Below are 57,671 nucleotides of genomic sequence, written 5' to 3'. Positions count from 1 at the left end.
CTTCCCGCCGCGGTCGGCGGGACTGGGCATCGGAGTGGCCTCGGACATCAAGGGCTCGTGGGAGGATCTGCCCGACGACCAGAAGGCGATCGTCAAACTCGACTACTTCAAGGGCGATGACTCCGTCGACCGACTGGAGACGAAGATGAAGGAGTACGACGACCCGGAGAACGCGATCCCGGCCTATCTCGAGAGCGAACACCTGGCCACGGCCTATGCGACCCAGGTGGCCAAGGCCATCTGGGGCGACGATGTCCAGCGCGTCCAATACCAGGCCGCCCGCCAGAACGTCGTACCGTTCGCCGACCGCAACGACAAAGGCGCGAAACGTCCGAACATCCAGCCCGTCCCCGTGGGCTGGCGCGCACTCGTCGTCGAAGACGACCAGTCCCAGGAGGAATTCACGAAGTACTTCTGCGCCTCCGACGAAGTGAGGTGCGTCGGTGAACAGTGACAACACGACCGGCAGGGACGACCGTGACGCAGAGGTCACGGACCAGCGGACCGGTACGACCGCCTCGGCGCAGGTCTCCGCCCCCGAATTCGGGCTCGTCCCGGTGACGGCCCTCGTGCGGACGAAGCTCGCGCAGGGGTGGAACTGGCTCGAGGAGATGCTCACCGGCCGGTACCACGCGACGTACGGTCTGGCGGTGACGCGGATCCTCATCGGCCTCACCGGTCTCGGCCTCATCCTCACGAACTTCAGCGCTCGGCACTACGCCTTCGGGGTGGGGGCGGCCTGGAACGGGGAGATCGCCGAACCGAAGAGCGACTTCCCGAACATCTGGCTCTTCTCCCTCTTCCACCGGGCGGTGACTGTGCCGCCGCTGTTCACCGCGATGCTGATCGGACTCGCGCTGTTGGCGATCGTCATCATCCTCGGCTGGCGCACGCGCATCGTCCTGCCGATCTACCTCGTGCTGTGGGTGAGCTTCATCGAGCTCAACGACGGGGCCGGCGACCAGGGCGACAACGCCTACAGGATGTTCATGATCGCGATGCTCTTCGCCGATACGACACGCCGGTGGTCCCTCGATGCCAGGCGGCGGGCGCGGAATCCGGAGTTCCCGGACACCGACGGCGGTCAGTGTCGCTGGGCGCTCATCATGGCCAACAATCTGGCGATCGTCGTGCTCGCGTTCCAGGTGTGTGCGATCTACATGTCGGGTGGTCTGTACAAGGCCGGAGGTGAAGCCTGGCAGCACGGTTTCGCCGTGTACAACCCGCTGCACACTCAGCAGTTCGGGACGTGGCCGGTGCTGTCGGACCTGGTCACGGCGTGGGGGCCGATGGTCGTGGCGATCTCGTGGGGTTCGATCCTCTTCCAGTGCGCCTTCCCGTTCATGCTCTTCAACCGCTACACCCGCATCATCGCGCTGCTGGGCATCCTGTCCTTCCACTTGGGCATCGCGCTGCTCATGGGCCTGCCGTGGTTCTCGCTGACGATGATCGCCGTCGATGCGATCTTCATCCGCGACCGTTCGTTCGCGAAGGTCTCCGCCTACCTGCGGCACTGGTGGACGTCATCGGCGCCGCGGGGTGCTGGTGAGGCTTCGGGCGGTTCGGCTGGTCGAGTGGCCGGTGGGAATGCCGCGAAGGCCGGCGCACGGACTTCCGCAGGCTCCCGCGGCAAGTAGACCGCGCGCACAGCCTCCAGCAGACGGTGCTCAGCGTCCTGCAGGCGCAGAATGGGACATGTTTCTCTGAAATGCTCACCGAAGAAAGTGAGCGATTCGGAAGAACATGTCCCATTCGACTCTGTGCTCCAGTTCAGTGCCCTCGTTCTGTGCCGCCTGAGGGAACTGCGCCGCAACGACTCTCAGCCACTCCTCCTGTCGGCGAAGACATTCGCAGTTCCCGCGTTCGGCCGGCATCGGTAGGCGGAACAGCCCAGTCTGAGTTGAATAGCCCATGTTCAAACATGTGCTTTCCAACTCAGACTGGGCTGAACCCGCGTGGCCGGGAGACTCAGCGCTTGGGGCGCAGCTCCAGGCCGGTGGCCTCGGGATCCTCGGGCAGGTCGACGACCACGGTGTCCCCGTCGACGATGTCGCCGGCCAGCAGCGCGCGGGCCAGTTTGTCGCCGATCTCGCGCTGGACCAGCCTACGCAGCGGCCGGGCACCGAACGCTGGATCGTAGCCTTCGAGGGCCAACCAGTCCTCGGCACCCTGAGTGACCTCGAGCGAGATCCGGCGGTCGGAGAGCCTGCGCGACATGTGCGCGATCTGCAGATCGACGATCGACGCGAGCTCGGTCTGGCTGAGTGCGTCGAAGAGCACGATGTCATCGAGCCGGTTGAGGAACTCGGGCTTGAACGTCGAATGCACGACATCGAGCACCTTGGACCTCTGCTCCTCGGTCGACAGGTTCGTGTCGACGAGGAACTGCGAACCGAGGTTCGAAGTCAGGATCAGGATGGTGTTCCTGAAATCGACCGTACGGCCCTGACCATCGGTGAGCCGACCATCATCGAGGACCTGCAGCAGGATGTCGAAGACGGACGGGTGCGCCTTCTCCACCTCGTCGAGCAGGACGACGGAGTACGGACGACGGCGGACCGCCTCGGTGAGCTGGCCGCCCTCGTCGTATCCGACGTAGCCCGGAGGGGCACCGACGAGGCGGGACACGGTGTGCTTCTCACCGTATTCGCTCATATCGATCCTGATCAGGGCCTTCTCATCGTCGAAGAGGAAGTCCGCCAGCGACTTCGCGAGCTCCGTCTTACCCACACCGGTGGGCCCGAGGAACAGGAACGAACCGGTCGGACGGTCGGGGTCGGCGACACCCGCACGCGAACGGCGGATGGCATCGGAGACCGCGGCGACGGCGTTCTTCTGACCGATGAGGCGCTCACCGAGGATGTTCTCGGCTTCGAGCAGCTTCTCGACCTCACCTTGGACGAGGCGTCCTGCGGGGATGCCCGTCCAGGAGGAGACCACCTCGGCGATATCGCTGCTCGAGACCTTGTCCGAGACCATCGGATCCGAGGTCTGACCGGCGTCGGCCTGAGCCTCTGCTGCTTCGGCTTCGGCGATCTCCTTCTGCACGGCGGGGATCTCCCCGTAGAGCAGGCGGGATGCGGTCTCGAGGTCCGTGTCGCGCTGAGCCTTCTCGGCCTGCGAGCGCAGTTCGTCGAGCTTCGTCTTCAGCTCACCGACCCGGTTGAGGCCGGCACGCTGGGACTCCCACGTCGCTTCGAGCGAACGCAACTCCTCCTCTTTGTCGGCGAGGTCGGCGCGCAGGGCGGTCAGGCGCTCGGCCGATGCGGAATCGGTCTCCTTCGACAGGGCCATTTCCTCCATCTTCAGGCGGTCCACGGCGCGGCGGAGCTCATCGATCTCGACCGGAGCCGAGTCGATCTCCATCCGCAGGCGGGAGGCCGCCTCGTCGACGAGGTCGATGGCCTTGTCCGGCAGCTGCCTGCCGGTGATGTACCGGTCCGACATCGTCGCCGCGGCCACCAGCGCGCCGTCATTGATCGAGACCTTGTGGTGCGCCTCATAGCGTTCCTTGAGCCCGCGGAGGATCGCGATCGTGTCCTCGACGCTGGGCTCTCCGACGAACACCTGCTGGAACCTGCGCTCAAGGGCGGGGTCCTTTTCGATGTTCTCGCGGTACTCGTCCAGAGTCGTGGCGCCGATCATCCGCAGCTCGCCGCGGGCGAGCATCGGCTTGAGCATATTGCCCGCGTCCATCGAGGAGTCCCCGCCGGCGCCGGCTCCGACGATAGTGTGGAGCTCGTCGATGAAGGTGATGATCTGCCCGTCGGAGTTCTTGATCTCCTCGAGCACGGCCTTGAGCCGCTCCTCGAACTCGCCGCGGTACTTCGCACCGGCGACCATGGCGGACAGGTCGAGGCTGATCAGCGTCTTGTCCCGCAGCGATTCGGGCACGTCTCCGGCCACGATCCGCTGGGCCAGGCCCTCGACGACGGCGGTCTTGCCGACGCCGGGATCACCGATGAGGACGGGGTTGTTCTTCGTCCTGCGCGAGAGCACCTGGACGACGCGGCGCACTTCCTTGTCGCGGCCGATCACCGGGTCGAGCTTGCCTTCGCGGGCGGTGGCGGTGAGGTCGACGCCGAACTTCTCCAGCGACTGCATGGTGTCCTCGGGGTTCTCCGAAGTGACCTTCTTGCCTCCGCGCAGTTCGGGCAGGGCCGCAAGCAGTGCGTCCCGGTTCGCCCCATTCGCGCGCAGCGTCTCTCCGGCGCCGTCATCTCCGGCCGCCGCTGCGAGCAGCAGGTGCTCGGTAGAAACGAACTGATCGCCCAGGGAGGTCATCTCCTCCTGCGCGAGGTTCATCATCTCGAGTCCGGCGCGGGACAGGCCCGGCTGGCTGACCGAGGCGCCGCTGACCGTGGGGAACCCGCCGATCACTGCTTCAATCGCGGTGAGCACCGACTGCGGGTCGGCGCCGACCTTCGTCAGCAGGGCCGAGGCCAGGGAGTCGGGCTGCTTGAGCAGCGCGGCCACGAGGTGGGCCGGTTCGATCTGGTTGTTGTGCCGGGCGACGACGTCGTTGACCGCAGTCTGCAGCGCCTCCCGGGATTTGGTTGTCATCTGTGCGTCCATCTGCGCATCTCCTTCTTAAGATTCCGGGCTGATTTGAACTCTCGCCTAGAACAACATCGACAAAGTTGAGTCTATTCCGCTCAACTTTGAATTTCCAGAGGAATCTTCGTCGAAGCATCCCGCCCGGATGCGTGCCCCTGCCCCACCGGGACCGGCCCGGAATCCCGTCCGGTCGGGACCGACCCGCCCCTACCTTGTGATGACCGACTGCAGGTCGAAGCGGTGGAGCACCTTGTCCGCGACCTCCGGATCGGTGCCGCGCTCACGACGAGCTTTGAGCACCTCGGCGCGGGCGGACTGCATGGCCTTCTTCTGCACGGCCAACATCTGCTCCCGGTGTTCCTTGAACGCCATCGCCTGCTCCGAACTCGCCTGGTCATCGGTGGTTCCGCTGAGCTGATCGTGCAGGACTTTGAACCTCGCACGCAGGGGTTCGATGATGTCGTCGGGCAGGCTGTCATCGTTCTTGATCTCGCGCATCGCGGCCTTGTAGGCGCGCAGTGCGATGTCCCTGGTCGCCTGATGTTCCTTCTCCGCTTCGTCGTCGATGCCGAGGGCGGCGACGACTGTCGGAAAGCTCAGGCCCGCCAGCACCAGCGTGACCAGCAGGACCACCGCCGCCGCGACGACGACATACGACCGGCCGGGGAACGGGGCGCCGGAGGCCGTCGTGGCCGGGATCGACAGGGCGAGGGCGACTGTGGCCAGGCCGCGCATCCCGCCCCAGGTCATCAGTGTGGCATCGCGGACGCTCAAGGGGGCGGCGTCGGGATCCTCCTCGCGTCGCTTGCGTTCGATGAGTGTGCCCAGCAGCAGCCACACGAAGCGGACGGCGACGACCACGACGGCGATGAAGCCGCCGACGAGCAGCGCTCGCCCGAGGTCGGCATGCTCGGATTCGACGATGAGACGCAGATCGAGGCCGATGAGTCCGAAGGCGATCCCGGTGATGAGCATCTCGAGGACCTGCCACGTCGAGTTCTGCGTCACCCGCTCCGCGGAGTTCCCCTCGACATCGCGGCGCCGCACTTCGAGGGCGGCCACGACGACGGCGATGACCCCGCTGGCGTGGAAGTGCTCGGCCACGAGGTAGACGCCGAAGGGCAGGACGAGCATGAGGGAGGACCGAGCGATCGTGTGATCGATCTTCTCCATCACCCACCAGGCGGCGAATGACAGCACCAGGCCGACGAGGATCGCCACGACGGCGGAGATGACGAACGACACGGCCAGGTCTGCGTAGTCCACCTCGGTGCCGGCCAATACCGCGGCCATCGCGGTCTGGAAGATGACCAGGGAGGCGGCATCGTTGAACAGGCCTTCGCTCTGCAGGGTCGACATGATGCGGCGGGGGATCGACACGGTGCTGGCCACGGCTTCGACAGCGACCGGGTCGGGTGGGGCGAGCATGGCGCCGAGCGCGATGGCCGCGGCGATGGTGATTCCGGGGATGAGGAAGACCGCGGACCCGGCGACGGCGGCCACGGTGACACCGACCAGGGCCACGGACATGCCGAGGATCGTGCGCCACCGGATCGCGAACAGCGCCCACGATGTCTTCTGTGCGGCGGCGAAGAGCAGGGGCGGCAGGAAGAGAGGGAGGACGAGCTCCGGATCGATGGCCACCTCGGCGAAGGTGGGGATGAACGCACCGGCGATGCCGATGAGGACCATGAGTGCCGGCCACGGAAGTTTGAGCTTCTGCCCCAATCCGACCACCACCGAGGTGGCGGCACCGAATCCGATGATCATCAGCAGTGTGGTCATGCCAGTCCTTCCGTGCCGCTCCCCTCGGGGCGGATGGGTCCGGAGGCGGGCGGAGATCGTCGGCGCAGATTCCGCGCCGGGCCCGTGGCCTTTGGCAGAATGAGGCTATGTCGGAATCAATTGTATTCGGCCACCTCGACGGCGGGGTCGCGTCCGTGACGATCAATCGGCCATCCACGCGCAACGCGCTGTCGCTTAAGGTGATGCAATCCCTCATCGACACCCTCAACGAGGTGGCCGACCGCACCGATGTGCGCGCAGTCATCTTGTCGACCGCCGGTCATGTGTTCAGTTCCGGTCATGACCTCACCGAGATCCGCGGGGCGGATCTGGAGACCCAGCAGGTCACGTTCGATGCCTGTGCACGGCTGATGCAGCTCATCCGATCCATCCCGCAGCCGGTGATCGCGCAGGTCCAGGGAGTGGCCACGGCGGCCGGCTGCCAGCTTGTGGCGACCTGCGATCTGGCCGTCGCCGCCGAATCCGCCAGGTTCGCGACCCCCGGGGTGAAGATCGGGCTGTTCTGTTCGACGCCGATGGTGTCGGTCTCCCGTGCGGTGCCGGCGAAGCAGGCGATGCGGATGCTGCTGACCGGTGATTTCGTGACCGCTGACGATGCGCTGACGTTCGGTCTCGTCTCGGATGTCGTCGCCGATGCCGATCTGGAGTCGGCGACCTTGGAATTGGCTCGCAAGGTCGCGTCCGCCTCGTCGGCTACAGTTGCCCTAGGAAAGGCTGCGTTCTACGAACAGCGGGAACTGCCTGTGGCCGATGCCTATGCGCGGATGTCGCAGGTGATGGCGGACAACGCCGTCGCAGCCGATGCGCAGGAGGGGATCGATGCCTTCCTGAACAAGAGGGAACCGCAGTGGCAGCACCGCCGCTGAGGCGGAGGGTGTGACGATGAGAAGAGGACCGTCGTGTCGGTGATAGTGACCGGAGCCAGCGGCTTCATCGGTGGTGCCATTGCACGGGCGCTCGCCAATCGGGACGAAACGGTCTATGCCCTGTGCCGGAGAGACCCCGAGATCCCCGGGGTGAACTTCCAGTACTGGGACATCACGCAACCTGCTCCCGCGTCGGTGACCTCGTTGGCCAAGAGCGTGACTTCGGTCTTCCACTGTGCCGGAATCTCTTCGGTCAGCGCTGATGACGACGATCTCTACGCCGTGAAGGTGACGGGCACGCGTCATGTCCTCGATGCCTTCCCGGTCGCCCGAATCGTCCACCTGTCCTCGACGACGGTGTACTCCCAGACCGAACCCCACGCCGAGCTGTGGGAGGAGGCCGGGCCGAAGGACCCCAGTGAATTCGCCGACGCCTACTCCCGCACTCACGCTCTCGCCGAGCAGCTTGTCATGAGGATCCGCCCCGATGCCGCGATTCTCCGGCCCGCGTCGGTCTACGGTCCGGGGGAGACGATGCTCATGCCGTTCCTGTCGAGGCTGGCCAAGAAGGGTGTGCTGCGGCTGCCCGGCGGCGGTCGGCAGAAGCTCACCCTGACGCATGTCGACAATGTGGTGCGAGCCGCTCTCGCCTGCCTCGACGTGCCGTCGGCGGCGGGACCCTTCAATATCGGCGACCCGATTCCGTACCGGCTCAAAGAGGCGATCGTCACGCACTTCGCGCGGATGGGCTACGACCAGGTCGTCATCGAAGGCGTGGCGAAGGACAAGGCGCTGGTCGCGGCGAAGCTCGGACTCAAGATCAAGGGCGTGTTCAAGCGCGGGGACCGAGCGAAGCTCTTCCTCGTCAAGTACCTGCAGTCCGATCGGACGTACAACCTGTCGCGGCAGCAGCGGGTGCTCGGCATCTCGACTACACAACACCTCATCCCGTCCCGCCTGCGGTAGTCAGATGACCACTCCGCCGCCGGACCCGGCGACTGAGGCGCTCACCGCTTCAGCCCGTGCTGGGCGGCGACGATCTTCGATACGAGCTCGCGGGGAAGCGCACGCTGGAGCAGGAACGGCAGCGGCGCTCTGCTGCCGACGGCATAGAATCCTCGCGGCCTCGGCGCGATGATCGCATCGACGATCGTGGCCGCAACCTTGGCGGCCGGAATGCCGCCGCGTTCGTTGGCGTCGAGATGCTGGAGCATCGTCGTCACGTCCTGCGTATAGGGCGACCCCTCGTCGAGGTACTTCGTCCGTCGCAGCCCGATACCTGTGGCGATCGATCCGGGTTCGACGGTGCTCACCCATACGCCGAAGGGTGAGAGCTCCTGCCGAGCCGCCGTGGCGAAAGCGCGCAGAGCCGCCTTCGCCGCAGAATACGAACTGCGGTGGGCCAAAGGGAAGCTGGCGAGCATCGACCCGACCATGATGATGCGTCCCGCCCACCTCGCACGCATTCCGGGCAGAACGAGCTGGCTCAAGCGAACCGGCCCGAACACATTCGTGCGGAAGAGCCGTTCGATCGCCTCGGCCGGCAGCTCTTCGAACGGACCCGACTGGCTCTCCCCGGCATTGTTGATGAGCACATCGAGGCTCTCGAGCAGACCGAGCCCGTCGAGCTCTGCGGCCAGTCGGTCGGGGCCATCCGGGTCGGCGAGATCGAGCCGAAGATAACTGACGCCGGGGATCCGATCGGCAGGGGAGAGACGGTCCGGGTTCCGGCTGGTTGCCAGCACCGTGCAGCCTTTCGCCGACAGCGCCTCGGCGACGGCTCTGCCGATTCCCGAAGTGCCGCCGGTGACTAAGACGGTGAGGGCTGAACGCGCGCTGCCGGTCACGAGTGCGCTGCTTCGTCTCGTGCAGACCCGCTTTCCGGTCGCACAGATGTCACCGCACGGCCCGCCTGCTCGGCGGCAGCGCGCCCGGCACGCAGGCCGGAGAAGATGCACCCGCCGAGGAACGTTCCCTCGAGCGCGTTGTACCCGTGCATTCCGCCGCCCCCGAAACCGGTGACCTCGCCGGCCGCGTACAGGCCAGGGATCGGTGTGTTCGAGTCTGTGCCACCTGCGCTGTCACCAGTGACGGCTCCCGCCAGCACCTGCCCGTCGAGGTTCGTCTCCAGCCCGCCGAGGGTCTTGCGTGAAAGCAGGCTCAGGCGCACCGCGATGAGCGGACCGTGTGCCGAGTCGAGGATCTTGTGCGGTTTGACCGCACGCACGATCTTGTCGCCCAGATAGGACCGCGCATTGTGGATGGCCTGGACCTGCGCGTCCTTCGAAAAAGCGTGCTCGGTCTGCCGGTCCCGCTGCCGGATCTGTGCGATGAGGTGGTCGTGATCGATGACCGGCCCGCGGGAGCGTTCGTTCATTCCCGCCACCAGTTCCTCGGTGGTCTCGGCCACGACGAAGTCGGAGCCGTACTTCTTCAAAGCCTCGATCGGCCCCGGCGCATCGGAGGAGCGAACCCGATCGAGCGTGATCCGAATGTCCTTCTCCGTGAGGTCCGGGTTCTGCTCCGAACCGGAGAGCGCGAATTCCTTGCGGATGATCGACTTGTTGAGCACGAACCACGAATAGTCGTGCCCGGTCTCCAGGATTGTGCGCATCGTCCGATTCGTATCGAAGCCGGGATAGTTCGGCGCAGGGAACCGGTGGCCCTCGGCATCGAACCACATCGACGACGGCCCCGGAATGATGCGGATCCCGTGCCCCGGCCAGATCGGGTTCCAGTTCTCGATGCCCTCCGTATACGCCCAGATCCGGTCCCGGTTGATGAGGCTGGCTCCGGCATCCTCGGCGATCTGCAGCATCCGTCCGTCCACATGAGCAGGCACTCCGGCGAGCATCGTGTCCGGGAACTCGCCGAGGCGGTCGACCGGCCAGTACTTCTTCATCAGTTCGAAATTGTGTCCGATGCCGCCGGTGGTGACGAGGACGGCGGGAGCGCGGAATTCGAAGTCGGTGAGTTCGTCGCGGTTCGATTCGACTCCGCGGGCCGTGTGGCTGGGGGCGAGCGTGCGCCCGTGGACACCGACGACGGCCCCATCCTCGGTGATGAGTTCGTCGACGCGGTGACGGAAGGCGAACTCGACGAGTCCGGCGGCCTCCGCAGTCTCGACGGGTTCACGAAAGACCCGGACTACCTCGGGGCCGGTGCCCCAGGTGAGGTGGAACCGGGGCACGGAATTGCCGTGCTCGCCCGCTCCGGAACCGCCGCGCTCGGCCCAACCGACGATCGGTGTTAGGCGTAAGCCGAGGTCACGTAGGTACCGGCGCTTCTCCCCGGCCGCGAACTCGAGGTAGGCTTCCGCCCATTTCCGGGGCCAATGATCGTCCTCCCGGTCGAATCCCGCCGAGGTGGCCCAGTCGTCTTTGGCGAGTTGGAGCGAATCGTGGATGCGCAGTCGCCGCTGTTCGGGGGAGTCGATGAGGAAGAGTCCGCCGAGGGACCAGAACGCCTGTCCGCCGAGGTTGGCGCGGTTCTCCTGGTCGAGGATGAGCACGCGTTTGCCGGCCTGGGTGAGTTCGTGGGCGGCGACGAGACCGGCGAGTCCGGCTCCGACGATGATCACGTCGGGGGACGTGTGGTTGTCTGTGTCCAAAATCGACTCCTCTGTCGTCTCCGCCGGTGTGTGAACCGACGTTAAGTGGGTTCGGATTGTCCGAATTGGGCCGGTGGGCTCAGGGCTCTGACAATCTGGACACACTTACCTGCCAGTAGGTTTCAGTATTGCAGATTTTCCCGGCGAGAAGAGGGGCAGGCGGACCGAATTGGGACGGGGGCCGCCGGTCGGAATGCGTCAGCCTTCGAGGGTGCGGTCGAGCCAATCGGCGGCTGCGGCGAAGGACTCGTCCGTCGTCGTCGGGTCGACCGGCACCACGGCTCCGTCGGAGCTCGGGTAGCTGCCGAGGAAGTGCAGTGTGAGTGCCGCCCGGTGAACTCCCTGCAGAGCCTCGGCCATCCGTGCTTCATAAATGTGCCCGAGCAGATCGATCGAGAACTGGTAGAGGCCCAGCCCGTCACCGGTCGGCCGGGATTCGATGCGGGACATGTTCACCCCGCGGCTGGAGAACTGTTCGAGCAGTTCGAGCAGCGAACCCGCACGGTCCGAGCGCAGGGCCGCGACGATGGTCGTCTTATCGGCCCCTGTCGGAGCGGGCAGAGGACCCGGGCGGGTGACCACGACGAATCGGGTGACGGCATCTTTGCGGTCGCCGATGTCCTCGGCGACTATCTCGAGTCCGTAGCGCTGAGCGGCCAGGGCCGGGCAGACGGCAGCCATATGGTCACCGGCGTCATTGGCCAGATCCCTGGCGGCCGCGGCAGTCGAGGACGTCGGCAGGTAGACGGCTTCGGGGAAGTTCTCGTTCATAAACGCCCGCACCTGTGCCTCGCCGTGCGGGTGCGAACCGAAGGAGGAGATCTCCTCCCTGGTGGTGCCGGGTTTGACGGCGAGGACGAAGCGGACGGGCACGACCACCTCGGCGATGATCTGCAGACGCCCGTTCTCGGTGAGCGCATCGATCGTGGCGGGCACCCCGCCTTCCAGCGAGTTCTCGATCGGCACGACTGCGGCATCGCAGTCACCTTCGAGTACCGCATCGAGTGCCGAGGGGGCGTTGCGCATCGGATGAGTCGTGGCCTCGGCGCGCAGGTTCCGGGAGTCGAGGAAGCTGAGCAGGGCCGCCTCGGTGAAAGTGGCCTCAGGGCCGAGGTACGCGAAACGGTTGAGGCTCACTTGCCGGTCTCCTTCTGGTTCTCACCGTAAGGTGCGCCGTCGGCTGACCCTGCGCCGCCGGCTGGTACCCCGCCTTTCCGCTTCGCGCGGAGGCGGCGGACGAGGAGCGCGCGTGCGACGTCGCGGTACTGCGCGGCACGGTGCAGCTGCGCCTTGAGATCGCGCCCGGTGACGCGGTGGTGGAGGTCGCATTCGACCTCTTCGACGCGCAGACCGGCGCCCACGACATCGATGGTCATAGCCGCCTCGACGCCCCATCCGGCGGCGAAGGGAAGGGCCGCGTCGAAGGCCTCCCTCGACAGGCAGCGCATTCCCGACAGGGGCTGGGTGGCGTCGAATCCGGAGAGTTCGGCGATGCCCTTCTTCGCCAGTCCGACGACGAAGCCGAAGCCTCCGCCCTTGCGTTTCTGCGCGGGCAGGATCGCGATCGTCATGTCCGCCCGACCGGCGAGCACGGGCTCGGCCAGGGGGGCGGTGTTAATGGCGGAGTCCTCGAGGTCGCCATCGATGAACAGCAGCGCTCGGTGGTGCGGGTCGACGCCCGGATCGGCGTCGGAGATCTCCCGATTGCGCACGGCGAAGGCCCCGGTCATCATTGCCGCGGCCTTGCCCTTGTTCTTCGGGTGGGTGATGACCTCGGCGCCGGCCCGGCGGGCCCGAGTCCCCGTGTCATCGGCCGATCCGTCGTCGACGACGAGGACCAGGTCGACCCCGGGGATCTGCTTGGCCGCGGTGACGGTGGCACCGATCCGCTGGGATTCGTTCATCGCGGGGATGATGGCGGCGACTGCCTCGGGGGCGGGGTGCGGCTGTGCGCTCATGTCGGTTCTCCTGTCCGTCACCATCACCGAGGTGGGGCACCCTTTTTCGGGTCCCGCCTCGGTGATGGAGTGGTGACGGATATCAGTGGATGGTCAGCTGGCGGGACACGATGCCCGAGCGGACGCGGCGGGCCTCGGTGCTCATCGGCTCGGTCGTGTTCAGCGCTTCGTCGAGGCGCTTGCCGAACGCGGCGATGGGCTCGTCGACGTCGTCGACTGGGGTGCCGAACTCGAGTTCCCAGACGGGAACGATGATGCCGTGGGCGCGGAAGTAGCCGAGGAAGGTGCCGATTCCGCCGAGGTCGTTGGCGTTCTCTGCCTGCAGGCGGGCCATCGCATCGACGACGCGGTCCTCACCTTCGGGGCGGGCCCAGCGGACGTAGGTGCGGCCGGACATCTCGGTCCAGTAGGCGGAGTCGACGGAGGCGAGCTTCTCGGTCGGGGCCACGGAGTCGTTGGCCTGCTGTAGTGCGGCGGCGACGTCGGCATCGGACTCGGCTTCGGGCAGGGCCCAGTAGTCGAAGTTCTCGAGCACGCGGACGTCGAACGGGTGAGAGGTGTCGAGGATGTCCTGCAGACGCGGGCCCTCACCGGGTTCGGTCGTTGCCTCGATGGAGGTGCCGGGTTCGGCGTCGACGGCGGCCAGCAGGCCGCGGGCGACGTCGCGGGAGGCGTCGGTCGAGGATACGGGCACCTGCATTCCGGCCAGGATCTCACCGTCGTCGCGGCGCCAGGCCTGCCATGCGGCGGGCAGCAGGGACGTGATGGTCACTTCGTGGCCGCCGTATTCCTCGGTGAGCTTCGCGGTTGCGGTGGCCGCGGGCACGAGCTCACGCAGGCAGATGAGGTCGGCTTCGAACGGCAGGTCCGCGAACGGACGCGCGACGAATGCCGTGGCCTGCGCCCTGGCGAGGCGTTTGGCGATGAGTTCTTCCTTGGAGCGCTTCGACTTCTTTCCCATGGGACGCAAGTCTAGTCGGTGGAGCGCGTGCCAGGCTGTTGGGTTCGCAGGCGTGCCTGTGGCGGCGGGGTCAGAGGCATCGAATGTGACTGAGCACAGTCTGTCCGAGCCGATGCGGGGCCGTTCAGCTCTCGTGGCCGACGGGGATGAAGTAGCGCGTGGTGTTCGACTCGTCCATGCGCACCTGCAGCTTGTCGCCGGGATGGGGGAAGGCCGAGCGCTCCGGATTGTCGGGAGTCAGCCCGAGTGTCTCGAGCCGGATGATGCCGTGGCGGCCCACCTCGTCGGCGGCGAGGACATAGGAGTGGTTGAGCTCGCGGATGGTGACCTCGATGGCCGGATCGGTCGGTTCGTCCGCCTCGGCGAAGGCTCGCGGAGGGGCGGAATTGCCCATGCCCAGATACGCGCCGACGTCATCGGCGATGTAGCCGGCCACGGAATCGGCCTGCGCCATGAGTCCGGCGAGGATGACCGACAGCCGCTCCTGCTGGGGATCGGATTTCAGGGCCTGGCCGGGTTTGAACAGCTGCTCCTCGGCCAGCACGCACCACGCGTCCTGCATGATCGTGCGCAGCTGGAGTTCGACGAGGACGGAGGGTTCGGAGTCGAAGGGGACCTCGACGATGAGGTGGCGGCCGCGGTATCCCGAGGGCTTCGGGGTCGCGGAGTAGTCGCGCACCTCGGCGATGGAGAGGTTCGTATCGTCACTCACCTCGGTGAGCAGATCCCACAGGGCCGACTGTTCGCGTTCGGTGCGGCAGATGACGCGGGCCCCGACGACATCGATGACCTGATTCTCGACCTCGACGGATTCGTGGATCTCGTCATTGGCATCGGCGAGCTTGCGGCGCAGCTTCTCGCCCGTGCGCAGCCGATCCTTGATCCGACCGTCGACGACGCGGATTCGGTCCCCGGAGAGCAGAGCGGACGGAGCACGGACGGACTCGACCCAGTCGTTGACCGTCTCGAGGGCGGCTCTCCAGGTGGACTCACGCCGGTCGTAGGCTTCGTCGACCAATTCACGGACAGTTGCTGACATCCTCGTCACCTTCCTAGCTCCTGATTCAACTTCACCAGAAGAGAGGGGAGATGTCTATGGCTTCGACGCTGAAGTTGCGCCGGGGTGCCGAAAGGTGAGACGAGGGTGCCTCAGACGTCGTAGTCGACGATGACGGGAGCGTGGTCGGACGCTCCCTTGCCCTTGCGCTCCTCGCGGTCGATCTCGCCTGCGGTCGCGGTCTTCGCCAGTGCCTGTGAGGCGAGCTGGAAGTCGATGCGCATGCCCTGCTTCTTCGGGAACCGCAGCTTCTGGTAGTCCCAGAAGGTAAAGACGCCGGGGCCGGGCGTGAACTGTCGAGTGACTTCGGACAGTCCCGCGCCAAGCAGTTCGTCGAAGGCGGCGCGTTCGGCATCGGAGACGTGGGTGGCGCCGTCGAACTCGGCCATATCCCAGACGTCCTCATCGAGCGGGGCGACGTTGAAGTCACCGCAGAGGACGAGCTTCTTCTCCGGTTCGGCACTGAGCTGGGCGGCGATATCGGCCGTCAGCGCCTTGTACCAGTCGAGCTTGTACGCGTAATGCGGGTGGTCGAGTTCGCGGCCATTGGGCACATAGAGCGAGTAGACGCGCACATCGTTGCAGGTCACCGACAGCGCCCGGGCTTCGACGACGGGATCTTCCGAGCCGAAGACAGGGATGTCCGTGAACCCGATCTCGGTGTCGGCCAGTCCGACGCGCGAGGCGATGGCCACCCCGTTCCACTGGTTGAGGCCGTGATAGCTGACCTCGTATCCGCGCTCGGTGAACAGCTCCTCGGGAAACTGGGCATCCTTGCACTTGAGTTCCTGGATGGCCAGGACATCGACATCAGAACGATCCAGCCAGGCCCCGATGCGGTCGTGGCGGGCACGGATCGAGTTCACATTCCACGTAGCGATTCTCACCCTCCCACCCTAAGCCGTCCGCGCCGGAGGTGAAAGCGGGGTGCGTGCGGCTGCCGGTGGGCCGCCTCGGCGTGCTTATGCCGGAGCAACACAGCCGCTTATGCCGGAGCCGTGTGGAAGGGGGCGTGCCCAGCCCCTGCGTCGAGCGGACCCTCTCGGCTCGATAAGCTGGGACCATGCCTGCAGCTCCCAACGAACACCTCGGCCACGACGGGGCCGCCTACCCGGACTCCTACTATGTGCGCCTGTCAGAGGACCGCCTCGTCTCGACCCTGCACAGTCAGGGAGCGTGGCAGCCCGGCGAGCAGCACCTCGCGCCTGCCTCGGGGATCGTGCTCGCCGAGATCGAGCGGCGGCTGCCCAGCGACAAGCTCATCTCCCGAGTGACCTTCGACGTGCTCGGCGTCATTCACTCCGGCGAGTTCACGATCGACGTCAACGTCATCCGTCCGGGACGGACCATCGAACTCGTCGAAGCACAGATGCGCCATGGTCAGCGCACCAGCGTGACCGCGCGGGTGTGGCGTCTGCAGGCCTCCGACACCGAGGAGGTAGCCGGCGACGAATGGCAGGCGATGCCACCGGTGTCCGAAGTGCCCGAGGCTCCTTTCACCGGTCGTTGGGGCGGCGGCTACATCGCGTCGCTCGAGGGCCGGCAGGGCGCGGACGCCCACCCCGGATACGCACAGTCCTGGGTGCGCAGCCCCTATCCTCTCGTCGATGGTGAGATCGACCCGCCGACCGCAGCCTTCGTCAAGTTCGTTGATACGGCCAACGGTCTTGCCGTCCGCGAGAATCCGAAGACGACGTTCTTCCCGAACGTCGACCTCTCCATCCACCTCACGCGCGTTCCCGAGCCCGGCTGGGTCGGCTTCGACACCAGGGTCGCCTTCGGGCCGACCGGGCTGGGGCAGACGACGAGCGTGCTCAGCGACGCCGGCGGACCCATCGGCACTGCGGTGCAGTCACTGACCGTGCGCAGAGGACAAGGCGCGGTATGAATCGCGAGGTCCCGCCCTCGCAGCGCAGCGAGACGTCCCGAACCCGGGACGGATCCTCGCCGAGGCGGGACCCGAGTCCCCGGCCGCGTGCCCTTATCACCGGGGCGAGTTCCGGGCTGGGACGCGGCTATGCCCGCACCCTGGCCACCGAAGGCTACGACCTCGTCCTGGTCGCCAGGAACGAAGCCCGACTGAGTGAGCTGGCCGACCAGCTGCAGACCACGCAGAACATCCGCGCCGAGGTGGCCGTGGCGGATCTGTCCGACCGTGACGGGATCGACTCGGTCGTCGAGATCATCGCGACGCAGCCGATCGATGTGCTCATCAACAACGCGGGCTTCGGTCTGCGCGGGACGCTGCTGGACACCGATATCGCCGAGCTCGACGAACAGGATCGGGTGCTCACCGGGGCGGTGAGGGAGCTGTCGCTGGCTTCGGCCAAGCGCATGCAGTCCCGCGTTCGCGGAGGAATCGTCAACGTCTCATCGCTGGCGGCGGTGACGACGATGGGACAGTACGCCGCTTCGAAGGCGTCGACTCTGATCTTCACTGAGGCGCTCGCCGGCGAACTCAGGGACAGCCCGGTGACGGTCACGGCCGTTCTGCCCGGATTCATCCGGACGGAATTCCACAGCCGCCTCGGCGTGGAGCGTCCCGGACCTGGTCTGATCTGGCTCAGCGTCGATCAGGTGGTGCGGGAATCGCTGCGTGATGCACGGGCGGGAAAGGTCGTCTCGGTTCCGGGGTGGGGATATCGGTTGGCCGCGCTCGTGGCTCCCGTGGTGCCGCGTCCGCTCATGCGCTGGGGATCGACTGGATTCTCCTTCGCCCGCACTCACAGGATGTGACCTATATGCAATTCTGGGCGAGCCCGACAGTATTGAGTTGAGGATTGAACTACCTGAAGATGAGCCTGTGACCAGGGGTTTTATTCTGATCGCTTCTATGCTATAGGGCTCGACAGGGTTCAAGACGGGACGTGAGATTCTTTACAAGCGCTACGAAAGTGTGGTCAAATTAATGATGTCCGCCCGGTGGGGATCGGGTGGACATAACGGACGTATGGGGATGCGTCCGGGTACTCGAGGGGAGTGCTGCGAGGACCCCGGGATGTCGCGATTACGCGCCCCGGGGTTCTTGTCATTCACCGCAGTGTTTCGCGACCGCCCGCCTGACTTCAGGTCACTATCGGACATCCGAACTCGAATCTAGGTCACTATCGGATACTTCTGCGTGCGAAAAGTATCCGATAGTGACCTAGATTCGGTGGCCGCATCCGATGGTGACCTCGCCGCTGCCTGCTGCTAAAGCAGAAACTGCAGCTGCCGGCTTCTGCCGACTGCGGCGCTCTTGGATGGCGGCCGGTTACTGCACGCTGACGCTGCGTTGGCGGCGCGAGCGCGTGCGGGCGACGCCGACCTCGAGGGCCACCGCGCTCAGCGGGGCACCGAGCGCCACCGAGGCATTGCCGGCGGCGCGCTCGGCGACTTCGGCGATGACGGTATCGATGTCGGCGCGTTCATCGGCATCGACATGGATGAGCGGCTCCGGACTCCGCGCGGTGCCCCGCAGGATCACCTGGGCATCCGAGACCCCGTCGGTGGATTCGAGGTCGGCGGCGACCGCCCGCGCTGCGGATCGACGTCACCGTCGAGGACGTATTCGTCGACGAGGAGGCCGCCGATGGCTGAGAAGCCGATGGCTGAGAGCGAGACCGTCCGCGGGTTCGACGAGTCGGCCGTCTCGGCCTGCGTGACCGAGTCCGTCACCGGAGTAGACGGTGTTGCGGGACTGGCGCCGGGGCTGCGCGACATGATCGCCAATGCGGCCGCACGGGTGATGCGCCGCAGCACGTGAACGGCACAGAAAAAGGTGGATAGCCCATGTTTGAACCTGGGCTATCCACCTTTTTCTGTGCCGTTGCCGACGGGTCAGGCGGCCTTGGACTTCGAGCGTCCGGTGATGAGGCCCCAGACGATGAGTACGATCAGCGAACCGCCGATGGCGCACAGCCAGGACGACAGCGAGAAGAACTTATCCATCTGGGCGCCGAAAATCATGCCGCCGAGCCAACCGCCCAGCATGGCTCCGATCACGCCGAGGATCAGTGTGGCGAAGAAGCCGCCGCCCTGCTTGCCGGGCAGGATCGCCTTGGCGACGGCTCCGGCGATGAGTCCGAGGATGAGATATGCGATGAAACCCATGTTGCTCACGTCCTTCCTGAAGGCACTTGACCGGCTGGGTTGCGCGGTGTTGTTGACACTCTACAACTCACTGTTGGCGAAAGTCTAAAGGTGTGATGATTCTTTATAGCATCGGTACAGACGCGGGCGCGACGAAATCCTCCCGCTCCAGATCTGTGCCGTCTGTCACGTCCGCATCCGCCGCCGTCGCTGAGACGGCGCTGAACGGTCGCCCGAAACCCGCGCATTAGACTGGAGACCATGACCGACAGCGCTGACACTCGCCGACAACTGCTCGACCTCATCGACGAACTCGCCGTGGTGCGCGGCAGAGTGACCCTCTCCTCCGGCAAGGAGGCCGACTACTACCTCGATCTGCGTCGGGTCACCCTCGACCACCGCTCGGCACCGCTTGTCGGCGACGTCGTCCTCGACCTCCTCGAGGCTCATGATCTGCTCGACACGGTCGACGCCGTCGGCGGTCTGACCATGGGCGCCGATCCTGTCGGCACCGCCGTCATGCACCGCTCGGTCGTGCGCGGCACCCCGCTCGACTCCTTCGTCGTCCGCAAGGAGGCGAAGAAGCACGGCATGTCGCGGCGGGTCGAAGGGCCCGATGTCGCCGGCAAGCGCGTCATCGCCGTCGAGGACACCTCGACGACGGGCGGTTCCGTGCTCACCGCCGTCGACGCGCTCAAGGAAGCCGGCGCCGAGGTGGTCGCCGTGGCCGTGGTCATGGATCGTGACACCGGCGCCAAGGAACGGGTCGAAGCCACGGGAATTCCGTATCTGACCGCGCTGACGACTGCGGATCTCGGACTCGACTGAGTCCCGCCTCGGCGAGGTGGACCTGTGAGGTGCCGCCTCGGTGAGGAACCGGCTCACCGATCACGACCTGGGACTCGACTGGCAATTCTGTCGAAATCGAGGACGTGGTTTGAAACAAGTCTCTGATTTCAACACGATAGATGAGACACTCCCCAAGAACTGTTCGATGCAAAGGATGACGCGTGCTCACACTGAAAGAGGTTTCCCTGCGCAAGGGGAAGCGGACATATCTGGACGAGGTGAGTTTCACCGCCGAGGCGGGCCGGATCACCGCAATCGTGGGAACCCGATCGGCGGGCCGCACCGAACTGGTGCGCATCATCATGGGCCTCATCTCCGCCGATGAGGGCACCATCGAACTCGAGGACTTCGAACTCGACTTCGGAGACCGACAGAATTTCGGCTATCTGCCCGCCGAACGCGGCGGATATCCGAACATGCGCGTGCTCGACCAGATCGTCTACCTCGCCCGCCTGCACGGGATCACCCTGGGCGCGGCCGAACGGAACGCGCTGACCCTGCTCGGCCACCTCGAGCTCGCCGACCGCGGCTACGCTCCGCTGAAGAACCTCTCCGGTGCCGAGATCGCCCGCGTCGACATCGCCGCAACCCTGGCCGCCGACCCCGATGTCGTCGTCATCGATGATGCCTTCGCCGGCCTCGACGCCGCCTCACTGCGTCTGGTCACGTCCCTGCTGCGGGCCCACGCATCCTCGGGAGTGCCCGTCATCCTGGCCACCGACGACTGGGAGGCCGCGCAGACCTTCGCCGATGACGTCATCATTCTGGGCCAGGGCAAGGTCACCGCCTCGGGCAGCGTCGAGAAGCTGCTCGGCGATCCGCACTACCGAGTCGAGACGACCGACACCGAGGCGGCCGTCTCGGCGCTGAAATCCCGGACGGGAATCAGCGACGTGGCGACCGCCGGACGGGAGGCCGTGAGCTTCCGCGCCGACGATGCGAAGACAGCCGCCGCTGCCGTGGCCGAGCTGAAGAATGTGAAGAACTTCGAAAGTGTCCGCCCGACACTGGCCGAGCAGTACAAGGAGGCTCTGTAATGGCGCGCAAGGACAAGGGTGCGAATGACGAGTCCTCGGAGCCGATCGTGTCCAAGGGCACGGCCGGCGAAGGCATCGACGACCTCGGTCTGCCGGCCGACGACGATGTGATCGACGACGAGACCACCGCCGAGGAGGTCGACTCGGAGGACGAGACGACCGTCACCGGTGCAACCAAGGGATCGGCCGCCTCGGCGAAGAAGGACTCGGACGAATCCGGCGCGACTGTCGGCCTCGATGACGTTCCCTTCGAGCTCGCCGAGGACACCCCCGACCCGGACGAGCTGCCGGAGACCGGACTGGTCTCGGAATTCGTCGACGTCGGCAACCGCCAGGCGGCATGGCTCGTGTCGAACCGTGAGTCCACCACCGCCATGCGCAGCCCGTACTTCCTGGTCACCGCCGCTGTGATCATCCTCGGTGTGCTGGCCGCGATCATCTCCGGAATCGTCGCCGATGTGCAGAAGGACTCGGGCACCCCGACCATGGCGATGGTCGGAGTCGGCGAGCAGGCTCAGATGTACGAACAGCAGCTGGGTGTGAAGATCACCGACGTCGACGACGCTCAGGCAGCCGAGAAGCTCGTGCGTGAGGGCAAGGTCGACGCCGCATTCATCCAGGACCCGAGCGGTCAGGGACAGCCGACGATCATCGCACTGGACAAGCAGCCCGACGCCCTGCTCGAGAAGCTCGCGCCGAAGACGGAAGCGACGCTGCTCGAGACGCCGGCCGTCGAGAATGATGTGGCCACCCCGCTGCTGTGGGCAATGGTCGCACTGTCGATCCTCGTCGTCGCCACCCTGGGCACCGCGCTGTACCAGAACCTGCGTCTGGAGAAGCGCAACCGGATCACCGAGATCATCGCGGCCACGATTCCGCCGCGCTCTGCGGCTTCGGGCCGGATCACGGGCATGCTGACCTTGGTCATCGTCCACCTCGTGGCCGCCGCCGTCGTCACCGAGCTCGGGCTCTCGCTGTCGGGCAAGACGTCCTTGGCATTCGCCATGCTGCCGGGCCTCGGCTGGTTCGCACTGACCCTGCTGCTCACCGCTTGGTCGGTGTTCGCGCTGCTCGTCTGGGCATCGACCGTCGTCGGGAGCAGGGCTCGCGCCACCTTCGTCACGATCATCGGCGTCATCACCGTGGCCGGCGTCTTCGCTCCGGTCATCATCGGACCCACCGGGACTGTTGCGAAGGTGCTGTCGTGGACGCCGTTCACCTCGCCGCTGGGCATCGCCGGTCGCTTCTTCGCCGGTCAGGCCGCGTGGTGGGAGGGCCTCGTCGCCGCCGGCATCGCTCTGGTCCTCGCCGTCGTCCTCCACGCTCTGGCCTCGGGTGCGTACGTGCGCTCAGTGCTGTCCGGAGGCGGACGCGGCGGCAAGACCGTGAAGATGAGCAAGCGCGCGCAGAAGGTCGGTGCCGCAGCCTCGGCGAAGGGGTCTGCGAAGTCGGACTCGACCGCAGACGAATCGGACGAGGCCGGGAAGTCAGCGGACGACGAGAAGTCGAGGGCCGCCTCGGCGAAGGAATCCGGCACGAAGATGTCGGACGTGAAGTCCGGCGGGAAAGACGAAAAGGACGCGAAGTCGGCGGATGATTCCCGCGACGACAAGTGACCGATAACGCTGAACCGCAGGTGGGGGTCGGTCCGTGGACCGGCCCCTGGCCTGTGGAAGAGCACTTCGATCCGGAGCTGCTGGCTGAAGGCGATCGGCGCAATGTCGTCGACAAGTATCGCTATTGGAAGCACGACGCGATCGTCGCCGACCTCGACGCCTCGCGGCACGACTTCCACGTCGGCGTCGAGAACTGGCAGCACGACCTCAACATCGGTTCGGTCGTGCGCACCGCCAACGCCTTCAATGCCGCAGCCGTGCACATCGTCGGCAGACGCCGCTGGAATCGGCGCGGGGCGATGGTCACCGACAAGTATCAGCACGTCATCCACCATCCGAGCGTGGACGACCTGCTCAGCTGGTGCGCCGAGAACGACGTGCCGCTGCTGGGCATCGACAACTTCCCGGACTCCGTGCCGCTGGAGACCTACGATCTGCCCAGGCGCTGTCTGCTGCTGTTCGGTCAGGAAGGGCCGGGACTGAGCGAGGAAGCGCATCAGGCCAGCCGCGACGTGCTCTCGATCGCGCAGTACGGGTCGACGCGGTCGATGAATGCCGCAGCCGCAGCCGCGATCACCATGCACTCCTGGATCCGTCGCCACGTCTACGACCAGCCTGTGAACTGAGTTCGCCGGCAGCGGAGGTCTCCGTCTGGTCTGTATGGTCTGTGGGACACCGGCCGGGACGCAGAGACGCAGAAGCGCCGAGGCGGCACGACGGTGGTCGTGTCGCCTCGGCGCTTCTGTGCGGCCGGGATCCGGCCGCCTCGGTGGGCTTCGGCGGGCCCTGCGGGGACCCGGCCACCCGGCCGCCTCGGTGGGCTTCGGCGAGCCTCGACGACGCAGCGCCGCACGCTCGGGGGCGAACGTGCGGCGCTGAAGTGCCGCTGCCTCAGCTGAGGTCAGCGGACTTGGGTTCGATGAGTCCGCCGAGTCCTGCGAGCTCCGCGGTCAGCGAATCCGAGTCGTCGAAGGTGCGGGTCATGACCGTCAGGCGCTTGGCGTAGTGGCCGATGGGGTATTCCATGGTCATGCCGATGCCGCCGTGCATCTGGATCGACTCCTGGCTGATGTTCCGAGCGGCGCGGTCGACGATGATCTTCGCGGCGATGACGTCGCGGTGACGGTCCTTCTCGGCACCGGGGACCTCGGAAGTGACGGCCAGGCGCGAGTACAGGGCCATGCTGCGTGCGTACTCGAGCTCGGCGTAGAGGTCTGCGGCGCGGTGCTGCAGAGCCTGGTTCGCACCGATCGGAGCACCGAACTGCTCACGGGTCTTCAGATACTCGGCGGTCATCGTCAGCGAGGCTTCGAGTGCGCCGACTGCCTCGGCCATGATCGCGGCGTTGCCCAGGTCGAGGACCTCGGACAGCACGGCGTTCGCGTCGGCGGCGTCGAGGCGCTGGGCGGCGACACCGTCGAGCTTGAGGTTCGCACTGCCCAGGCCATCGGCCTGACGCTGAGCCACCCGGGTCAGGCCCTCGGCATCAGCGGCGACGAGGTAGAGGCCGAGTTCGCCGTTCTGCGTGGCGGTGACGACGAAGTGGTCGGCGACGTCTCCGCCGAGCACGTTGTTCTTCTCGCCGGTAAGGGTGAAGCTGCCGTCGGCGCCGGAGACCTGGGTCTGCGGGGCGTCGACTGCGTAGCGCAGTCCGGGCTCGAGTGCGGCGAGAGCGAGGAAGGTCTGTCCCTCGGCAACACCGGGCAGGATGGCCTGTTTCTGCTCCTCGCTGCCGCCGAGCAGAACGGCGTTGGCGCCGAGGACTGCGGTTGCCAGGAACGGTTCGAGGACGAGGGAGCGGCCGAACGCTTCGGCGACCACGGCCACCTCGTTGAAGGTCATGTCCGCGCCGCCGTAGGACTCGGGGATCGCAAGCCCGAGCAGTCCCATCTCGGCGAAGGCCTGCCACTTCTCGCGGGAGATGCCCTCGTCGCTGCGAAGGATCTCTTCGCGCTTGGCGATGTCGTACTCGCTGCGCAGGTACTTGTTCAGTGTGCTGGCGAGTTCTTGCTGAATGTCGTTGAGTTCAAGATCCATTGTTGTCCTTCTTGGGAGATCGGGTGAGCGTCGGTATCTCAGAGACCGAGCAGTGCCTTCGAGATGATTCCGCGCTGCACCTCGGACGAACCGCCGTAGATGGTGACCTTGCGGGTGTTGAAGTAGCCGGGCAGAGCGTCGACGGCGCCGTTGGGCAGGTCGGACAGACCCTGGCCCTGCACGCGGTCGGAGACGAAGTCGAGACCCTGCGGACCGAGCACGTCGACGAGGAGTTCGGAGATGTCCTCCTGCAGCTGGGAGCCCTTGAGCTTGAGCACCGAGGAGCGCGGATCCGGCTTGTCGGACCCGGCGGCCTGAGTGGAGAGGATCCGCAGCTGGGTCATCTCGAGCGCGGTGAGTTCGGCTTCGATCTTCGTCAGACGAGCGGAGAACAGGGGATCGTCGAGCAGAGTGCCGCGAGCGGTCTTCGTCACCGCGGCGTAGGCCTTGGCACGGGCGAGGTTGACCTTCGAACCGCCGATGCGGGCGATTCCGGTGCGCTCGTTGCCGAGGAGGAACTTCGCGTAGGTCCAACCCTTGTTCTCTTCGCCGACGAGGTTCTCGACGGGCACCTCGACATTGTCGAAGAAGACCTCGTTGACCTCGTGGCCGCCGTCGATGAGCTGGATCGGGCGGACGGTGACGCCGGGGGTTTTCATGTCGATGAGCAGGAAGGAGATGCCGGCCTGCTTCTTCACATCCGGATCGGTGCGCACGAGGTTGAAGATCCAGTCGCCATACTGACCCAGGGTCGTCCAGGTCTTCTGACCGTTGACGATGTACTTGTCGCCCTGGCGCACCGCCGTGGTCTTGAGCGAGGCGAGGTCCGAACCGGCGTTGGGCTCGGAGAATCCCTGCGACCACCAGATGTCGATGTTCGCGGTGGCGGGCAGGAAGCGCTCCTTGATCTCCTGCGAACCGAAGGTGGCGATGACAGGACCGACCATGGAGACGTTGAACGGCAGCGGCTGCGGAACGCAGGCCAGCTGCATCTCTTCGAGCCAGATGTGACGCTGCACGGGGGTCCAGTCCTGGCCGCCCCATTCGACCGGCCAGTTCGGCACGGCATAGCCGTGCTGGTTGAGGATCTGTTGCGAGGTGACTATGTCGTCCTTGCTCAGCTCCTGGCCGGTGGCGACCTTGAGGCGGAGTTCCTCAGGGATCTCCGTGCGGTAGAACTGACGCATCTGCTGCGCGAAATCGCGCTCTTCTGCATTCAGTAGGGTGTCCATGCGAACTCCTTATAGATCGTTCAGTAACTTTCCTTCAATGGTACGGTCCGGTGTTCAGGCTCACAAGTGGGCGATGAGGGATATCCTCGCCGAGGCGGCCCTCCGGTAGGGGCGGGCGTTGATGTCACAATCGCCTAACTTTAGTTCAAAAATGCACTACTACACCTATCGCAAGCTCGCGACTGGGCCGCGAACCGTGCGAACTCGCACCCGAGCGAACTCGCATAGGGCGATTCCGCGGGAGAGGAATGTTGATTCTCGCCGCTGAAACCAACATTCCTCTCCCGCAGAATGGCGCGCGGGTTCCGCACCGGGGTCGGGCTACGCCTCTGTGCGGGCCTGCATGGAGTGGGCCGGGGCGTCCGGGCGGACGGGGATGATGAGCGCCAGACCAACAGCCAGAACGATGAGGATGCCCAGCGTTCCCGCCCGCTGGAAGCCGAAGATCGTGATCGCCAAGGCGAACATCGCGGGCCCCAGGAAGCTCACGGCTCGTCCGGTCGTGGCATAGAGGCCGAAGTTCTCCCCGGCCGACTCCGGCGGAGTGATGCGGGCCAGGAACGACCGGCTCGACGCCTGGACCGGACCGACGCAGAAGCTCAGGATCAGGGCGCAGGCCCAGAACACGGCCGCCTCGGCGCTGAAGAGGATCGGCAGTCCACCTGCGATGATGACGATGAGACCGGCGATGATGACGGGTTTCGGCCCGAGCCGATCGTCGAACCACCCTGCGATCATCGCCCCGGCGCCGGCGGCGACGTTCGCTGCCACACCGAGGATGATGATCTCCGAGGCGGAGAACCCGTAGCTGCCGGCGGCAAGGACGCCGGCAAAGGAGAAGATCGCGGCCAGGCCGTCCCGGAAGACCGCCGAGGCGATGAAGAACCGCAGCGTCTGATGCTCGGTCGACCACATCCGGACCAGACGACGCACAAGGCCCGCATAGTCGGAGACGAAAGCGCGGATCGGGTGGCCGCCCGAGGTGCCTTTGACCTTCGCGCCGGGAGCCGAGAACAGGACCGGGATCGCGAAGATCGCAAACCAGACCGCCGCGAGGACAGCGACGATGCGGAACCTCAGTCCGTCGACGTCGCTGGCACCGAGGATGCCCACCTCGGGTTGGATGACGAGGACGAGGAGGAGGACGAGGAGGACCAGCCCTCCGACGTAGCCCATGCCCCACCCGAATCCGGAGACCTTGCCGACATTGTCGGGGGTGGTGATGCGGACCATGATGCCGTTGTAGGACACCTCGGCGAATTCGAAGAACACGCTGCCCACAGCCAGAAGCAGCAGACCCAGCCAGAGATAGTCGGGGGAGTCCCGGACGAAGAACAGGCCGAACATCGTGAGCACGACGATTCCGGTGTGCACGCCCAGCCACAGGCGATGCCGACCCCCGGCGTCGGCCCGAGTACCGGCTGCCGGAGCGATGACGGCGATGACGAATCCGGCCGCGGCCATCGACCAGCCCAATGCCGAGGAACCGGCCTCCTCGGTGGCGGCCACGGACTTCGTCAGATACGGAGCGAACACGAAAGTGATGATTACGGCATTGAACGATGCCGAACCCCAGTCCCACAGTGCCCAATTGACGATGCGCAGGCGGCTTGCTGCCGGTGACGGCGGGGATGCAGACATGGTGTCACTGTACTGAATCGCTGCCCGAACGGGATGAAAACTGCGATAATAGCAGGGGATAGCTGAATGCGACGTTGAAGCAGTCCGTGAATTGCGGCAAAGTAGATAGACGGATCTGAACTCGAAGCGAAGGGCATTATGAGCGACCCCAACGCGGACGACGGCTCCGCGACCGGCCAGCAGGCCGGCGCGACCGTTGAGGCGGACGCGGCACCAACCACTAGTGCCGACGATGCGACCGCCTCCACACCGTCCGAAACCGAACATTATCTCATCGGCGAACCCGACCCCGTAGCGCTTCATCTTCCGGAAAAGCTGCACATCGGCGAAGGCGACTCCGATGCGGAGATCACCGAGAAGCTGCGCCGCCAAGGTGTGCGCATCGGCAAGGGCATGATCGCCCCGGCCGTCTTCTGGCCGGCGCTGATCATCATCGTCGCCGTCGCGGCTTTGGCGATCGCGCTCCCGACGTCGACCGGCGACGTGATCTCTGCGATGCAGGGCTGGGTTGTCGCCGACCTCGGCTGGTACTACATGCTCGTGATCGGGCTGTTCGTCGTCTTCGCCATCGTCGTCGGATTCTCCAAGTACGGCAGAATCCGGCTGGGCAAGGATGGCGACCGACCGGAATTCAACATCTTCTCGTGGTTCGCGATGCTCTTCGCCGCGGGTATGGGCATCGGCCTCGTCTTCTACGGCGTCGCCGAACCGCTGACCTACGCCACGACCGGGGCGAAGCCGGGATGGCCCGACAACGAGATCGACGACGCGAAGCTGGGCATGGCCCAGACCTTCGTCCACTGGGGTCTGCATCCGTGGGCGCTCTACGCCGTACTCGGCATGGCACTGGCCTATGCGATCCACCGCCGTGGTCGCCCCCTGTCGATCCGCTGGGCCCTCGAACCGCTCCTGGGACGTTTCGTCAAGGGGTGGGCCGGTGACGTCATCGATGTCATCGCGATCTGCGGAACGGTCTTCGGCATCGCCACCTCTCTCGGGCTCGGCGTGCAGCAGATCTCGGCCGGACTCAAACACATCGGCGTCGTCGGTGAGTACGACAACATGTTCCTCGTCATCCTCATCGTCATCATCACCTTCCTCGCCACCGCCTCGGTGGTCTCGGGTGTGGGCGCCGGCATCAAGTGGCTGTCGAACATCAACCTCACGATGGCCGGTATCCTCCTCGTCACGGTTCTCGTGCTCGGGCCGACTCTGTTCCTGTTCCAGAACTTCGTCGAGTCGATCGGCGTGTATCTGGCCAATGTCTTCGATATGACGTTCGACATCGGTGCCTACACCGGTGACGAAGGCGCGGAGTGGAACTCCTCCTGGACCCTGTCCTACTGGGGCTGGTGGATCTCGTGGGCGCCCTTCGTCGGCGTCTTCATCGCCCGCATCTCGCGTGGCCGCACCGTGCGCGAATTCATCGCCGGTGTGCTCCTCGTGCCGTCGATCGTCGGCTTCTTCTGGTTCTCCGTGATGGGCGGCACCGGCATCCACCGTCAGATCTTCGGCACCGGCGACCTCGTCGACCCGGATGAAGGCGTCGTGGCCGAGCGCGTCCTCTTCGACGTGCTCGGAGACCTGCCGCTGGGCGCAGTGCTGTCGGTCATCGCCATCATCGTCGTGGCGATCTTCTTCATCACCTCGTCGGATTCGGGTTCGCTCGTCGTCGACATGCTCGCCTCGGGCGGCCACCCGAACCCGCCTCTGTGGTCGCGTGTCCTCTGGGCGCTGATGGAGGGTGCACTGGCGATCGGTCTGCTCATCGCCGGCGGACTCGGAGCGCTGCAGGCCGGGTCGCTGCTCACGGCGCTGCCGTTCAGCATCGTCCTCGTCTGCGTGTCCACGCTCAAGGCCTTCGGCAAGGAGGCGCAGCGGACGGCGGCGATTGAGCGTGCCGCGCGGTTCCGTCAGGTCGGTGAGCACCTGGCCGATGATTTCGACGAGTACCTCGGTGACAAGGTCGATGAGCGCATCGACTACCGACTCACGCGCACCCGCGGCATCGGCGATCGGATGAAGTCGCGCTCCGGAGGAACCCGGGAGTCGCGCAAGTTCGGCCGCGACAAGGGGACGTCGACCCCCGCGGACTGACACGGCACCGTCGACGGACATTGCGCCGCCGACGGATCGAGGGCCCGTGTGACCGACTCGCAGTCGGTCACACGGGCCCTTGTCGTACCAGATCTCATCGCAGATCCCGGACCCCGCTGTCGGCGGCTTCTGCGGCGCAAGTCGGAACGAGTAGGCTGGTGGCGAACGAGTACACCGACCCATCGACCAAGGAGCGCACATGCCCATCGCAAGCCCCGAAGTGTATGCCGAGATGATCGACCGCGCGAAGACCCAGGGCTTCGCCTACCCCGCGATCAACTGCACCTCCTCGCAGACGATCAACGCCGCCATCCGCGGCTTCGCCGAGGCCGGATCCGACGGCATCGTGCAGATCTCCACGGGAGGCGCCGAATACATGTCCGGCCCGACCGTCAAGGACCGCGTGCGCGGTGCCATCGCGTTCTCCGTCTTCGCCGCCGAGGTGGCCAAGAGCTACGACGTCAACATCGCACTGCACACCGACCACGCCCCGAAGGACGCCGTCGAAGCCTGGGTCAAGCCCCTGCTGGCCGCATCGACCGAGCGTGTGAAGAACGGCGGCGAGCCCTACTTCCAGTCGCACATGTGGGACGGCTCGGCCGTTCCCCTCGACGAGAACCTCGTCCTCGCCGAGGAGCTGCTCGAGCTCTCGACGGCCGCGCACTCGATCCTCGAGATCGAGGTCGGCGTCGTCGGCGGCGAAGAGGACGGCGTCGAGAACGAGATCAACGACAAGCTCTACACCACCGTCGAGGATGGGCTGGCCACCGCGCGTGCCCTGGGCACCGGCGAGAAGGGCCGTTACCTCACGGCTCTGACCTTCGGAAACGTCCACGGTGTGTACAAGCCCGGCAATGTGAAGCTGCGCCCCGAACTCCTCGGTGAGATCCAGGAGAAGGTCGGCGCCGAAGTCGGCAAGAAAGCTCCGTTCGACCTCGTCTTCCACGGCGGTTCCGGATCGAGTGCGGAAGAGATCGCCGAGGCGGTCCGCCACGGAGTCGTGAAGATGAACATCGACACCGACACCCAGTACGCCTTCACGCGCCCCGTCGTCGAGCACATGTTCCGCAACTACGACGGAGTGCTCAAGATCGACGGTGAGGTCGGCGACAAGAAGCTCTACGACCCGCGCTCCTACGGCAAGGCCGCAGAGAAGGGCATGGCCGAGCGCATCGTCGAAGCCTGCCAGAACCTCGGCTCGGCCGGCACCAGCCTGCATAAGTGAGTCTCAGCCGGCTCAGCTAGCTCGGCTAGTGGGCCGGAGCGCAGCAGGGTCTGCCTCACGAACCGACAGCGGCCGTCGCCCGATTTCGGGCGGCGGCCGCTGCGCATGCTGAACCGTCGAGAAACGGGCCAAGCGTCGAGAAACGCACGTGGACACCCGTGTCTCGACAGTCAGCCCGTTTCTCGGCGAGATTCCACTGTGGAATGTACGAGGCCCGGGACGCCATTGTCCCGGGCCTCGTATCGTCCCTCGGATCGGCGGACGAGTTGTCTGCCGATCGGACTGCCTGCCGAGTGGCCTGCAGCCCGGTCGCGCTTCGCGTCAGCCTTTGGGCACCGCCTCGCCGGCCTTGAGGCGAGCCACCCGCTGATCCCAGAAGTCGGCGTTGCGCACGCCGATCTTCTCGGGCTCGAACACCGGGTCCAAGCCGAGCTTGGTCTGGCGTTCGAAGTCGCGCAGGAGCTTGAACGCCGGCTGCTGCAGGATGAGGATGCTGATGATGTTCAGCCAGGCCATGAGGCCCACGCCGATGTCACCGAGCGCCCAGGCACTGCCGGCTGTCGACATCGCGCCGACGGCGACGGCGATGAGGATGAGCAGCTGCAGCACGCGCTTGCCGACCGCGAGCACCATGGTGTTCTTGGCCTTGCCGAGCAGGTACACGAGGTTGGTCTCGGCCATGTAGTAGTAGGCGACGATCGTGGTCAGCGCGAAGAGGAAGATCGAGATCGCGATGAACCCGGCGCCGAGACCGTGGATCATCGAGTCGAGCCCCGCCTGCGGCCACTTCTCGCCCGGGGTCGCTGCGATCTCCTCGGCCAGCTGGCCGCGGCCGGTGCCGATGATCGTGGTGCCGTCGGCGTCGAAGACCTTGTACATGCCGGTCGAGAGGATCATGAACGCCGTCGCCGAGCACACGAAGAGGGTGTCGATGTAGACCGAGCCGGCCTGCACGAGTCCCTGTTTCGACGGGTGGGAGACCTCGGCGGCCGATGCCGCGTGAGGCCCGGTGCCCTGTCCGGCTTCGTTCGAGTAGATGCCGCGCTGTACGCCCCACTGGACCGCCATACCGATGATGCCGCCGAAGGCCGCTTCCGGTCCGGCGTCGATGCCGAAGGCCGAGGTGAACATCAGCTGGAGGACCGGAACGATCTGATCAGCATTGATGATGGTCACGGCGATGGCCGCAATGATGTAGATGACGGCCATGAAAGGCACAGCCAGCGAAGCGAAGTGTGCGATGCGCTTGATGCCGCCGACGACGATGAAGCCCATGATGATGACCAGAGCGATTGCGGTGCCCCAGGTCGGAATGCTCCAAGCATTCTCGACGGCGCCGGAGATCGCATTGGACTGGATGCCCGGCAGCATGAACGACATGGCGATGACGGTCACGGCGGCGAAGACCATGCCGTAGACCTTGAACAGGCCGCGAGCCTTGGTGTGGCGGTAGGCCTTCTCGATGTAGAAAGCGGGGCCGCCGCGGTACTCGCCGGTGCGAGGGTCCTGCTCCTTGAAGATCTGGCCCAGCGTGGACTCGACGTAGGACGTCGAGGCACCGAGGAGAGCCGAGATCCACATCCAGACGACGGCGCCGGGGCCGCCGAAGCCGATGGCGGTGGCGACACCGGCGATATTGCCGACGCCGACGCGACCGGCGAGCGAGATCGCCAGAGCCTGGAAGGACGAGACGCCCTCATTGGAGCTCTTGCCCCTGAACATCTGCCTGAAGATGGCGGGGATCTGGCGGATCTGCACAACCCGTGAGCGGATCGTGAAATAGACACCCGCGCCGAGGCACAGGTAGACGAGGGCGGACGACCACACCACCCCATTGAGCCAGTCGATGAAAGCGGACACGCTTCTCCATTCGTTCTTCCGTATCGGGATCGCCGACACGGTGTTGCTTGTCTAGCGTCTGTGCCGGAGCGCCGGCCCGCTGCTGAGCGACCGGAATCACGAGAGGTTCCCTAGCGGTCTCTGTGATGCACCTCATTAGTGAAGCCGATTGTCATCGGTGACGCAAATCGCATTCGCCGAGGCGGCTTCCCGTCGCGCTGCGCCGGGGCAGGACCGCCTCGGCGAATTGTTGCGAAGTCATTGCGAAGCGGATCACTTCATGTGCGTCAGTTCACTATTTGGTACGGGAACCGTATGATGTGGTGCGGATCTCTTCGAGCACAGAAGACACGAAGAGCACTTGTGAAAGACAGGAACACGATGAAACGACGAACTGGCGCTAAGGCCGCAGCCATCGCTGCGGCGGGCGCACTGCTCCTCTCCGCCTGCTCGACCTCGACGACCGGAGGCGGCAGTGGAGACGACGAGGGCGGCATGCTCACGGTCGGAACCACGGACAAGGTCGTGGCGCTCGACCCGGCTGCGGCGTACGACAACGGAAGCTCGCTCGTCGAACAGCAGATCTACCCGTACATCCTCGCCTACAAGCCGGGCACGGCCGAGCTCAACCCCTCGATCGCCGAATCGGCTGACTTCACCGAGCCGACGAAGTACGAGGTCAAGCTCAAGGACGGGCTCAAATATGCCAACGGAAACGAACTGACCTCCTCCGACGTGAAGTTCTCCTTCGACCGGCAGCTGAAGATCCAGGACCCCAACGGACCGTCCTCGCTGCTGGGCGGCCTGAAGTCCGTGGAGACCCCGGATGAGAAGACGGTCATCTTCAACCTCAAACGCAAGAACGACCAGACCTGGCCGGGAGTGCTGGCCAGCGCCGCCGGTCCGATCGTCGATGAGGACGTGTTCTCGCCTGACAAGGTCACGAAGGATCAGGAGATCGTCGACAGCAAAGCATTCGCCGGCCCGTACACGATCGACGGCTTCAAGTTCAACGAGCTGATCACCTACAAGGCGAACCCGGACTACAAGGGATTCATCGAGCCGGCGAAGACCGAGACCGTGCAGATGAAGTACTACTCGGACGCGAACAACATGAAGCTCGATGTCCAAGAAGGAACCATCGACGTGGCCTGGCGCTCACTGTCGGCCACCGACGTCGAGGACCTCGGCAAGAACGAGGCCCTCAAGGTCCACAAGGGTCCCGGCGGCGAGATCCGCTACATCGTGTTCAACATGGACACGATGCCATTCGGAGCAAAGGCCGATGAAGCCGATGAGAAGAAGGCGCTCGCGGTCCGCAGGGCCATGGCCGACTCCGTCGACCGTCAGGCCATCGCCAGCCAGGTCTACAAGGACACCTTTACCCCGCTGTACTCGCATGTGCCCGAGGGGCTGCCCGGTGCTGATGAGCCGCTGAAGTCCGAATACGGCGACGGCAAGGGCGGAGCCGATGTCGCCAAGGCGAAGAAGGCGCTCAAGGACGCCGGAGTCAAGACCCCGGTCGAGCTCAACCTGCAGTACAACCCGGACCACTACGGCCCGTCCTCGGGCGATGAGTACGCCCTGGTGAAGGACCAGCTGGACAAGACCGGTCTGTTCAAGGTCAAACTCCAGTCGACGGAGTGGGTGCAGTACAATAAAAACCGCACCGACGACGTCTACCCGATGTACCAGCTGGGTTGGTTCCCGGACTACTCGGATGCCGACAACTACCTCGTGCCGTTCTTCTACGACACGGATGAGACTCCGTCGTTCCTCGCCAACCACTACCGTGACGAGGCGATGAACAAGGAACTCAACGCACAGTCCTCGATTGCCGATGAAGGCAAGCGCGAAGAGGCCCTGAAGAAGATCCAAGGCCAGTTGGCCGACGAGCTGCCGACTCTGCCGCTGCTGCAGGGCAACCAGATCGCCGTGTCCGGCAAGGACGTCAAGGGCGTCGACGACACCCTCGACCCCGCTTTCCAGTTCCGTCTGGCACTGCTGAGCAAGTGATCACCCACACGAGGTGCAGGTGAGCCGATCCGGCCGCCTGCACCTCGTGGCGCGTTCGCGGTCAGCTCCGTACACCTGCGGTGACCCGCACCGAGGTGGCCGATGTCCGTCACTCGGCCGCGAGCGCATCGAAACACATCCCAGAAGGAACACATGTCTGCTGCCATCAGCGAACCAGGGGCTGAGGCCGCCGAGACTTCGGTCGCGGTCAAGAAGCCCGCTGGGGGCGGACTGGGACGTTACGTCCTCATCCGCTTCCTCCTCATCATTCCCACGATCTTCATTCTCACCACTTTGGTGTTCTTCCTCATGCGCATCACCGGTGACCCGATCACCGCAGCGCTGGGCGGACGCCTGACGAAGGCGCAGCTGGCCGAGCGCGTCCACGCCGCCGGCTACGACCGGCCCATCCTCGTCCAGTACTTCGAATACCTGGGCAACCTGCTCAAAGGCGACTTCGGCACCGCGGTCTCCGACGGGCAGCCGGTGTCGTCGATCCTGCTCAACTACGGGGCAGCGACCGTCGAACTCGTCTTCTACGCGCTCATCGTCGCGTTCATCCTCGGCATCCCGCTGGGCATGCTCGCCGCCTACCACCGCGACAAGGCCCCCGACGCCGCGCTGCGTGTGCTCGCGATCCTGGGCTATGCGACTCCGGTGTTCTTCGCCGGCATGATCCTCAAACTCATCTTCGGCGTCTTCCTGCCGATCCTGCCGGTCGCCGGCCGTGGCACCACGGAGACCGAATACATCATGTCCGGTGTCGTCGGGCCCACGCACTTCTATCTCATCGACGCTCTGCGCATCGGCAACTTCTCCGTCGTGGCCGACGTGCTCGCTCATGCCGTGCTGCCGGCGATCGCCCTCGGCGTGCTCACCGCAGGGGTGTTCCTCAGGCTCGTGCGCACGAACCTCATCGGCACGCTCGAACAGCAGTACATCGACTCCGGCCGCTCCCGCGGAATCTCCGAATATCGCCTGGTCACGAAGCACGCCTACCGCCCGGCGCTGATCCCGATCATCACGGTCATGGGCATGCAGATCGCGCTCATGCTCGCCGGCGCCGTGCTCACCGAGACGACGTTCGAATGGAAGGGGCTCGGCTTCAAACTCGCCGAGTACCTCACCGCCCGCGACTTCGTGGCCGTCCAGGGAATCGTCGTGTTCCTCGCCGTCATCGTCGCGGTCACGAACTTCCTCGTCGACGTCATCGCCGCATTCATCGACCCGAGAGTGAGGTACTGATGTCCACTCCAGACAACCCGCAGAACCCAGGCCCGGATGATCCGACCCAGACCGTCGCCGAGGTGGCTCCCGGCTCCGGAGCACCGGCAGTCGCGTTCGACGACAGAGCCAGGAAATCCTGGTTCTCCCGCCTGCCGATCGTCTCCCATCTGCGCCAGTCCGTCGGCCTGCAGCGCGGAATGCTCATCACCGGACTCATCCTCAGCGGAATCGTCATCATCTGCGCGATCTTCGCTCCTCTCATCGCCCCCTACGGCTTCAACCAGCTGGGCACCTCCGAAGGCAACTTCGGGTCGAAGCTGCCCCCCGGCGGCACCCATATCTGGGGCACCACGGTCGGCGGCTACGACGTCTTCTCCCGTGTCGTCTGGGGCGCGCAGACCGCAGTCGCCGTCATCGTCGTGGCCGTGGTCATGTCCCTGTTCGCCGGTGTCATCCTCGGACTCATCTCCGGCTACATCGGCGGCTGGCTCGACCGCATCCTCGTCGTCATCGCCGATGCCGTCTACGCATTCCCGACCCTGCTGCTGGCACTGGTCATGTCGATCGCCATCTCCGGCGGACAATCGAGTGCCTGGGGCGGAATCGCGGCGGCCGCGTTCTCGATCACGGTCGTCTTCATTCCGCAGTACTTCCGCGTGGTGCGGGCCGAGACCCTGCGGCTGAAGGCCGAACCCTTCGTCGAATCGGCGATCGTGCTCGGTGCCTCGAAGGCGCGCATCATCTCCAAGCACATCTTCCGCAACGCCACCCGCACCCTGCCGTTGATCTTCACACTCAACGCCTCCGAGGCGATTCTCACTCTCGCCGGGCTCGGGTTCCTGGGCTTCGGAATCGAACCCACCTCGGCGTCGGAATGGGGATACGACCTCAACAAGGCGCTGCCGGACGTCACCTCCGGTGTGTGGTGGACGGCGGTGTTCCCAGGCCTGGCCATCGTGCTCACGGTGCTGGGAATCACCCTGGTCGGTGAGTCGATGAACGACCTCAACGACCCGCGTCTGCGCGTACGACGCAAAGCCAAGGTCAAGAACGTCAAGCCCGCGGAGGTCACGGCATGAGCAAGCAGAAACACGAGCAGACCGCCTCGGCGACGGGCAGCATCCTCGACGTCGACGGTCTCGACGTCACCTTCTCCACCGACGGCGGCGACGTTCACGCCGTCAAGGACGTGTCGCTGTCCGTCTCGCCCGGTGAGGTGCTGGCGATCGTGGGCGAGTCGGGGTCGGGCAAGACCGTGACCGCCCGGTCCATCCTCGGCCTGCTGCCCGAGACGGCGGAGCGCTCTGGTGCTGTCGTCATCTCGGGTGCGAACGTGCTCAGCGTTTCCGCAGATGAGCTGCGAGCCATGCGCGGCCGGGATGTGGCGATGGTCTTCCAGGAGCCGTCGACCGCGCTCAATCCCGTCTACACGGTCGGGTGGCAGATCGCCGAAGGTCTGCGCGCGCATGATCGGAAGGCGAGCAGGGCCGACCTCAAGGCGCGCGTCGTCAGGGCGATGCAGCGGGTCGGAATTCCCGATGCCGAAAGCCGTTTCGACTACTACCCGCACCAGTTCTCCGGCGGGCAGAAGCAGCGCATCGTCATCGCGATGGCGTTGGCCCTGGGGGCGAAGCTCATCGTCGCCGACGAACCGACCACCGCCCTCGACGTCACCGTGCAGGCGGAGATCCTCGACCTGCTGCGCGAACTGCGCGACGAGACGGGCACTGCCATCGTGCTCATCACCCATAACATGGGCGTCGTCGCCGACCTCGCCGATCGGGTGGCCGTGATGCTGCGCGGAGACCTCGTCGAGGTCTCGTCGGTCGAACAGCTCTTCAACGATCCGCAGGAGCAGTACACTCGCGAACTGCTCGCCGCTGTGCCGCGGATCGGGTCGACCGTGGCCGGCAGTCGCAAGGCGGCCGCCGCCGAGGCGGGAGCACAGACCGGTGCGGCCACGGGGGATCCGTCGACGACGGACCCCGAGGCGGCCGGCACAGACTCGCCACGTACCGACTCAGCGAGGGAGACCTCGGCGGGGACCGCCTCGGCGAAGAAAAGGGACGCGCGCGAATCGATCGTGACCGCGCGCGGGCTCGACATCGTCTACCCAGGAGGGTTCGGCAAGTCGGATTTCCACGCCGTGAAGAAGGTCAGCTTCGACATCAAGGCCGGCGAGGTCTACGGACTCGTCGGTGAATCGGGATCGGGCAAGACCACGATCGGACGCGCGATCGCGGGCCTGACCAGGGCCAGCGGCGGCAGTCTCGAAGTGCTCGGGCACGAGATGGTCGGGTTCAAGGAGCGTGAGTTCTCGAAGATCCGGCGACGGATCGGATTCGTGTTCCAGGACCCGGCGGCCTCATTCAACCCCCATCTGTCGATCGGGGAGTGCATCGCCGAACCGTTCGCGATCCACCGGCGGGAGATGAGTCCGTCCGACCGGTCGCAGCGAGTGCTCGAACTCCTCGACTCCGTGCAGCTGCCGAAGGCGTATGCGGCACGATATCCGCATGAGCTCTCCGGCGGCCAGCGGCAGAGGGCGTCGCTGGCGCGCGGTCTGGCGCTCGATCCGGAGCTGCTCATCGCCGATGAACCGACCTCCGCGCTCGACGTGTCCGTGCAGGCGAAGGTGCTCGAGCTCTTCGTCGAGCTGCAGAACCGCTTCGACTTCGCGGCGCTGTTCATCAGCCACGACCTCGCCGTTGTCGACATGCTCTCCGACCGCATCGGGGTGCTCTTCCACGGCGAGCTGGTCGAAGAGGGCACGGGCGAGCAGGTGCTCGGGTCACCGGACAACGACTACACGAAGCGCCTCATCGCCTCCCTGCCGGTCCCGGACCCGGCCGAGCAGGCGGAACGCCGCGAACTGGCAAGAACCCTCCGCACCACTCCCTAATTACTACCTGACGGCGGCGCAGCAACCTCGCGCGAGGTTGCTGCGCCGCCGTCAGGTAGTAAGGGGTCAGTTGGTGTCGGCGATGAAGTCGAGCATTCCGGCCTGGTTGACCGGCAGGGCCAGCAGGCGGTCGAGTTCGGCCTCGTCGGGGTCGATTCCGAGGATGCGCATCGAGTACTGAGTGAAGTCGCGCTCGATCATGTCAGGCGTCAGGTCACCCGTCGGCCGGTACCACAGCGAGAGCGAGTTGCAGATCGAGTGGATGGCGCGAGTGGCCAGAGCCGCACTGCTGACGTGGAACTGACCCGAGTCCATGCCTGGCTGGACGATATCGCCCATGATCTCGCGAGCCTCCCGCTGGAGTCCCTTGACGCGGACGGCGTTGTCGCCGGTGAGCCGTTCGGTGTCGCGCAGCAGCACGGTGGAGACCGAGACGTTCTCCATCCGGTAGCGGGCGAGGTAGCGCACCGCCACGGCCAGCTGGTCGACAGGATCGTCATCGACGTCACTGATGACCGCCCGGCAGTGTTCGACGTACCAGGTATACGCTGTGTGGACGAGTTCGTAGAGCGCTTCCTGTTTGGACGGGAAGTAGTAGTAGAGCGCAGAGAGGCTCAGGCCTGCTGTCTGCGCGATGTCGCGGATGGACGCGCCGTCGAATCCTTTGTCCGCGAAGGTGTCCCGGGCCGAGCGGAGAATATTGTTGCGGCCGTTGGTTGAGCGCACGATGACCGGACTCCTTGCCTAGTTTTTGGTCGAAGCCGACTTTTTAACGAACAGTCTTTCACTTGCCCAACGACCATACACGACCGGTGGTCTCTGCGGGCCTGATTTCGCGGGGAATTACGGTATCACCGTGTTCGGCGTCCGTTGCGACGGGTCGCGGACTTCGTATGGCTCCGTCACCGGAACAGTGATCGAGCAGTGCCTGGTCAGTGACCTGACCCAGCCTCAACCGGTGACCAGCGTCACTCTCTGTCCGGGAATGATTGAGTGTTCAACAATGTTGGCCACGGTGGAGTTGCAGCCGACTCGGTGCGCCGAGGTCGCAGGCTCTGCCCGTGAACTCGACCGCCATGGCCGTCCGGCCGGCGGGCACCGCTCAACGAATTGAGGACGCATATGCTCAACATTGCCATCATTCCCGGAACTTCCCGCCCGCAGGCGCTCAACCCGCAGATCGTGAACTGGGTCGAGCAGCAGCTGGTTTCCAATGACGATGTCCGTGCCGAGGTCGTCGACTTCGGCAGCTTCGACCTGCCCCTCCTCGACGAGGTCGTGCCCGCGGGTGCGAAGATGTACGCCAACGACCACACGAAGGCCTGGGGCGCGAAGCTCGAAGAGTTCGATGCCTTCATCTTCGTCACCCCCGAGTACAACCACTCGATCTCCGGCTCGCTGAAGAACGCCCTCGACTTCGTCGCCACCGAGTTCAACCACAAGGTCGCCGGCATCGTTAACTACGGCGCCGACAAGGGAGTGCGCGCCGCTGAGCACCTGCGCCACATCCTCGCGAACTACAAGCTCGCCGTCGTCCGCGACCAGGCGTCGTTCTCGATCTTCACCGACGTCGCCGACGGCACGTTCGCCCCGACCGAGGTCTCGGCCGCCCCGTTCGCCTCCATGGTCGACGACATCGTCGCCTGGGGTGAGGCACTGAAGTCCGTGCGCGAAGCCGGCGCCGAGGAGCAGGCCGCCTGAGCCCGCCCGCGCAGCTGAGCTGAGTCAGGCCCGCCGGTCGCCCGACCGGCGGGCTTTGTCGTCCCCGCGTCGACCGTCGCCGTCGTCAAAGCAATCCCTCGCCGAGGCGGCCCCACCCGACCGCGCACAGTGACCGTCCCCACATCTGCGTTAGAGTCGCAGTGATCAATCGTTCACTCTGCGATGCAAAGGACACTCATGGATCTCACGAACACCGTCGCCCTCGTCACCGGCGGAGCCTCCGGTCTCGGCCGCGCCACCACCGAACGCCTCCTGGCCGCCGGAGCCCAGGTCGTCATGGTCGACCTCAACGCCGAGGTGGGACAGCAGGCCGCCGCCGAACTCGGCGACTCCGCCCACTTCGTCACCGCCGATGTGACGAACGAAGAACAGGTTCAGGCCGCCGTCGACACCGCCACCGGGCTCGGCGCCCTCCGTGTGGTCGTCAATTGTGCCGGTGTCGCCACCCCCGGAAAGCTCGTCTCCCGCAAGGGCCCGCTGCCGCTCGAAGCATTCCAGAAGGTGCTGAACATCAACATCGTCGGCACCGTCAACGTCTGCCGCCTCGCCGCCGCAGCCATGCAGAACCAGGAAGCGGACGGCGAAGAGCGCGGAGTCATCATCAACACCGCATCGGTGGCGGCCTTCGACGGCCAGATCGGCCAGATCGCCTACTCGGCGTCCAAGGGCGCCGTGGCCGCGGTGACCCTGCCGATGGCCCGCGAGCTCGCCGCCAGCCTCATCCGCGTCGTCACCATCGCCCCCGGCATCTTCGAGACCCCGATGATGGCCGGTCTGCCCGCCGAGGCGCAGGAATCCCTCGGCAAGTCCGTGCCGCACCCGGCCCGCCTGGGCAAGCCCGCCGAGTACGCCCAGCTCGTCGAATCGATCGTCGCCAACCCGATGCTCAACGGGGAGACGATCCGCCTCGATGGCGCCATCCGCATGGCCCCGAAATGATCGGCTGACACCATCACCGAGGATGCCCTCCTTCCCCGAGGAATTCCTCGCCGAGGATCGCCCAACCGACAGAGCCGCCCGTCTCCGCAGTCGCGGAGGGGCGGCTCTGCTGTTGAGTGGAATTGTCAGCGGCGGGCGTTGACGAGCAGCGCCAGCTGCACCCGCGAGGTCACCTCGAGCTTGTCGAAGATGCGCGCCAAGTGGGTCTTCACCGTCGCCGTCGAGACGAACAGCGACCGCGCCACCTGCGCGTTCGTCATACCCTGCGCGACCGCCTCGGCGATCTCCCGTTCCCTGGTCGACAGATTTGCCAGCGGATCCACACTCGGCGCCGAGGCGGCCGGACGGGACGACATCAACGTGGCCAGGGCGGTCGCCGACAGGGTGCGGGTGCCGTCGGCAGCCGCGCGAACGGCGTTGATGAGCTCTTCCGGTGGGGTGTCCTTGAGGATGTAACCGGCCGCCCCGGACTGCAGGGCGCGGTGGATGAAATCGTCGGTGCCGAAGGCCGTGAGCATGAGCACTTGCGGGTGTTCGGGCTCGCTCAACAGGGTCTGTGCGGCTTCGAGTCCGTCGAGCCGGGGCATCCGGATGTCCATGAGCACGAGGTCGGGACTCAGTCGGCGGGCGAGGTCGATGGCTTCGACACCGTCGACTGCCTCGGCGATGACGTCGATATCGGTCGCCGCGCCGAGGAGGAGCCTGAGGCCCGAGCGCATGAGCGATTCGTCGTCGGCGATGAGAACCCGAATGCTCATGGCTGCGTCTCCTGCTCGTCGGGGGAATCGGTCGATTCGGTCATACCCAGAGCGTCGCCGTCGGAGACGATGTCGGCATCGACGGGGATGCGGGCACGGAGGGTGAACTCCGGAGTGGTCGTCACGGTGAGATCGCCGCCCATGGCCTCCATTCTCTCCCGCAGGCCGAGCAGTCCCAACCCGGATCCGGAGACGAGCTGCTGCGCTCCGGCGCGGAACGCCGGGGCCAGGCCCGTGTGCGGATTGCTGGCGACGAGCTCGAGGTGGCCGTCCGCCTCGTCGAAGCCGACCTTGATCGTCACCTTCTGGCCCGGGGCATGCTTGACGGCATTCGTGATCGCCTCCTGGACGAAGCGGTAGATCGTCGTGCGCTCAAGCGCCCCGCACCGGTGGAGGACTGCGGCGGTCACCGGCTCGAGGTAACGCAGCTCGGCGGTGTCGCCCCTGGCCGCGACGAGGCGGTCGATGTCGGGGTCGATGACCGTGCCCTGATCGTCGCTGCGGAGCATGGTGAGCACCTCCCGGAGTTCGACGCCGGAGCGGCGGGCCGCATCGGCGATGAGGCGGGCGCTTTCACGGACCTCGTCGGGGTCGAGGTCCGCCCGCACGGACAGGGCACCGGAGTACATCGCGATGACGGAGAGGTGGTGGGACAGCGAATCGTGCATGTCGCGGGCGATACCGCGGCGCACCTCGGCGATGGCACGGTCCTGCCGGGAGCGTCCGCGCAGCAGGTTCTGCGCGGCGGAATCGATGAAGCCCTGCTCACGAGATCCGCGGATGACACCGATGATGACGAACACGGCGTAGATGACGCCGCCGAAGACGAAGATGGGAAGCTCGAAGGCTCCCGCCGCCTGCGGAGTGAGGAGGAACGTCGAAGAGAACGCGGCCAGAGCGGCGATGAGGGCGACGAAGTCGAGCGACCAGCTGCGTCGGGCCGACAAGGACACGATGATGATCGATGCGGCGGCCGCACCCATGGCACTGATCGTCCCGCAGAAGATCCCGATGATTCCGAGAACGATGGGAATCCAGCCACCTGTGCGGCGCTGAAGCGACTCTACCGAACCGTCGACGGCAAGGAAGTCCTCACCGCCGTGACCGGTGACGGTGAGGAATTCGCGCAGCTTCTCTGCGGCCAGGACCTTCGGCCGCAGCTGCTTGCGCGGAACTCGGCGTCCGTCGCAGAAGAGGACGAATGGCAGACAGAGGAGGGCGATGAAACCGAAGACGAGGTGGATGAGGAACTCGAAGAAGAGAGCGTCATCCTGGGCTGCTGCACTGTCGAGGTCCGGCCACTCGATTCCGACGACGATGATGAGGAGGAGCACGCCGATGACCGCGGAGATGCCTGTCCAGATCAGGGCATGCGCGAGAGAGCGGCGGGCGGGGCGAGGTGTCACCCTTCGAGCCTACCGGGGTGAGGGCCGGGAATCTGTCGTCCGAAAGGATGAGATGTGTCCGTCGCCGGGGCTGCCGGGACCCGGCCGAAGGACTTCTGATAGGCGCATTCATCCGATCGGATGACATGAATCATGCCCTTGACCGATGGTGGGCGGCCGCCGGTTTCGAAAGGGTGGAGACATGAGAACTCAACCCCACACACTGCACTACCATCGTCAGTTCGCCGCATTGCCAGGCAACCGGTGGTACAAACCGCTCCTCGTGGCCGTCCTGGCCGCGGTGTTCTACCTCATCGCAATAGTCGTCCTCTTCGTCGGCTTCTTCCTCTGGGCACTGTTCGCCCTCGGCGCCGACAGCGACTTCAACGCGTGGTCGGACCAGCTCATCGACATGAACACGACCACCGGCATCCTCTTCGGACTCATCAGCGTGATCCTCATGTGGCCGACCGCCGAGCTCGCGACCCTATGCATCTACCGGCGCTTGTTCTCCTCGATGTTCTCGCTCCGCGGCGGCATGCGATGGGGGCGGCTCGGCCTTTATCTGCTGGTCGGCGCGGCCGTATGGGTGGTCTGTGCGCTCGTCATGGTCACCTTCTCCGACGGGGCGATGGGCGATCTGACTTCGGGAGTCGAGTGGAACAGCCACGTGCTCGCCATGCTCGTCGCAATCATCCTCCTCGTGCCCTTCCAGGCGACGGCCGAGGAGATCGTCTTCCGCGGCCTGGCCATGAACATCATCGGCTCATGGCTGCGCCACCCCGCGTGGGCCGTGCTCATCCCCGTGCCGGTCTTCGTCGTCGGCCACGTCTATGACCTGCCGGGACTCATCGACGTCGGCATCTTCGCCGTCATCGTCGGCACCCTGACCATCATCACCGGCGGTCTCGAGGCGGCAATCGCCTTCCACATCGTCAACAACGTCTTCGCGTTCGGTCTGGGTTTGCTCGCCGGTGCCGACCTCAATGCGACGAGCGCACCGACGATGGAGGTCGTCATGTCGATCGCGGCTCCGATCATCTTCGGCACCGTCGTCGTCCTCGATCATCGCCGCCGAAGCGGATCGTCCTTTCGCCGAGGCGGCCCGACCGACCGTGAACCGAGGCGTCCCAGCGGGGACAGCCCAGAGAACGAGGAAACCGCGGTGGACAGCGACGTGAACGCCGACACCGAAACGAAAGCGAACCTGTCATGAGCTACTACAGCGAGCTCGCCCAGAACCTGCGCAAGCGCGGGTGTGAAGAAGACCAGGTCCTCACCGTCCTCCACGAGGTCAAAGACAGAGCGGAGGCGGCAGGGACGACACCCGACGCCGAGTTCGGCACCCCCGAAGAGAAAGCCTCAAAGCACAGCGGGAAGCGCGCACGGTCCACGGGCCAGGCGACGCTCAACGTGTTCGGATTCGTGGGCGTGTGCTGTGTGGTCGTCTACGCCATCTGGCCGGGACTGTTCGATTTCAAGAACCCCGTGCTGTCGAACTTCGCCGGCATGATCGCGCTCCTCATCCTGCTCGTCCTCGGCGCCTTCGTCGCAGGTTTCATCGACTCTCGTCTGCCGAAGGGGTTCGAGGCTCCGCGGTCAGAAGCCGATCGATGAGCTCATCTGCAGTGATGCCCTCGGCCCGCGCAGCGGCGTTGATGCGATCGAGCGTCGAAGGCGACAGGGCCGGCGCCGGTTGGGACGACGGCTCGGACGACGACGGTTGAGTCGATCGGGCTGACGTCTCGCCGGCGCGGTCGGCGCGCGCAGGCTTCGACCCGGCCCTGAGCAGCAGCGAGGTCAGCGGCACGACGACGACCCCGAGTGCGGCGAGGATCCACACGATCCCGTTGAGGCGGGTCAGCCACTCGAGTTCCCACGCCGACTCCACCCAGATCGTGACGAGAACCAGGCTCGTGCCGAGGCCAAGCAGGCCGAGCGTGATCGGCAGCCCGATCCGCACCATCCAGGACCGGGGCACCAACAGCAGAATGAGCGCGGATATCGAGGCGACAGCGGTGAGGAGTGCGAACGAGGACAGGGTTTTGAACAGGAAGTCCCAGACATCGTAGTTATCCGGTCCACCCAATGGATCACCCCAGAGGAACCACAGACTCAGCGCCATCGTGACTGCAGCCATGCCGATCGTGACGATTCCGAACCACTGGGTCCGGCGACCGATGAGCGTGGCGCCGCAGAACGCTGCGACACTGACGGCGCCGGTCAGAGCCGTGGTGCCGATGACTTTATACGTCGTTTCGGACTCGATGTCGCCGAGGAGGACGATGATCCCGCCGGCCGCTGCCAGGCTGAAGGCCACGACGATGACGATGGCGATCGTGCGCCGCAGGATACGCACCGATCGTCTCGGTGCCTTCGGATCCGACGCCGAGGCGGTCGCCGACGAGGGCGGAGGTGCAGAAGCGGCGGGAGGCGGCTGTGACATGGGGCGACAGTCCTTCCAGAAGGGAAAGCAGGAGGGGATTTCCAGTATGGCACCGGATGCTCGACACGTACCTGAGGCGGTGTTGAGTCGGCCCCACCTGCAGGCTCCCGTCCAAGGCTTCGACGCGTTCGCGCATCCCCTGATGCCGAAACCTCCGCCGAGGTGGCCGTGCCCACCCGCGTCCGTCCCCGTGAACACTCACGTCTCGAGGATCTTGTCGAAGCTGGGACTGCGCGACCGTACCCAGATCGTCGTCGCCGCCGACGACTCCGGGTTGGTCGTCACCGGGAGCTGAGCGGCGCGGTTCGGAGAGGGGCGTGTGCGGGGTACGCCGGCTCGTTGACTACTCGCGGGCGAATCCGGCGCCGAGGTTCTTGACGATGGTCTCCGCCGATCCTTCCTGGGCGCTGCGGTAGCCGGTCCCGGCCCACAGGTGCAGGCCGTGCGGGTCATCGGCCTTCTTCGCCGCGGCGCGGAACTCTTTCGTCAGATGGTGCACCGCCGGGTACGCGTCGATGGCGATCGAGTCGAACGTCCGCACGAAGTCATTGACCAGTGCCCGCGCCGGCCGTCCCGTGAACGCCCTGGTCAGCCGCGTCTCCGTGAACTCGTCGGCGGCGAGTGCGGCCCGATGCGTCGGTGTTGTGCCCGCGTCGTCGGAGCGCAGCAGCAGGGTGCCGACGACGACGGCGCTCGCCCCAGCACCGAGGAGGTCACCCACCATTGCCTCACCGTCGACTCCGCCTCCGGCTGCCACGGGCAGGTCCACCTCGGCGAGGATGTCACGGACGAGATCGACGGTCGCGCGGTCCTCGATGGTCCGCGTCGGATCGGCCGTACCCGAATGTCCGCCGGCACGCGGCCCCTGGACGATGAGCCCGTCGACCCCGACTTCGGAGGCCGCACGGGCCTCGGGGACCGAGGTGACGGTGGCGACGACCTGAGTGCCGACGGCGTGGAGGCGGTCGACCGCCTCGGCGGTGGGCAGATTGAACGTCAGCGAGACCAGGGGGACGGGGTGCTCGGTGAGCCAGTCGAGCTTGTCGTCGAAATGGTCGTCATCCTCAACCGGTTCGGGTTCGAGCGTGATCCCGCGGGCGGCAGCGGCCGGTTCGAGCGCACTGACGAAGTCGTCGAAAGCCTCTCGATCGACGGGAACGGGATTCGGAGCGAAGAGATTGACGCCGAAGTTCGAGGTCGCTTCACGCATCCTCTCGACGAGAGGAGCGAGAGCCTCGGCGGTGAGATAGCCGCCAGCGACGAATGGGAATCCGCCGGCCCGGGCGACCGCTTCGGTGAGTTCGGGTGTCGTCGTCCCACCGGCCATGGGGGCACCGATGATGGGCAGTGAGGTCTTCGCGAAGGCGATCGTCACGGTTCTCTCCTTTTACCGGCGGGCCCGGGCTCGGCGTCTGTCGCCGAGCGAGTCGGCCGCGTGGTCGGGCGTGCTCACCGCCATTCTCACACGATCGGCCGCGGCGAGTTTGAGGTGACCGGTGGACGGTATCCCTCGGAAGTATCGGTCGGCGGGGGAGAGACTGTCCCTGGCAGTCCTCGCCGGTGCCGGCATCGCCGTCGACGTTCTCGCCAGAACGACTGGGAGCCATGGAACGAGGACGAGGGCCAGTCCAGTCAGGCCGATGCAGTGAGAGACCGTGCCGGATTCGCGACGACCGCTACCTCGGCGCGGGAGGTCCTCACCGACTCGGCGGATCTGTTCGACCTGTCTCACCCCGACCGACCGCTGGAGAACCTGCTGTCGTCCGCACACGGGTGCGTCGGTATTCGCTGACAACGAGCGCATCGCCTCGGCGATTCTCGACGCTGTGTCGGCGGCGTCCGACCGTCGGGAGCTCCTCGCCGGGTGAACGGCCGAGACCGGTCGCCGCGGGGGCCGGGCACCCGGGACAGTGAGCCGCCTCGGCGAAGAACGGGCGTCGGTAGGGCCACGGTCACATGGGACGGCGAGCCGACTCGGCGGGTGATGGTGACGTTCTGCGTCGAAAGATGACGGACATTATGACGTGGAATGACCGCGCGCGTCATGGAGCGCGCGCGTGGGGTCCACGGCAGAGCAGACTGATGGTGACCGCAGAAGCAGCGGTCACCATCAGTGAAGGAAGGATCCGCCGTGAGTTCATTTGCCACCGAGCCCACAACACCCGCCGGAATCTCGACCCGATCGGTGCACTCGGGGGCTATGCCCGAAGCGCACACCGGTTCGGTTGTGGCTCCGATCTTCCAGACCTCGACCTTCATGATGGACACCCCGGGCGACACTCGCGCAGGCTTCGACTACGCGCGCACCGGCACCCCGAACCGCAGCGACCTCGAAGAGGCACTGTGCGAACTCGAGAATGCGACGTTCGCAGCCGCGGTCAACTCAGGCACGTCCGCCGAAGTGGCCGTGTTCTCCGCGCTGCTGGGGCCCGGTGATGAGATCATCATTCCCCGCGACGTCTACGGCGGCACGCACCGTCTGCTGAAGAACGAATACGAACGGTGGGGCGTGGTCATCCGCACCGTCGATCTCACCGACACTGCGGCGCTCGCCGCCGCCATCAACGACAACACCGCGATCATCTGGGTCGAGACCCCGAGCAACCCCGGCCTCGACATCGTCGACATCGCCGAGACCGCTCGGCTCGCGCACGAGGCGAACGCGCTGCTGGCCGTCGACTCGACGTTCGCGACCCCGATCCTGCAGCGCCCGCTCGACCTGGGCGCCGATCTCGTCATCCACTCGACGACGAAGTTCATCAATGGCCATTCCGATGTCATCGGCGGTGCCGTGCTCGCCGGTGACGGCACCACCTGCGCCCGCGCCGCCGAGGTGGTCGGGCGTCTCGAGAGCCACCTGGCCTCCGTGAGCCTGGGGATCGCCCCCTTCGACGCGTGGCTGACCCGGCGCGGGATCAAGACCCTGCCGGTGCGGATGAAGGCCCACTGCGAGAACGCGCAGGCCGTGGCCGAATGGCTGGAGACACGCGATGAGATCGCCGAGGTGCTCTACCCCGGACTGCCTTCCCACCCGGGTCATGAGGTCGCGAAGGCGCAGATGAACGGGTTCGGGGGAGTGGTCTCCCTGCGCACCGACACCGAGGAGCGTGCGCTGGCGCTCGTGAAGAGCACGAAGCTGATCACCCTGGCCGAGTCGCTCGGCGGAGTCGAGTCCCTCATCGATCATCCCGCGACGATGACGCACCTGGCCGTGGCCGACTGCGAGCTGAGCATCGACGGGGCGTTCATCCGCCTCTCGGTCGGCATCGAGGACATCGACGACATCCTCGCCGACCTCGCGCAGGCCCTCGACGCGACGGCGGGAGCTGTCGGTGGAGGTGCGGCTTCGGCCAACGGTGCCGCGGGCGACTCGGACCGCGAGCCATCGTCAGAGACTCGTCCTACCGTTGCAGCGGTGTGATGCGTCGGTAACGGCGCAATCAGCCGTCACCGGGGTGTTCTGTCGCTGACGATGGCGAAGGGTGGGGCCGGTCACTGCCGCGGGGGAAAACCCGATGCGGGGTCGGAGGTCTTCGTGCTGTTGGCCGCGACGTCACTCCCGTAGCGTTATTGCTATGAGTGAGAAGACCCCCGAGAACCCGCACGATCAGGAGCCGCACGGCACCGATCCGGTGGAGCCTCAGATCCCCGACACCGAGGCGGCCCCCAGCGCCGGTGAACGCGAAGAATCCATCAGCGCCGAGGCGATCGTCAACGCCCCGCCGACCACAGAGATAGCTGAGCCGACGGCCAGCCAGGCCGGAGAGTTCCGGACCAAGCCGCTCGATCTCGACGTGCCGTCCGCTTCCGGTTCGACTCGCCAGTACCCGCAGCAGTCGCAGGCTTATGGACAGTCGCAGGATCCCCAGCAGCCGACCAGGCAGTGCGCACAAGCGCCGACCCGCGTCTATGAGCAGGGGCCGCAGGCCCCACAGACTCCGCAAACCGGGCAGACTCCGCCGCCCGGACAGGCTCCGGCGGCCCACCTCGCATCTCCGAACCGCGCCTCAGCACCCAGCCACTCCGGTCCTCGCACCTACCCCTCGGCCCCGGCCTCCTATGGCCCCGCCGGGCAGCAACCCCACCAACCGGGGCAGCCCCAGCAACCGCGCCAACATCGACCACCCCGCCAGGGGCCGCCTCCGATGCCACCCCCACGACCACCTCGGCGAGGGAGGCAGCGCACCGAACCCGTCGCCTACGCCCCGGTCACCGGCTCACTGCCGCTCAGTCGGGACGAAGTCACCGAGATCCCCGCCGACGGCCCGATCACCTGGCCCAAACGCCCCACCGGAATCATCGGCGTCGCGAACCTCGTGCTCTCCGCCGTCCTCGCCGTGATTTGGGCGTGGATCCCGCTTGGACTCCTGTTCACCGGAATCGGCGGAATCTTCGCCCTCGGCCTCGGCGTCCTCGCCCTCCTCGTCTGGGTCCTCGTCCAGCAGGGCGCGAACAACGCCGAACGCTACCGGGCCGAACTCATCTACTCCGATAAGATCCCCGTCCCGAAGATCGAAAGCAGCAATCGCGACCCCGGCTTCGGTCGGTTCCTCCACAACCGCTGGCTGCAGGTGAAATCCGGTGCCTTCTGGCGCTCGACCGCCCACCATTACATCAAGATGCTCCTCGGGGCGATCGTCGTCGCCGGCACCCTCGCAGGCATCTGCGGATCGATCTTCGGCATCTTCGCGGCCATCAACCCGCACGGAGTCAACACCTTCTTCATCGGAGAGTCCATCGACGGGTCGGCCCGCATCGGTGTGGCCATCGGCTCCGTCATCGTCCTCGCCAGCTCCCTGGCCATCCTGTGGTTCGCCCCGCTGCTCGACCGCGCACTCGACCGTGCCCTGCTCGCACCGGCCCGGACCGTCGCGCTGCAGGCCCAAGTCACCGAACTCGACCGGGCCCGCATGGCCGGCTTTGAAGCGGCCGCCGCCGAACGTCTGCGCATCGAACGCGACCTCCACGACGGAGCCCAGCCCCGCCTCGTCGCCCTGACCATGACCTTGGGGATGGCGAAGACGAAGATCGACTCCGATCCGGAGAAGGCGAAGGAACTCGTGGCCGAAGCCCACACCGAAGCCAAGGGCATCGTCAACGAACTCCGCCAGCTGGCCCGCGGAATCCACCCCGCCGTCCTCACCGACCGCGGACTCGACGCCGCCGTGTCCGCACTGGCCGGACGATCGACGATCCCCGTCGACGTCGATGTCCGTCTCGACGGCCGGATCGGGCGCGAAGCCGAAGCCGTGTCCTACTTCGTCGTCGCCGAATGCCTGACGAACATCGCCAAACACTCCGGCGCCACTCGCGCCAGCGTGTTCATCGCCCCGATCGAGACCGGCGTGCAGATCGTCGTCACCGACAACGGCCACGGCGGTGCCCGTGTCGACCGCACCGGCCGTCACACCGGGATCGCCGGTCTCATCGACCGGGTCGAAGCCGCACGTGGCACACTGAACCTGACCAGCCCCGCAGGTGGGCCGACGACTGTAGTTGTGGAGGTGCCATGCGCATCGTAATCGCTGAAGACTCTGCCGTTCTGCGAGCCGGACTCGAAAGGCTGCTCGCCGATGCCGGACACGAGGTCATCGCCGCCGTGCCCGACGCCAACGAACTCCTCGCAGTCGTCCACAACGACCCGCCTGACCTCGCCGTCATCGACGTGCGCATGCCGCCGACGTTCACCGATGAGGGCATTCGCGCCGCCGTCCTCATCCGCAAGCAGAACCCGGACGTCAAGGTCCTCGTGTTCAGCCAGTACGTGGAGGAGCAGTACGCGTCCGAACTCATCGCCGAGAACACCGGCGGCTTCGGCTACCTGCTCAAAGACCGTGTCGCCGACGTCGAAGACTTCCTCACCGCCGTCGACGAGGTGGCTGGAGGCGGCACCGTCCTCGACCCGGAGGTCGTGTCCCAGATCCTCGTGCGCACACGCAAGAAGGACGGACTGTCGACCCTGAGCCCCCGCGAACTCGAAGTCCTCCAGCTCATGGCCGAAGGCAAGTCCAATGCCGCGATCGCCCGCACCCTCTACCTCAGCGCCGGTGCCGTTGAGAAGCACATCTCCTCGGTGTTCACGAAGTTCGGCCTCACCGCCGACACCTCGGAGAACCGCCGCGTCCTCGCCGTCCTCACATTCCTCGGAGCTTAGAATGCCTGCCACAGTCCGCATCAGCGAATCCGCCCGCGTCGGTCTGCGCGCGGTCCTGATCATCCTCGCCGCCGTCGTCCTCCTCATCCCCGTCATCGTCAGCACCGCCCAAGGCGCCTCCCGCCTCGACTACGGGCGGATCGAAGCGAACGAACCGCTGCCGAAGGCGATGAAGGAACTCAAGATCGGCCTCGATTCCGGCGGTGCCGTCGAGATCAAGACCGCCGACGTCGCCGAGGCGACCGCAAAGCTCACCGGCACCGGTCCCCGGGACAGCTCCGCGAACCTCGAGGTCGACAGCCGCGCCGATACCGCCGAGGTGGCCGTGAAGAACGGTGGGAAACTCGAGAACACCCGGCTGACCGTCACCATCCCGACCACAGAGGCGAAAGACCTCGCCCTGGACTTCGACGGCAACTACGGCCGGTTCGATGTCACCGGTGACTTCGCCGAGATCAACGCCGACACCGGCGGTGGCACCGCGAGTGTGACCGGTTCGGCACAGAAGGTGCGGACCACGAGCGATTGGGGCGCGACCTACCTGGACGGAGAATTCGGGACCGTGTCGGCCAAGACCGGGGTCGGTGCCATCGAAGGTGAGAACCTCACCGTCAGCGACCGCATAGACGTGGTCAGTTCGACGGGAACCGTCGACCTCGACTTCACCAATCAGGCGATGCCCACCGGCGGAATCATCGCGAAGACCGAAGAAGGCTCGATCGAGCTGCGAGTGCCGAATCTCAATCTCACCTCGGAAGAGCTGGATGAGGACTTCTTCTACCGGATCAACGCGAAGTCCAACGACGGCACCGTCGACCTCGCCTCCGATCTGAAGAAGTACGATGTGGCGGACGATCCTAAGGAAGCCGAGGGCAAGACCCTCGTACCGATCTCGGCCACAGCCGACACCGGCAGGGTCACGGTCAACCAGAACTGAAAAACGACCGGCGCACGGGCGGACTCGACTGCGGGTCCGCCCGCGTGGCGTCCGGGGCTGCCGTCGACGAATGGCTGCGCTCGGTCTGAGATCCGGGGCGGGCCGCCTCGGTGGCGGTATCATCCTGTCCGGAGGTTCTCATGGATTGGATGGAATTCGGGCTCGACGGGGTCGACGCGGTCAGGGTCGTCGTCTCGTGCGTCGTCTTCTACGTCGGGATCATTCTGCTGCTGCGCATCTTCGGCCAGCGCACGCTGGCGAGTCTGTCGAGCTTCGATGTCGCCGCGATCATCGCGATGGGAGCGATCATCGGGCGGTCCATCCTAGGCGACACTCCGACCCTGGCCGCGGGAATTCTGGGATTGGCGACCCTGCTGATCCTGCAGGCGCTCAGCGGATTCGGCAGGCGCTTCGGATTCGTACGCAGCGTCGTCAACTCTCCGGCGGTGGTGCTCATGGCTGGTCGCGAGATCCTCGCGGACAATCTGTCGAAGAGCCATGTCGACCATGACGAACTCATCGCCAAACTGCGATCGGCCGGCATCCGCAACCGTGATGAGGTGGCGTGCGCGATCCTCGAATCGACCGGTCAGATCAGCGTCATCCGACGCGGCGCACCCATCACCGAGGAGATGCTCACCGGGGTCGTCGGCGCCGACCGAGTGCCCCGCGACGGCTGAGACTCAGTCGAGCCCGAGCACCTTCGCGCCGTTGGTCCACAGCACCGAGCGCATCCAGTCATCGCCGAGGCCCAGGGCGGCAAGGCCTGCGATCTGGTCGACGTAGGGGTAGGGAATGTTCGGGAAATCAGAGCCGAGGATGACCTTGTCCTCAAGCCTGGCCAAGCGTTCGCGGTAGGCGGGGGTCACCTCGGCGGGGTCGGAGAAATACCCGGACGCGAACATCGTCGTGTCGAGATGGACATTGTCGAAACGTTCGGCGAGATCGGCGAACTCGTCGTACTCGGGCATGCCCATATGAGCGATGACGAACGTCAGCTGCGGGAAGCGCTCGAGGACGTTGCCCACCGCCTGCGGGCCGGTGTACGTGCCCGGCAGGGGAGCAGAGCCGGCGTGGATGACGATCGGCACTCGGGCCTCTTCGAGAGCCTTCCACGCGGGGTCGAGGACCTCGTCGTCGGGAGAGAACACACCGACCTGGACGTGGACTTTGAACAGCTTCGCCCCGGCGGCAAGCGCGGCCGGAACGTAGTCGGCTGATTCGGGTTCGGCATAGAGGGTGCCGCAGTGGATGACGTCGTCGTGGGCGGCGGCGAACCCGGCGTTCCATTCGTTCAGCCACGCGGCCATTCCGGGTTTGTGCGGGTAAGTCAGGGCCGGGATCGCGCGCAGGCCGAGCTCGCGGACGATATTCAGGCGGGTGTCCGTGTCGTACCGGTAATTGATCGGCCAGTCGCGGCCGTAGTTGTCCGCGGCATTGTCGAAGTACTCCCACACCTTGTCGAGCACGTTCTGCGGGAGAAAATGGACGTGGATGTCAGCGAGGCCGGGCAGGCCGAGAGCGCGGATATAGTCGGGGACCTCGACATCGGTGCGCGGGGGAGTGGTCATCGTGTCCGGGACCACGAAGGTGCGACCGATCGTCGTTTCCGGGGCAGGGTTCACGGTCGGGGGAGTGGGTGCGGTCTGGGCGGCCGAGGGGGTCTGAGTCGCTGCGTCATCGGAGTCGTTCATCGCCCCACTATATGACCTCGCCTCCCAGGTCTTCAGCGGCCGTCCATGCCCGACACATAGACTGCCCGCATGAGCCTGCGCGATCCGTTCACGATCCCCACCCCGCTCCAGGTCAGACCCGTGGGGCAGGCGCCGTTCTGGACTCCGGGGCAGACCGTGACCTGGACGTTCCGACGGTTCGACTTCGACCGCGACCTCGCCGAGGTGGCCCGACCGATGCGTGTCATCGCCGACGGGCCGTCCGGTTCTGTTCTGTGGTTGGCAGGGGGTACGCCGACGCAGGAGACCCGCATCGTCGGGTGGGAGAACACGAACGCCCATGATGTGCCGTTGAAGGCGCGGTTCCGATCGCTCGCCGAGGCGCCCACCAGGATCAATGTCGAGGGCACGTGGCGGGGACGCGGGGTGCTCAAGATCGTCCCGCCGAAGGTTCCGTTCTCCGTATGGGTACTGCTCAAAGATGCTGTGGACGGTGTCGATCGTACTGAGCCCGGCGGTGTGCGGGCCGAGTGGTACATCAATCTCGAGGCCACGCACGTACGCAGCGGTGATGCGCTGTTCACCAGCGATCACATCCTCGACATCACCTTTCCGACCGCCTCGATGCCCCTGCACGCCGCGGACGGTCGGCTCGATCCGACCGGTGCCGTGTTCAAGGACGTCGACGAGCTCGCCGCGGCGGCGAACTTCGGGGCGTGGCCGAAGGAGTGGTCGGAAGTCATCCGGGACAATGGCAGCCATCTGCTCGACCACCTCGGCGATTTCGATTGGGCCTTCGACCCCGAATGGGAGACCGTGGCCCGCGACCTGGTGGGGAAGGCCCGATTGGGGGCCGCCTCGGTGTCAGAAAAATCGTTCGATCAGGAACATCAGCGACCGCAGAATGGTTGTTATGACCGACAGCATCGGTGATCGTCGCGGATGCACCTGTCGCCGCAATGAAGCACACAAGTGAAGAATGATCTGCTGCTGAAAGGAACCGTCTCCATGACGACCAACCATCGGATTCGCCTGAACTCGCGCCCCGTGGGCGCTCCCACTGCGGAGAACTACCTGCTCGACGAGGTGCCTGTGCCGACCCCGGGCGAGGCCCAGGTGCTGCTGCGCACGCTCTACCTCTCGCTCGACCCGTACATGCGCGGCCGGATGTCGGACGCGAAGTCCTACGCGAAGCCCGTCGAGGTCGGTGATGTCATGGTCGGTGCCACCGTGTCCGAGGTCGTCGAATCCAATGCCGAGGGCTTCGCCGCTGGTGAGATCGTGCTCGGCTACGGCGGGTGGCAGGAGTATTCGGTGGAGTCGACCGGGCATCTGCGCAAGATCGACCCGGAGCTCGCACCGATCTCCACCCACCTCGGTGTGCTCGGCATGCCCGGATTCACTGCGTATGCAGGTCTGCTCGAGATCGGCCAGCCGAGGGAAGGCGAGACCGTGGCCGTGGCCGCCGCCACCGGACCCGTCGGCTCGGTCGTCGGTCAGATCGCGAAGATCAAGGGGGCGACCGCCGTCGGCATTGCCGGCGGCCCGGACAAGGTCGCTCACCTAGAGGAACTCGGCTTCGATGTGGCACTGGACCACCGGAGCGGGAACCTGCGGCAGGAGCTGAAGGACGCGGTGCCGCAGGGCATCGACGTCTACTTTGAGAACGTCGGCGGTGAGGTCTTCGATGCTGTGCTGCCGCGGCTCAATACGTTCGCTCGCGTGCCCGTGTGCGGTCTCGTCGCCAACTACAACCTCACCTCGCTGCCCGAGGGGCCGGACCGTTCGGGAGCGCTCATGGGCAACATCCTGTCGAAGTCGCTGCTCGTGCGCGGATTCATCCAGACCGAGTTCGCCGAGCGTCTGACCCCGCAGTTCCTTGAGGACATGAGCGGCTGGCTCAAGGAAAGCAAGGTTCGCTACCGCGAGGACATCCGTCCCGGTCTCGACAAGGCTCCCGAATATTTCAATGATCTGCTCACCGGCGGGAACTTCGGCAAGATGGTCGTCGCTGTGGGCGCCGAGAGCTGAGGCTGTCGATTCATCACAGTTGTCGCACAGAGGAGGCGGCGTCGGCCAGTTCTGGCCGACGCCGCCTCTTTTTGTTGGTGAAGTCGGTATTGCTGGTCAGACGGGCATGTGCCTCGGCGAACTCACGCGAAGCGGGCGAACACCTCGGCGGGATCGAGTCCGAAGCTCAATGCGAGGGTGAGCACGATGCGGGCCTTGCGGGCATCGAGGATTCCGGCGGGAACGAGTCCGGTCTCGAGCAGGCCGATCTCTCCGCCGGGGTAGCCGTAGGTTCGGCGCAGGCTCGCACCCGACCCGGCGCGGGAGGCGAGCACCACGGGCATCGCCTCCGTCAGACGCGTCACCGCAGGCAGCAGGTCCTCGGGGACATGCCCACCTCCGACACCGGAGATCACGGCGCCGGCGAAGCCGGAACCGGCGATGAGATCAAGGGTCTCTGCCGGTTCGCCCATCCCCACCTCGGCGAGGGCGACCTTGCTCAGCTGGGACGGACGGGACAGGCCGGCGAACGGAGACGTCGGAGTCTGGGGTGTGTGCGGAAGGTGGAGGTCATCCTCGCTCAGCCACCCGATCGCCCCGAGGACGGGCCCGGAGGAGAACGCCGCGGTCGACGTCGTGTGCGACTTCGACACGAACCTCGGATCGTGGACCTCGTCGTTGAACACCAGGGATGCAGGCAGGTTGCCGACCTGGTCGGACAGGGCAGTGAGCGCGGCCGCCCGGACGTTGGCCGGCCCGTCGGCTCCGGGCAGAGTCGGATTGCGCATGGCCCCGGTGGCAGCGATGTGCGTTCCCGAGTCATTGAGCAGCCACAGACCGAACGCCGACTCCTCAAGGGTGTCGGTGCCCTGGGTCAGCACGATGCCATCGGCCGTGGACGTGCGGGCGAGATCGACGACGTCGAAGAGCATCTCGAGGGTGACATTCGCGCTCGAGACCTGAGCGACCTGAGTGAAATCGGCCTGCAGATCCGGCCAGACCTGGTCGAGGCCCGCGGCCGCAGCGATCTCGGCTCCGCTGAG

51 protein-coding genes (2 of these 51 cut by a window edge) are annotated in these 57,671 nt (G+C 65.9%); 29 read left to right on the top strand and 22 right to left on the bottom strand.

Annotated elements, in window-relative coordinates; genetic code table 11:
- Together CXR29_RS15805 and CXR29_RS15800 are read left to right on the top strand one after the other, a co-directional pair.
- Positions 1-454 carry the 3' portion of a DUF5819 family protein gene (locus tag CXR29_RS15805; RefSeq protein ID WP_101554356.1) on the top strand. Its footprint begins 335 nt before the window's first position, so the window shows 454 of its 789 coding nt (coding positions 336-789); its start codon lies beyond the left edge, outside the window; its stop codon occupies positions 452-454.
- The gene (locus CXR29_RS15800; RefSeq protein WP_240812222.1) at positions 444-1,637 is read left to right on the top strand and encodes an HTTM domain-containing protein; all 1,194 of its coding nucleotides are present in this window, start codon (positions 444-446) and stop codon (positions 1,635-1,637) included. Before CXR29_RS15805 ends, CXR29_RS15800 begins: the two co-directional genes overlap by 11 nt.
- Before the next feature lie 331 nt (positions 1,638-1,968).
- Here CXR29_RS15800 and clpB read toward each other — a convergent pair whose 3' ends face one another.
- On the bottom strand, positions 1,969-4,575 hold the full coding sequence (gene clpB / locus CXR29_RS15795; protein ID WP_101554354.1) for an ATP-dependent chaperone ClpB: 2,607 nt from the start codon (positions 4,573-4,575) through the stop codon (positions 1,969-1,971).
- Positions 4,576-4,764: 189 nt separating this feature from the next.
- Positions 4,765-6,342 (bottom strand): Na+/H+ antiporter, encoded by a 1,578-nt coding sequence (locus CXR29_RS15790; RefSeq protein WP_127365046.1) that lies wholly within the window; start codon positions 6,340-6,342, stop codon positions 4,765-4,767.
- A gap of 107 nt (positions 6,343-6,449) precedes the next feature.
- Between CXR29_RS15790 and CXR29_RS15785 the strand changes: the two genes are divergently transcribed.
- Both CXR29_RS15785 and CXR29_RS15780 read left to right on the top strand, forming a co-directional pair.
- Positions 6,450-7,229 (top strand): enoyl-CoA hydratase, encoded by a 780-nt coding sequence (locus CXR29_RS15785; protein WP_127365045.1) that lies wholly within the window; start codon positions 6,450-6,452, stop codon positions 7,227-7,229.
- Between the two features lie 33 nt (positions 7,230-7,262).
- On the top strand, positions 7,263-8,195 hold the full coding sequence (locus CXR29_RS15780; protein ID WP_101554351.1) for an NAD-dependent epimerase/dehydratase family protein: 933 nt from the start codon (positions 7,263-7,265) through the stop codon (positions 8,193-8,195).
- Positions 8,196-8,236: 41 nt separating this feature from the next.
- Here the strand turns inward: CXR29_RS15780 and CXR29_RS15775 are convergent, their stop codons facing one another.
- The 7 genes from CXR29_RS15775 to CXR29_RS15745 all read right to left on the bottom strand — a co-directional run bounded on the left by CXR29_RS15775 (position 8,237) and on the right by CXR29_RS15745 (position 15,702).
- Positions 8,237-9,076 carry an SDR family NAD(P)-dependent oxidoreductase gene (locus CXR29_RS15775; protein ID WP_127365044.1) on the bottom strand — a complete coding sequence of 280 codons (840 nt, stop codon included), beginning with the start codon at positions 9,074-9,076 and terminating at the stop codon, positions 8,237-8,239.
- Entirely contained in the window at positions 9,073-10,839 is a 1,767-nt protein-coding gene (locus tag CXR29_RS15770) for an FAD-binding dehydrogenase (protein WP_206516232.1), read from the bottom strand. Before CXR29_RS15770 ends, CXR29_RS15775 begins: the two co-directional genes overlap by 4 nt.
- A gap of 198 nt (positions 10,840-11,037) precedes the next feature.
- A complete protein-coding gene (gene pheA / locus CXR29_RS15765) occupies positions 11,038-11,976 on the bottom strand; it encodes a prephenate dehydratase (protein WP_127365043.1) in 939 nt (312 codons plus the stop codon).
- The gene (locus CXR29_RS15760; RefSeq protein WP_127365042.1) at positions 11,973-12,797 is read right to left on the bottom strand and encodes a glycosyltransferase family 2 protein; all 825 of its coding nucleotides are present in this window, start codon (positions 12,795-12,797) and stop codon (positions 11,973-11,975) included. The genes pheA and CXR29_RS15760 overlap by 4 nt, the downstream gene beginning before the upstream one ends.
- An 82-nt stretch (positions 12,798-12,879) precedes the next feature.
- Entirely contained in the window at positions 12,880-13,758 is an 879-nt protein-coding gene (locus CXR29_RS15755; RefSeq protein ID WP_101554347.1) for a DUF5926 family protein, read from the bottom strand.
- Positions 13,759-13,882: 124 nt separating this feature from the next.
- Positions 13,883-14,797, bottom strand: a complete 915-nt coding sequence (locus CXR29_RS15750) for a GTP pyrophosphokinase (protein ID WP_101554346.1) — start codon at positions 14,795-14,797, stop codon at positions 13,883-13,885.
- Positions 14,798-14,907: 110 nt separating this feature from the next.
- The gene (locus CXR29_RS15745; protein WP_101554345.1) at positions 14,908-15,702 is read right to left on the bottom strand and encodes an exodeoxyribonuclease III; all 795 of its coding nucleotides are present in this window, start codon (positions 15,700-15,702) and stop codon (positions 14,908-14,910) included.
- Positions 15,703-15,878: 176 nt separating this feature from the next.
- Between CXR29_RS15745 and CXR29_RS15740 the strand changes: the two genes are divergently transcribed.
- Both CXR29_RS15740 and CXR29_RS15735 read left to right on the top strand, forming a co-directional pair.
- Positions 15,879-16,703 (top strand): thioesterase family protein, encoded by an 825-nt coding sequence (locus CXR29_RS15740; RefSeq protein WP_127365041.1) that lies wholly within the window; start codon positions 15,879-15,881, stop codon positions 16,701-16,703.
- Positions 16,700-17,551 carry an SDR family NAD(P)-dependent oxidoreductase gene (locus CXR29_RS15735; protein WP_127365040.1) on the top strand — a complete coding sequence of 284 codons (852 nt, stop codon included), beginning with the start codon at positions 16,700-16,702 and terminating at the stop codon, positions 17,549-17,551. Before CXR29_RS15740 ends, CXR29_RS15735 begins: the two co-directional genes overlap by 4 nt.
- A 517-nt stretch (positions 17,552-18,068) precedes the next feature.
- Here CXR29_RS15735 and CXR29_RS15730 read toward each other — a convergent pair.
- Positions 18,069-18,281 (bottom strand): hypothetical protein, encoded by a 213-nt coding sequence (locus tag CXR29_RS15730; protein WP_101595372.1) that lies wholly within the window; start codon positions 18,279-18,281, stop codon positions 18,069-18,071.
- 105 nt (positions 18,282-18,386) lie between these two features.
- On the opposite strand from CXR29_RS15730, the gene CXR29_RS17385 reads away from it, so the two are divergent.
- A complete protein-coding gene (locus CXR29_RS17385) occupies positions 18,387-18,560 on the top strand; it encodes a hypothetical protein (protein ID WP_164742848.1) in 174 nt (57 codons plus the stop codon).
- Positions 18,561-18,634: 74 nt separating this feature from the next.
- Here the strand turns inward: CXR29_RS17385 and CXR29_RS15725 are convergent, their stop codons facing one another.
- Positions 18,635-18,907, bottom strand: a complete 273-nt coding sequence (locus tag CXR29_RS15725; RefSeq protein WP_101555364.1) for a GlsB/YeaQ/YmgE family stress response membrane protein — start codon at positions 18,905-18,907, stop codon at positions 18,635-18,637.
- A 240-nt stretch (positions 18,908-19,147) separates the two neighbouring features.
- On the opposite strand from CXR29_RS15725, the gene pyrE reads away from it, so the two are divergent.
- The 4 genes from pyrE to CXR29_RS15705 all read left to right on the top strand — a co-directional run bounded on the left by pyrE (position 19,148) and on the right by CXR29_RS15705 (position 23,014).
- Positions 19,148-19,714, top strand: a complete 567-nt coding sequence (pyrE, locus tag CXR29_RS15720) for an orotate phosphoribosyltransferase (protein WP_025778981.1) — start codon at positions 19,148-19,150, stop codon at positions 19,712-19,714.
- A gap of 182 nt (positions 19,715-19,896) precedes the next feature.
- Positions 19,897-20,772 carry an ABC transporter ATP-binding protein gene (locus CXR29_RS15715; RefSeq protein ID WP_127365039.1) on the top strand — a complete coding sequence of 292 codons (876 nt, stop codon included), beginning with the start codon at positions 19,897-19,899 and terminating at the stop codon, positions 20,770-20,772.
- Positions 20,772-22,388: an ABC transporter permease gene (locus tag CXR29_RS15710; protein WP_127365038.1), complete on the top strand. Its 1,617-nt coding sequence runs from the start codon at positions 20,772-20,774 to the stop codon at positions 22,386-22,388. The genes CXR29_RS15715 and CXR29_RS15710 overlap by 1 nt, the downstream gene beginning before the upstream one ends.
- Positions 22,385-23,014: a TrmH family RNA methyltransferase gene (locus tag CXR29_RS15705; RefSeq protein WP_101595378.1), complete on the top strand. Its 630-nt coding sequence runs from the start codon at positions 22,385-22,387 to the stop codon at positions 23,012-23,014. Before CXR29_RS15710 ends, CXR29_RS15705 begins: the two co-directional genes overlap by 4 nt.
- Before the next feature lie 265 nt (positions 23,015-23,279).
- Here the strand turns inward: CXR29_RS15705 and CXR29_RS15700 are convergent, their stop codons facing one another.
- From CXR29_RS15700 to CXR29_RS15690, 3 genes are all read right to left on the bottom strand, one after another.
- A complete protein-coding gene (locus tag CXR29_RS15700) occupies positions 23,280-24,425 on the bottom strand; it encodes an acyl-CoA dehydrogenase family protein (RefSeq protein WP_127365037.1) in 1,146 nt (381 codons plus the stop codon).
- 38 nt (positions 24,426-24,463) lie between these two features.
- Complete coding sequence (locus CXR29_RS15695; protein WP_101555360.1) at positions 24,464-25,657, bottom strand: acyl-CoA dehydrogenase family protein; 1,194 nt, start codon at positions 25,655-25,657, stop codon at positions 24,464-24,466.
- Between the two features lie 321 nt (positions 25,658-25,978).
- On the bottom strand, positions 25,979-27,298 hold the full coding sequence (locus tag CXR29_RS15690; RefSeq protein ID WP_101555341.1) for an MFS transporter: 1,320 nt from the start codon (positions 27,296-27,298) through the stop codon (positions 25,979-25,981).
- Positions 27,299-27,436: 138 nt separating this feature from the next.
- Here CXR29_RS15690 and CXR29_RS15685 point away from each other — a divergent pair, with 138 nt between their 5' ends.
- Both CXR29_RS15685 and fbaA read left to right on the top strand, forming a co-directional pair.
- Positions 27,437-29,395: a BCCT family transporter gene (locus CXR29_RS15685; protein ID WP_127365036.1), complete on the top strand. Its 1,959-nt coding sequence runs from the start codon at positions 27,437-27,439 to the stop codon at positions 29,393-29,395.
- Positions 29,396-29,594: 199 nt separating this feature from the next.
- Positions 29,595-30,620, top strand: a complete 1,026-nt coding sequence (gene fbaA / locus CXR29_RS15680; protein WP_127365035.1) for a class II fructose-bisphosphate aldolase — start codon at positions 29,595-29,597, stop codon at positions 30,618-30,620.
- Positions 30,621-30,941: 321 nt separating this feature from the next.
- Here the strand turns inward: fbaA and CXR29_RS15675 are convergent, their stop codons facing one another.
- Entirely contained in the window at positions 30,942-32,480 is a 1,539-nt protein-coding gene (locus tag CXR29_RS15675) for an alanine/glycine:cation symporter family protein (protein WP_101555338.1), read from the bottom strand.
- Positions 32,481-32,840: 360 nt separating this feature from the next.
- On the opposite strand from CXR29_RS15675, the gene CXR29_RS15670 reads away from it, so the two are divergent.
- The 4 genes from CXR29_RS15670 to CXR29_RS15655 all read left to right on the top strand — a co-directional run bounded on the left by CXR29_RS15670 (position 32,841) and on the right by CXR29_RS15655 (position 38,604).
- Complete coding sequence (locus tag CXR29_RS15670; protein WP_127365034.1) at positions 32,841-34,475, top strand: ABC transporter substrate-binding protein; 1,635 nt, start codon at positions 32,841-32,843, stop codon at positions 34,473-34,475.
- Positions 34,476-34,628: 153 nt separating this feature from the next.
- Positions 34,629-35,720, top strand: coding sequence for an ABC transporter permease (locus tag CXR29_RS15665; protein ID WP_025778913.1), 1,092 nt, complete (start codon positions 34,629-34,631; stop codon positions 35,718-35,720).
- The gene (locus tag CXR29_RS15660) at positions 35,720-36,781 is read left to right on the top strand and encodes an ABC transporter permease (protein ID WP_241241496.1); all 1,062 of its coding nucleotides are present in this window, start codon (positions 35,720-35,722) and stop codon (positions 36,779-36,781) included. Before CXR29_RS15665 ends, CXR29_RS15660 begins: the two co-directional genes overlap by 1 nt.
- A complete protein-coding gene (locus CXR29_RS15655; protein ID WP_101555335.1) occupies positions 36,778-38,604 on the top strand; it encodes a dipeptide ABC transporter ATP-binding protein in 1,827 nt (608 codons plus the stop codon). Before CXR29_RS15660 ends, CXR29_RS15655 begins: the two co-directional genes overlap by 4 nt.
- A gap of 66 nt (positions 38,605-38,670) precedes the next feature.
- Here the strand turns inward: CXR29_RS15655 and CXR29_RS15650 are convergent, their stop codons facing one another.
- A complete protein-coding gene (locus CXR29_RS15650; RefSeq protein ID WP_101555334.1) occupies positions 38,671-39,330 on the bottom strand; it encodes a TetR/AcrR family transcriptional regulator in 660 nt (219 codons plus the stop codon).
- A 396-nt stretch (positions 39,331-39,726) separates the two neighbouring features.
- Here CXR29_RS15650 and CXR29_RS15645 point away from each other — a divergent pair, with 396 nt between their 5' ends.
- Positions 39,727-40,305 (top strand): NADPH-dependent FMN reductase, encoded by a 579-nt coding sequence (locus CXR29_RS15645; RefSeq protein ID WP_025778907.1) that lies wholly within the window; start codon positions 39,727-39,729, stop codon positions 40,303-40,305.
- A 198-nt stretch (positions 40,306-40,503) separates the two neighbouring features.
- The gene (locus tag CXR29_RS15640; RefSeq protein ID WP_101555333.1) at positions 40,504-41,265 is read left to right on the top strand and encodes a 3-hydroxyacyl-CoA dehydrogenase; all 762 of its coding nucleotides are present in this window, start codon (positions 40,504-40,506) and stop codon (positions 41,263-41,265) included.
- A 125-nt stretch (positions 41,266-41,390) separates the two neighbouring features.
- Here the strand turns inward: CXR29_RS15640 and CXR29_RS15635 are convergent, their stop codons facing one another.
- Together CXR29_RS15635 and CXR29_RS15630 are read right to left on the bottom strand one after the other, a co-directional pair.
- A complete protein-coding gene (locus CXR29_RS15635; protein WP_101555332.1) occupies positions 41,391-42,023 on the bottom strand; it encodes a response regulator in 633 nt (210 codons plus the stop codon).
- Positions 42,020-43,429, bottom strand: coding sequence for a sensor histidine kinase (locus CXR29_RS15630; protein WP_127365033.1), 1,410 nt, complete (start codon positions 43,427-43,429; stop codon positions 42,020-42,022). The genes CXR29_RS15635 and CXR29_RS15630 overlap by 4 nt, the downstream gene beginning before the upstream one ends.
- A gap of 181 nt (positions 43,430-43,610) precedes the next feature.
- Between CXR29_RS15630 and CXR29_RS15625 the strand changes: the two genes are divergently transcribed.
- Together CXR29_RS15625 and CXR29_RS15620 are read left to right on the top strand one after the other, a co-directional pair.
- On the top strand, positions 43,611-44,624 hold the full coding sequence (locus CXR29_RS15625; protein ID WP_164742847.1) for a CPBP family intramembrane glutamic endopeptidase: 1,014 nt from the start codon (positions 43,611-43,613) through the stop codon (positions 44,622-44,624).
- On the top strand, positions 44,621-45,025 hold the full coding sequence (locus CXR29_RS15620) for a hypothetical protein (RefSeq protein WP_101555329.1): 405 nt from the start codon (positions 44,621-44,623) through the stop codon (positions 45,023-45,025). Before CXR29_RS15625 ends, CXR29_RS15620 begins: the two co-directional genes overlap by 4 nt.
- Here CXR29_RS15620 and CXR29_RS15615 read toward each other — a convergent pair.
- Both CXR29_RS15615 and CXR29_RS15605 read right to left on the bottom strand, forming a co-directional pair.
- Entirely contained in the window at positions 44,967-45,854 is an 888-nt protein-coding gene (locus tag CXR29_RS15615) for a hypothetical protein (RefSeq protein ID WP_101555328.1), read from the bottom strand. The genes CXR29_RS15620 and CXR29_RS15615 overlap by 59 nt on opposite strands.
- Before the next feature lie 343 nt (positions 45,855-46,197).
- On the bottom strand, positions 46,198-47,229 hold the full coding sequence (locus CXR29_RS15605; RefSeq protein WP_101596060.1) for an NAD(P)H-dependent flavin oxidoreductase: 1,032 nt from the start codon (positions 47,227-47,229) through the stop codon (positions 46,198-46,200).
- Between the two features lie 270 nt (positions 47,230-47,499).
- Between CXR29_RS15605 and CXR29_RS17380 the strand changes: the two genes are divergently transcribed.
- The 6 genes from CXR29_RS17380 to CXR29_RS15580 all read left to right on the top strand — a co-directional run bounded on the left by CXR29_RS17380 (position 47,500) and on the right by CXR29_RS15580 (position 53,625).
- The gene (locus CXR29_RS17380) at positions 47,500-47,646 is read left to right on the top strand and encodes a hypothetical protein (RefSeq protein WP_164742846.1); all 147 of its coding nucleotides are present in this window, start codon (positions 47,500-47,502) and stop codon (positions 47,644-47,646) included.
- A gap of 339 nt (positions 47,647-47,985) precedes the next feature.
- Positions 47,986-49,275, top strand: a complete 1,290-nt coding sequence (locus CXR29_RS15600; RefSeq protein ID WP_101555326.1) for a trans-sulfuration enzyme family protein — start codon at positions 47,986-47,988, stop codon at positions 49,273-49,275.
- Positions 49,276-49,429: 154 nt separating this feature from the next.
- Complete coding sequence (locus tag CXR29_RS15595; RefSeq protein ID WP_127365031.1) at positions 49,430-51,376, top strand: sensor histidine kinase; 1,947 nt, start codon at positions 49,430-49,432, stop codon at positions 51,374-51,376.
- Positions 51,364-52,008 carry a response regulator transcription factor gene (locus CXR29_RS15590; RefSeq protein ID WP_101555324.1) on the top strand — a complete coding sequence of 215 codons (645 nt, stop codon included), beginning with the start codon at positions 51,364-51,366 and terminating at the stop codon, positions 52,006-52,008. Before CXR29_RS15595 ends, CXR29_RS15590 begins: the two co-directional genes overlap by 13 nt.
- 1 nt (position 52,009) lies before the next feature.
- Entirely contained in the window at positions 52,010-52,945 is a 936-nt protein-coding gene (locus CXR29_RS15585; protein ID WP_101555323.1) for a DUF4097 family beta strand repeat-containing protein, read from the top strand.
- Between the two features lie 140 nt (positions 52,946-53,085).
- Positions 53,086-53,625: a DUF421 domain-containing protein gene (locus CXR29_RS15580; RefSeq protein ID WP_101555322.1), complete on the top strand. Its 540-nt coding sequence runs from the start codon at positions 53,086-53,088 to the stop codon at positions 53,623-53,625.
- 3 nt (positions 53,626-53,628) lie between these two features.
- On the opposite strand, the gene CXR29_RS15575 is transcribed toward CXR29_RS15580, so the two are convergent.
- Positions 53,629-54,639 (bottom strand): amidohydrolase family protein, encoded by a 1,011-nt coding sequence (locus CXR29_RS15575; RefSeq protein ID WP_308297809.1) that lies wholly within the window; start codon positions 54,637-54,639, stop codon positions 53,629-53,631.
- 69 nt (positions 54,640-54,708) lie between these two features.
- Here CXR29_RS15575 and CXR29_RS15570 point away from each other — a divergent pair, with 69 nt between their 5' ends.
- Together CXR29_RS15570 and CXR29_RS15565 are read left to right on the top strand one after the other, a co-directional pair.
- On the top strand, positions 54,709-55,551 hold the full coding sequence (locus CXR29_RS15570) for a ribonuclease FAU-1 family protein (RefSeq protein ID WP_101555321.1): 843 nt from the start codon (positions 54,709-54,711) through the stop codon (positions 55,549-55,551).
- Positions 55,552-55,626: 75 nt separating this feature from the next.
- On the top strand, positions 55,627-56,649 hold the full coding sequence (locus CXR29_RS15565; protein WP_127365030.1) for an NADP-dependent oxidoreductase: 1,023 nt from the start codon (positions 55,627-55,629) through the stop codon (positions 56,647-56,649).
- Between the two features lie 122 nt (positions 56,650-56,771).
- Here the strand turns inward: CXR29_RS15565 and CXR29_RS15560 are convergent, their stop codons facing one another.
- Positions 56,772-57,671, bottom strand: partial view of an asparaginase gene (locus CXR29_RS15560; RefSeq protein ID WP_101555320.1) — the 3' portion only. Its footprint extends 102 nt past the window's final position; 900 of the gene's 1,002 nt are visible here — the last part of the coding sequence; its start codon lies off the right edge, out of view; it ends in the stop codon at positions 56,772-56,774.

This window comes from Brevibacterium linens (assembly GCF_003999335.1).
In the GTDB taxonomy this organism is placed as follows: Bacteria; Actinomycetota; Actinomycetes; order Actinomycetales; family Brevibacteriaceae; genus Brevibacterium; species Brevibacterium linens.
The sequence above is the reverse complement of the archived record's forward strand: the minus strand, read 5'-3'. Positions and strand labels throughout refer to the sequence as shown.

Excerpts from the sequence above, each read along its gene's own strand:
- CXR29_RS17385 (WP_164742848.1), top strand. The coding sequence starts at position 18,387 with ATGGCTGAGAAGCCGATGGCTGAGAGCGAGACCGTCCGCGGGTTCGAC.
- CXR29_RS15595 (WP_127365031.1), top strand. The coding sequence starts at position 49,430 with ATGAGTGAGAAGACCCCCGAGAACCCGCACGATCAGGAGCCGCACGGC.
- clpB (WP_101554354.1), bottom strand. The coding sequence starts at position 4,575 with ATGGACGCACAGATGACAACCAAATCCCGGGAGGCGCTGCAGACTGCG.
- CXR29_RS15640 (WP_101555333.1), top strand. The coding sequence starts at position 40,504 with ATGGATCTCACGAACACCGTCGCCCTCGTCACCGGCGGAGCCTCCGGT.
- CXR29_RS15615 (WP_101555328.1), bottom strand. The coding sequence starts at position 45,854 with ATGTCACAGCCGCCTCCCGCCGCTTCTGCACCTCCGCCCTCGTCGGCG.
- CXR29_RS15625 (WP_164742847.1), top strand. The coding sequence starts at position 43,611 with ATGAGAACTCAACCCCACACACTGCACTACCATCGTCAGTTCGCCGCA.
- CXR29_RS15735 (WP_127365040.1), top strand. The coding sequence starts at position 16,700 with ATGAATCGCGAGGTCCCGCCCTCGCAGCGCAGCGAGACGTCCCGAACC.
- CXR29_RS15785 (WP_127365045.1), top strand. The coding sequence starts at position 6,450 with ATGTCGGAATCAATTGTATTCGGCCACCTCGACGGCGGGGTCGCGTCC.
- CXR29_RS15575 (WP_308297809.1), bottom strand. The coding sequence starts at position 54,639 with ATGAACGACTCCGATGACGCAGCGACTCAGACCCCCTCGGCCGCCCAG.
- CXR29_RS15760 (WP_127365042.1), bottom strand. The coding sequence starts at position 12,797 with ATGAGCGCACAGCCGCACCCCGCCCCCGAGGCAGTCGCCGCCATCATC.
- CXR29_RS15620 (WP_101555329.1), top strand. The coding sequence starts at position 44,621 with ATGAGCTACTACAGCGAGCTCGCCCAGAACCTGCGCAAGCGCGGGTGT.
- CXR29_RS15660 (WP_241241496.1), top strand. The coding sequence starts at position 35,720 with ATGTCCACTCCAGACAACCCGCAGAACCCAGGCCCGGATGATCCGACC.
- CXR29_RS15690 (WP_101555341.1), bottom strand. The coding sequence starts at position 27,298 with ATGTCTGCATCCCCGCCGTCACCGGCAGCAAGCCGCCTGCGCATCGTC.
- CXR29_RS15635 (WP_101555332.1), bottom strand. The coding sequence starts at position 42,023 with ATGAGCATTCGGGTTCTCATCGCCGACGACGAATCGCTCATGCGCTCG.
- CXR29_RS15655 (WP_101555335.1), top strand. The coding sequence starts at position 36,778 with ATGAGCAAGCAGAAACACGAGCAGACCGCCTCGGCGACGGGCAGCATC.
- CXR29_RS15700 (WP_127365037.1), bottom strand. The coding sequence starts at position 24,425 with ATGGATCTTGAACTCAACGACATTCAGCAAGAACTCGCCAGCACACTG.
- CXR29_RS15755 (WP_101554347.1), bottom strand. The coding sequence starts at position 13,758 with ATGGGAAAGAAGTCGAAGCGCTCCAAGGAAGAACTCATCGCCAAACGC.
- CXR29_RS15670 (WP_127365034.1), top strand. The coding sequence starts at position 32,841 with ATGAAACGACGAACTGGCGCTAAGGCCGCAGCCATCGCTGCGGCGGGC.
- fbaA (WP_127365035.1), top strand. The coding sequence starts at position 29,595 with ATGCCCATCGCAAGCCCCGAAGTGTATGCCGAGATGATCGACCGCGCG.
- pyrE (WP_025778981.1), top strand. The coding sequence starts at position 19,148 with ATGACCGACAGCGCTGACACTCGCCGACAACTGCTCGACCTCATCGAC.
- CXR29_RS15645 (WP_025778907.1), top strand. The coding sequence starts at position 39,727 with ATGCTCAACATTGCCATCATTCCCGGAACTTCCCGCCCGCAGGCGCTC.
- CXR29_RS15685 (WP_127365036.1), top strand. The coding sequence starts at position 27,437 with ATGAGCGACCCCAACGCGGACGACGGCTCCGCGACCGGCCAGCAGGCC.
- CXR29_RS15590 (WP_101555324.1), top strand. The coding sequence starts at position 51,364 with ATGCGCATCGTAATCGCTGAAGACTCTGCCGTTCTGCGAGCCGGACTC.
- CXR29_RS15740 (WP_127365041.1), top strand. The coding sequence starts at position 15,879 with ATGCCTGCAGCTCCCAACGAACACCTCGGCCACGACGGGGCCGCCTAC.
- CXR29_RS15695 (WP_101555360.1), bottom strand. The coding sequence starts at position 25,657 with ATGGACACCCTACTGAATGCAGAAGAGCGCGATTTCGCGCAGCAGATG.
- CXR29_RS15565 (WP_127365030.1), top strand. The coding sequence starts at position 55,627 with ATGACGACCAACCATCGGATTCGCCTGAACTCGCGCCCCGTGGGCGCT.
- CXR29_RS15790 (WP_127365046.1), bottom strand. The coding sequence starts at position 6,342 with ATGACCACACTGCTGATGATCATCGGATTCGGTGCCGCCACCTCGGTG.
- CXR29_RS15580 (WP_101555322.1), top strand. The coding sequence starts at position 53,086 with ATGGATTGGATGGAATTCGGGCTCGACGGGGTCGACGCGGTCAGGGTC.
- CXR29_RS15570 (WP_101555321.1), top strand. The coding sequence starts at position 54,709 with ATGAGCCTGCGCGATCCGTTCACGATCCCCACCCCGCTCCAGGTCAGA.
- CXR29_RS15585 (WP_101555323.1), top strand. The coding sequence starts at position 52,010 with ATGCCTGCCACAGTCCGCATCAGCGAATCCGCCCGCGTCGGTCTGCGC.
- CXR29_RS15725 (WP_101555364.1), bottom strand. The coding sequence starts at position 18,907 with ATGGGTTTCATCGCATATCTCATCCTCGGACTCATCGCCGGAGCCGTC.
- CXR29_RS15750 (WP_101554346.1), bottom strand. The coding sequence starts at position 14,797 with ATGTCAGCAACTGTCCGTGAATTGGTCGACGAAGCCTACGACCGGCGT.
- CXR29_RS15710 (WP_127365038.1), top strand. The coding sequence starts at position 20,772 with ATGGCGCGCAAGGACAAGGGTGCGAATGACGAGTCCTCGGAGCCGATC.
- CXR29_RS15665 (WP_025778913.1), top strand. The coding sequence starts at position 34,629 with ATGTCTGCTGCCATCAGCGAACCAGGGGCTGAGGCCGCCGAGACTTCG.